41 protein-coding genes (2 of these 41 running past the window's edge) are annotated in these 57,671 nt (G+C 57.3%); 29 read left to right on the top strand and 12 right to left on the bottom strand.

All coding sequences use genetic code 11. From position 1 onward, the window contains the following. The 7 genes from B9Z48_RS08910 to glnE all read right to left on the bottom strand — a co-directional run. On the bottom strand, positions 1-1,180 hold the 5' portion of the coding sequence (locus B9Z48_RS08910) for a phosphoethanolamine transferase (protein ID WP_108377875.1). Its footprint begins 419 nt before the window's first position; 1,180 of the gene's 1,599 nt are visible here — the first part of the coding sequence; its start codon is at positions 1,178-1,180; its stop codon lies off the left edge, out of view. Positions 1,181-1,209: 29 nt separating this feature from the next. After that, a complete protein-coding gene (locus B9Z48_RS08905) occupies positions 1,210-4,308 on the bottom strand; it encodes an efflux RND transporter permease subunit (protein WP_108377874.1) in 3,099 nt (1,032 codons plus the stop codon). A gap of 9 nt (positions 4,309-4,317) precedes the next feature. Then, positions 4,318-5,430 carry an efflux RND transporter periplasmic adaptor subunit gene (locus B9Z48_RS08900; protein ID WP_108377873.1) on the bottom strand — a complete coding sequence of 371 codons (1,113 nt, stop codon included), beginning with the start codon at positions 5,428-5,430 and terminating at the stop codon, positions 4,318-4,320. Positions 5,431-5,584: 154 nt separating this feature from the next. Beyond that, positions 5,585-8,356 (bottom strand): TonB-dependent receptor, encoded by a 2,772-nt coding sequence (locus B9Z48_RS08895; RefSeq protein WP_108377872.1) that lies wholly within the window; start codon positions 8,354-8,356, stop codon positions 5,585-5,587. 168 nt (positions 8,357-8,524) lie between these two features. Then, positions 8,525-11,323 carry a TonB-dependent receptor gene (locus B9Z48_RS08890; protein ID WP_146186252.1) on the bottom strand — a complete coding sequence of 933 codons (2,799 nt, stop codon included), beginning with the start codon at positions 11,321-11,323 and terminating at the stop codon, positions 8,525-8,527. A gap of 117 nt (positions 11,324-11,440) precedes the next feature. Further along, positions 11,441-14,218, bottom strand: a complete 2,778-nt coding sequence (locus B9Z48_RS08885; RefSeq protein ID WP_108377870.1) for a TonB-dependent receptor — start codon at positions 14,216-14,218, stop codon at positions 11,441-11,443. A gap of 148 nt (positions 14,219-14,366) precedes the next feature. Next, positions 14,367-17,105, bottom strand: coding sequence for a bifunctional [glutamate--ammonia ligase]-adenylyl-L-tyrosine phosphorylase/[glutamate--ammonia-ligase] adenylyltransferase (gene glnE, locus B9Z48_RS08880; protein WP_108377869.1), 2,739 nt, complete (start codon positions 17,103-17,105; stop codon positions 14,367-14,369). A gap of 31 nt (positions 17,106-17,136) precedes the next feature. On the opposite strand from glnE, the gene B9Z48_RS08875 reads away from it, so the two are divergent. From B9Z48_RS08875 to B9Z48_RS08835, 8 genes are all read left to right on the top strand, one after another. Continuing rightward, positions 17,137-21,273, top strand: a complete 4,137-nt coding sequence (locus B9Z48_RS08875) for a YhdP family protein (RefSeq protein WP_233261065.1) — start codon at positions 17,137-17,139, stop codon at positions 21,271-21,273. 62 nt (positions 21,274-21,335) lie between these two features. Beyond that, on the top strand, positions 21,336-23,375 hold the full coding sequence (locus B9Z48_RS08870; RefSeq protein WP_233261071.1) for a sensor histidine kinase: 2,040 nt from the start codon (positions 21,336-21,338) through the stop codon (positions 23,373-23,375). Then, positions 23,372-24,034, top strand: a complete 663-nt coding sequence (locus B9Z48_RS08865; RefSeq protein ID WP_108377867.1) for a response regulator transcription factor — start codon at positions 23,372-23,374, stop codon at positions 24,032-24,034. Before B9Z48_RS08870 ends, B9Z48_RS08865 begins: the two co-directional genes overlap by 4 nt. 95 nt (positions 24,035-24,129) lie before the next feature. Then, entirely contained in the window at positions 24,130-24,567 is a 438-nt protein-coding gene (locus B9Z48_RS08860; protein WP_228769269.1) for a C40 family peptidase, read from the top strand. Positions 24,568-24,659: 92 nt separating this feature from the next. Further along, entirely contained in the window at positions 24,660-25,880 is a 1,221-nt protein-coding gene (locus B9Z48_RS08855; RefSeq protein ID WP_108377865.1) for a murein transglycosylase A, read from the top strand. Between the two features lie 25 nt (positions 25,881-25,905). Continuing rightward, complete coding sequence (locus tag B9Z48_RS08850; RefSeq protein WP_089959237.1) at positions 25,906-26,169, top strand: YkgJ family cysteine cluster protein; 264 nt, start codon at positions 25,906-25,908, stop codon at positions 26,167-26,169. 162 nt (positions 26,170-26,331) lie between these two features. Next, positions 26,332-27,117 carry a class II aldolase/adducin family protein gene (locus B9Z48_RS08845; protein WP_108377864.1) on the top strand — a complete coding sequence of 262 codons (786 nt, stop codon included), beginning with the start codon at positions 26,332-26,334 and terminating at the stop codon, positions 27,115-27,117. Between the two features lie 607 nt (positions 27,118-27,724). Next, positions 27,725-28,636, top strand: coding sequence for a DUF535 family protein (locus tag B9Z48_RS08835; protein ID WP_108377862.1), 912 nt, complete (start codon positions 27,725-27,727; stop codon positions 28,634-28,636). Here the strand turns inward: B9Z48_RS08835 and B9Z48_RS08830 are convergent. Next, the gene (locus B9Z48_RS08830) at positions 28,608-30,827 is read right to left on the bottom strand and encodes a cation-translocating P-type ATPase (protein ID WP_108377861.1); all 2,220 of its coding nucleotides are present in this window, start codon (positions 30,825-30,827) and stop codon (positions 28,608-28,610) included. The two genes, B9Z48_RS08835 and B9Z48_RS08830, sit on opposite strands and share 29 nt — an antisense overlap. A 63-nt stretch (positions 30,828-30,890) precedes the next feature. On the opposite strand from B9Z48_RS08830, the gene B9Z48_RS08825 reads away from it, so the two are divergent. From B9Z48_RS08825 to minE, 8 genes are all read left to right on the top strand, one after another. Continuing rightward, positions 30,891-31,088 carry a heavy-metal-associated domain-containing protein gene (locus tag B9Z48_RS08825; protein WP_108377860.1) on the top strand — a complete coding sequence of 66 codons (198 nt, stop codon included), beginning with the start codon at positions 30,891-30,893 and terminating at the stop codon, positions 31,086-31,088. 27 nt (positions 31,089-31,115) lie between these two features. Further along, positions 31,116-31,310, top strand: coding sequence for a DUF2892 domain-containing protein (locus B9Z48_RS08820; protein ID WP_108377859.1), 195 nt, complete (start codon positions 31,116-31,118; stop codon positions 31,308-31,310). A 54-nt stretch (positions 31,311-31,364) separates the two neighbouring features. After that, the gene (locus B9Z48_RS08815) at positions 31,365-31,898 is read left to right on the top strand and encodes a Spy/CpxP family protein refolding chaperone (protein WP_108377858.1); all 534 of its coding nucleotides are present in this window, start codon (positions 31,365-31,367) and stop codon (positions 31,896-31,898) included. A 188-nt stretch (positions 31,899-32,086) separates the two neighbouring features. After that, on the top strand, positions 32,087-32,866 hold the full coding sequence (locus tag B9Z48_RS08810; RefSeq protein WP_368665918.1) for a DUF2189 domain-containing protein: 780 nt from the start codon (positions 32,087-32,089) through the stop codon (positions 32,864-32,866). Beyond that, positions 32,866-33,075 (top strand): DUF2788 domain-containing protein, encoded by a 210-nt coding sequence (locus tag B9Z48_RS08805; protein WP_194944781.1) that lies wholly within the window; start codon positions 32,866-32,868, stop codon positions 33,073-33,075. Before B9Z48_RS08810 ends, B9Z48_RS08805 begins: the two co-directional genes overlap by 1 nt. Positions 33,076-33,349: 274 nt before the next feature. After that, on the top strand, positions 33,350-34,114 hold the full coding sequence (minC, locus tag B9Z48_RS08800; RefSeq protein ID WP_108377856.1) for a septum site-determining protein MinC: 765 nt from the start codon (positions 33,350-33,352) through the stop codon (positions 34,112-34,114). 29 nt (positions 34,115-34,143) lie between these two features. Further along, positions 34,144-34,959 carry a septum site-determining protein MinD gene (gene minD, locus B9Z48_RS08795; protein ID WP_089959197.1) on the top strand — a complete coding sequence of 272 codons (816 nt, stop codon included), beginning with the start codon at positions 34,144-34,146 and terminating at the stop codon, positions 34,957-34,959. A 3-nt stretch (positions 34,960-34,962) separates the two neighbouring features. Further along, positions 34,963-35,223 (top strand): cell division topological specificity factor MinE, encoded by a 261-nt coding sequence (gene minE / locus B9Z48_RS08790; RefSeq protein ID WP_089959192.1) that lies wholly within the window; start codon positions 34,963-34,965, stop codon positions 35,221-35,223. Positions 35,224-35,258: 35 nt separating this feature from the next. Here the strand turns inward: minE and B9Z48_RS08785 are convergent, their stop codons facing one another. Beyond that, positions 35,259-38,795, bottom strand: a complete 3,537-nt coding sequence (locus tag B9Z48_RS08785) for an indolepyruvate ferredoxin oxidoreductase family protein (protein WP_108377855.1) — start codon at positions 38,793-38,795, stop codon at positions 35,259-35,261. Between the two features lie 119 nt (positions 38,796-38,914). Between B9Z48_RS08785 and B9Z48_RS08780 the strand changes: the two genes are divergently transcribed. Further along, on the top strand, positions 38,915-39,382 hold the full coding sequence (locus B9Z48_RS08780; protein ID WP_108377854.1) for an Lrp/AsnC family transcriptional regulator: 468 nt from the start codon (positions 38,915-38,917) through the stop codon (positions 39,380-39,382). 59 nt (positions 39,383-39,441) lie between these two features. Here the strand turns inward: B9Z48_RS08780 and B9Z48_RS08775 are convergent, their stop codons facing one another. Continuing rightward, a complete protein-coding gene (locus tag B9Z48_RS08775; protein ID WP_108377853.1) occupies positions 39,442-40,752 on the bottom strand; it encodes a Glu/Leu/Phe/Val dehydrogenase in 1,311 nt (436 codons plus the stop codon). A 291-nt stretch (positions 40,753-41,043) separates the two neighbouring features. Here B9Z48_RS08775 and mnmG point away from each other — a divergent pair, with 291 nt between their 5' ends. From mnmG to iaaH (B9Z48_RS08720), 11 genes are all read left to right on the top strand, one after another. Then, positions 41,044-43,014, top strand: a complete 1,971-nt coding sequence (gene mnmG, locus B9Z48_RS08770) for a tRNA uridine-5-carboxymethylaminomethyl(34) synthesis enzyme MnmG (RefSeq protein ID WP_108377852.1) — start codon at positions 41,044-41,046, stop codon at positions 43,012-43,014. Further along, on the top strand, positions 43,011-43,664 hold the full coding sequence (gene rsmG / locus B9Z48_RS08765; RefSeq protein WP_089959180.1) for a 16S rRNA (guanine(527)-N(7))-methyltransferase RsmG: 654 nt from the start codon (positions 43,011-43,013) through the stop codon (positions 43,662-43,664). Before mnmG ends, rsmG begins: the two co-directional genes overlap by 4 nt. A 1,174-nt stretch (positions 43,665-44,838) precedes the next feature. After that, entirely contained in the window at positions 44,839-45,453 is a 615-nt protein-coding gene (locus B9Z48_RS08760) for a LysE family transporter (RefSeq protein WP_108377851.1), read from the top strand. A 32-nt stretch (positions 45,454-45,485) separates the two neighbouring features. Continuing rightward, on the top strand, positions 45,486-46,103 hold the full coding sequence (locus B9Z48_RS08755) for a LysE family transporter (RefSeq protein WP_089962074.1): 618 nt from the start codon (positions 45,486-45,488) through the stop codon (positions 46,101-46,103). A 15-nt stretch (positions 46,104-46,118) separates the two neighbouring features. Continuing rightward, positions 46,119-46,889 (top strand): ParA family protein, encoded by a 771-nt coding sequence (locus B9Z48_RS08750; protein WP_089962071.1) that lies wholly within the window; start codon positions 46,119-46,121, stop codon positions 46,887-46,889. Between the two features lie 21 nt (positions 46,890-46,910). Then, the gene (locus B9Z48_RS08745; RefSeq protein WP_228769335.1) at positions 46,911-47,495 is read left to right on the top strand and encodes an alpha/beta hydrolase; all 585 of its coding nucleotides are present in this window, start codon (positions 46,911-46,913) and stop codon (positions 47,493-47,495) included. A 2-nt stretch (positions 47,496-47,497) separates the two neighbouring features. Next, complete coding sequence (locus tag B9Z48_RS08740) at positions 47,498-48,415, top strand: ParB/RepB/Spo0J family partition protein (RefSeq protein WP_089962107.1); 918 nt, start codon at positions 47,498-47,500, stop codon at positions 48,413-48,415. Between the two features lie 6 nt (positions 48,416-48,421). Next, positions 48,422-50,161, top strand: a complete 1,740-nt coding sequence (locus B9Z48_RS08735) for an ATP-binding protein (RefSeq protein ID WP_108377850.1) — start codon at positions 48,422-48,424, stop codon at positions 50,159-50,161. 3 nt (positions 50,162-50,164) lie between these two features. Further along, positions 50,165-51,928, top strand: a complete 1,764-nt coding sequence (locus B9Z48_RS08730; protein ID WP_089962064.1) for an ATP-binding protein — start codon at positions 50,165-50,167, stop codon at positions 51,926-51,928. A 97-nt stretch (positions 51,929-52,025) separates the two neighbouring features. Continuing rightward, positions 52,026-52,760: a response regulator transcription factor gene (locus tag B9Z48_RS08725; RefSeq protein ID WP_228769334.1), complete on the top strand. Its 735-nt coding sequence runs from the start codon at positions 52,026-52,028 to the stop codon at positions 52,758-52,760. Between the two features lie 168 nt (positions 52,761-52,928). Further along, the gene (gene iaaH / locus B9Z48_RS08720; RefSeq protein WP_233261070.1) at positions 52,929-54,494 is read left to right on the top strand and encodes an indoleacetamide hydrolase; all 1,566 of its coding nucleotides are present in this window, start codon (positions 52,929-52,931) and stop codon (positions 54,492-54,494) included. Positions 54,495-54,556: 62 nt separating this feature from the next. On the opposite strand, the gene B9Z48_RS08715 is transcribed toward iaaH (B9Z48_RS08720), so the two are convergent. Beyond that, the gene (locus B9Z48_RS08715) at positions 54,557-55,513 is read right to left on the bottom strand and encodes a Bug family tripartite tricarboxylate transporter substrate binding protein (RefSeq protein WP_089962051.1); all 957 of its coding nucleotides are present in this window, start codon (positions 55,511-55,513) and stop codon (positions 54,557-54,559) included. A gap of 178 nt (positions 55,514-55,691) precedes the next feature. On the opposite strand from B9Z48_RS08715, the gene B9Z48_RS08710 reads away from it, so the two are divergent. Further along, positions 55,692-56,471, top strand: a complete 780-nt coding sequence (locus tag B9Z48_RS08710; RefSeq protein WP_089962048.1) for a LuxR C-terminal-related transcriptional regulator — start codon at positions 55,692-55,694, stop codon at positions 56,469-56,471. On the opposite strand, the gene iaaH (B9Z48_RS08705) is transcribed toward B9Z48_RS08710, so the two are convergent. Next, on the bottom strand, positions 56,462-57,671 hold the 3' portion of the coding sequence (gene iaaH, locus B9Z48_RS08705; protein ID WP_089962045.1) for an indoleacetamide hydrolase. It continues 200 nt past the right edge of the window; only the last 1,210 of its 1,410 coding nucleotides appear in the window; its start codon lies off the right edge, out of view — the gene reads right to left on this strand; the stop codon is at positions 56,462-56,464. The genes B9Z48_RS08710 and iaaH (B9Z48_RS08705) overlap by 10 nt on opposite strands.

Genomic DNA, 57,671 nt, shown 5'->3' with positions numbered 1-57,671 from the left:
TCATGCCTTGGTAAATGCCATCCTTGGCGTTGTGAAAAGGGACCCGCTCTTGGGGGTGCCTTAACTGGTAATGCGGATGCGAGCCCAGCAAATGCAAAACAATCAATTTGCGTGGTGCTGAGTCTTGCAAGGCTGCGTCCAGCACGGGCAAAGTACTTTCATCGAGTGACAAGCCAGAGCGTCCAGGCGTTTTATTCAGCATGTGAACCGAATCCGCCAACTGCGCATGTTCTTGGTCAATGGCAAGATCGTCATGGTTGCTGATCCACCAAGTCTGATAGCCTGCTGTTGCAGCCAGCGCCAGCAAGTGCTGTTGTGCACGCTCGGGTTGACCCAAGTAAAAGAAATTGCGCAGGGCCGCAATCGTGCTGGCATCGGTAGACCACGCATGCCTGAAAACACCCAAGCGATTGGCTTGCGTTTGTTGACGCAGCATGAGCTGGGGTGTGGTTTGACGCGGATAGCCATACAAAGACAAGTGCCCCCGGTTAATGCTTTCGCTGATAACCAACACCACGGTATCGGGGGCATCTGCCGTGGTGAGCGGTTTTTGCTTCTGCGCATTTGCTATCAAACGTTGGCGCTGCTCGCCCAGGTTGGCCCATTGCTCACGCAAAGAAGACACGTCAGCCACCCAGTCCGTCCAAAAAAGCATCGGATGGTGTTGCCGCCAAGGTTTGATGGCCAAAGACAGGACCACCCAAGTCAGCAGCAACAAGAGGCCCCCCAAGCGCCAGCCTGCGAGCTTCCAAGTTGGTGAAGGCATGCGCCACCACCCCACAAGCGTGGCCATGAAGATGGCCAGCGACATGAGCACAAAAAATGCCCAAAGCCACACACGGCCGGCGTGCATCGCCATGAACTCCGTGGCTTCTTGGGCGGTGGTGTTGGCCACCGCCGCGATGACCATGGCACTGGCCGGGCTGGCCCCATAAACGTCGAGCAAAAAGCCGCGCACAGCGGCATCCAGGATGAAGGCAAACCCCAAAATGCCGGCTAAAACCATCTGCAGCACTCGCCACCCCCTGCGCCGGCTGGGCCAACACAGGCACAGCACAGCAGGCAAAGCCAGCACCATCATCTGAACAATCCGTTTGCCCTCGTAAGCCAGCACCAGCGCCAAGATCAAGGTGCTCAGGGCCAAGCCGGCCAACAACAGGCGAAGCAGTTGGGGTGCCATGGTGTTCGTCAAAGCGGCTCAGGCGGCGCTCATGCCCCCCGCGTCACCTTCTTGAACATCCGTCCTGACCACTGCCCCAAGTCATCCAGATACGTGAACACCACGGGCACCACCAGCAAGCTGAGCACCGTGCTGGTGAGCAAGCCGCCGATCACGGCAATCGCCATGGGTGAGCGGAAGCTCGCGTCCGCCGCGCCCCAGCCCACCGCAATCGGCAGCATGCCCGCGCCCATGGCAATCGTCGTCATGACGATGGGGCGTGCCCGCTTGTGGCAGGCGTCCAAAATCGCGTCCCAGCGGCTCATGGGCGGCACGGCGGGGTGATCGCCCTCGGCGGGTTTGCCGCGCCGCGCTTCAATGGCGTATTCCACCAACAAGATGGAGTTCTTGGTCGCGATGCCCATGAGCATGATCAGGCCAATGAGCGAGGGCATGGAGAAGCTCTTTTGTGCGATCAGCAAGCCCACAAACGCGCCGCCCAGCGACAACGGCAGCGCCGCCAAAATGGTGATGGGGTGCAAGAAGCCTTTGAACAGCAGCACCAGCACGATGTAGATGCACAGCACACCGATCAGCATGGCCAGGCCAAAGCTGGCAAAGAGTTCGCCCATGACTTCGGCGTCGCCCACCTCCACGATCTTCACGCCGGGTGGCAGGCTTTGCAGGGCAGGCAGCTTTTGAACCGCCGCTGTCACGTCGCCCAAGGGCATGCCCGACAGCTCGATCTCGAAGTTGATGTTGCGCTGGCGGTCGTAGCGGTCAATCACCGCCGGGCCGCCCGCGACCTCGATGCTGGCGACCTGGCCCAACATGACGGGGCCACGGCTGCCGGGCACCATCAGGCGCTCGAGTGTGCTCAGGTCGTGCCGGGACTCGTCGCCCAGCTTGACGACGATGGGCACTTGGCGTTCCGATAAATTGAGCTTGGGCAATGCCTGGTCGTAGTCGCCCAGCGTGGCCACGCGCAAGGTGTCGCTGATGGCCGCGCTGGTCACGCCCAAATCGGCTGCTTTGGCAAAGTCGGGGCGCACTGCGATCTCGGGGCGCACCAAGCTGGCGGTGGACGCGATGGAGCCCAGGCCTGAAATGGTGCGCAGGTCGCGCTCCACCGCCATGGCGGCGGTTTGCAGGGCCTGCGGGTCTTCGCCTGTGAGCACCAGCACGTATTTCTCGCCCGAGCCGCCCAAGCCCACCTTGCTGCGCACGCCGGGCAGTTGCTGCAGCGCGGTACGGATGTCGTTTTCAATCACCTGCTTGCGCGGGCGTGTGCCGCGTTCGCTCAGCTGAATGGTGAGCGTGGCCTTGCGCACCTCGGCCGCGCCACCGCCTGCAAACGGGTCAGAGCCCGCGCTGCCGCCACCGATGGTGGTGTATACGCTTTTCACGTCGTTCACCGTCATCAGCAGCGTGCGGGCGTGCTCGGCACTGGCCTGGGTTTGCGCCAAGGTCGAGCCGGGGGGCAGCTCCACATAGACCTGGGTTTGTGAGTTGTCATCTGGCGGAATGAAGCCCTTGGGAAGCAAAGGCACCAGCATGATGGAGCCGATGAAAAACAGCGTAGCCAGCACCATGGTGACCAAGCGGTGCTTCATGCACCAAGTGGCCCAGACCATGTAGCGCTTGAGCCAGCCCGGCTCGTGCGCGGCTGTGACGATGGGCTTCAGGATGTAGGCCGCCATCATGGGCGTGAGCACCCGCGCCACCACCAGCGAGGCGAACACCGCGAGTGACGCCGTCCAGCCAAACTGCTTGAAGAACTTGCCCGGAATGCCACTCATGAACGCGGTGGGCAAAAACACCGCGATCAGGGTGAAGGTGGTGGCGATCACCGCCAGACCGATTTCGTCGGCCGCTTCCATGGCCGCCTGGTACGGCGACTTGCCCATGCGCAAATGGCGCACGATGTTTTCCACCTCGACGATCGCGTCGTCCACCAACACGCCGATCACCAAAGACAGCGCCAGCAAAGTCACGACGTTGATGGAAAACCCCAAATACGCCATGCCAATGAAGGCCGGGATGACCGACAGCGGCAAGGCCACGGCCGACACAAAGGTGGCCCGCCAGTCTCTCAAAAACAGCCACACCACCAGCACCGCCAAAATCGCACCCTCGTACAACAGCACGAGTGAGCCGTTGTATTCCTCTTCCACCGGGGTCACGAAGTCGAAGGATTCGGTGATCTCGATGTCCGGGTTTTGCAATCGGTATTCGGCCAGCGCCTGGCGCACCAAGCGGCCCACGGCCACCTCGCTCTCGCCTTTGCTGCGCACCACCTCAAAGCCCACCACAGGCACACCGTTGAGGCTGGCTGCTGAGCGGGCATCGGCCAGGGTGTCGCTCACCGTGGCCACTTGGTCCAACCGAACGCTGCCACCACGCGATGTGGCCAGCTCGATCTGGCCCACCTCTTGCGCCGTTTTGACGGTGGCCAAGGTGCGCACAGGCTGCTCGCCCGCGCCCAAATCCATGCGCCCGCCCGAGCCTTCTTGCTGCACCTGCTTGAGTTGGCGCGACACCTCGGCCGCCGTGATGACCAGCGATTGCAAGCGGTTCACATCGAGCGCCACACGCACCTCACGCGTCACGCCGCCCACGCGGTTGACGGCACCCACACCGCGCAGCGACAAAAGCTTGCGGGTGATGTCTTTGTCCACCAGCCACGACAGGGCCTCGTCGTCCATGCGCGACGAGCGCACGGTGTAGGCCAGCACGGGCGAGCCGGCCAGGTTGAGCTTTTGCACCACCGGGTCGCGCAGGTCGCCGGGCAAATCGGCCCGCACACCCTGAATGGCCGAGCGCACGTCGTCCACCGCCTCCTGGCTGGGCTTTTCCATGCGGAACTCGGCGGTGATCGATACCACACCGTCTTGCACCTTGGTGGTGATGTGTTTGAGGCCCTGCAGCGGGGCCAGCGCGTTTTCGAGCTTGCGGGCCACATCGGTTTCGAGCTGCGAAGGCGCGACACCGGGCAGGCTGGCGGTGACCGAGATTGTGGGCACGTCCAGGTCCGGAAAGTTTTGCACTTTCATGGACCCAAAAGCGATGAAACCGGCCAGCGTCAGCAGCACAAACAGCATGACGGCCGGGATCGGGTTGCGGATCGACCAGGAAGAGACGTTGAGCATGACGTCCCTTTATTTGTTGGCTGGGGCTGCTGGCGCGGTTGGCGCATCCACCACACGCACCGTGTCGCCATGGTTCAGGAATGCCCCGCCACTGGCCACCACACGGGCATCGGCTTTCAGGCCACTCGTCACTTCGACACGGCCTGCGCTTTGGCGTCCGGTTTGCACCTTGAGCTGGCTGACCTTTTGGTCGGCCCCCACGGTGTAGACATAACTGAAGCCATCGCGCACCACCACCGCCGCTTGCGGCACGGTGAGCGCCTGGCTTTGGCCTAGCGCGATCTCGCCTTGGGCGTACATGCCGGCGCGGGCGCTGCCGGTGGCTGCGGGCAAGTCGACATAGACCAAGGCGTTGCGGGTTTGCGCATCGACCGAGGGCGCGACCATGCGCACTTTGCCCTGCAACAGCTGGCCACTGGCGGCTTTGACTTCCACGGGCGCACCCACTTGGATGCGGCCAATCTCGGCAGCCGTCACTTCAGCCCGCCACTCGATGCGGCCCTGGCGAATCAAGCGGAACAACTCGGTGCCTGCGCCCACCACACTGCCCACCGTGGCCTGCCGGGCCGAGATGACCCCCGCATCGGGCGCACGCACCTGGGTTTGCGACAGGCGCACGTTTTGCAGCTGCACCATGGCGCGGGCGGACTGCACACGGGCCACAGAAGAGGCCTCAGCAGCCACCGCCTGGCTCAGCTGCGCTGCACTGAAAAAGCCTTGCTGCTGCAGGCTGCGGGCGCGTTCGGCTTGGGATTTGGCCTCTTGGGCACTGGCAGCGGCTTCGGCCAAAGCGCCTTCGGCCTGCGCCAGCTCGGCCCGCAAGCTGTCGGCCTGCAACACCGCCAACACATCACCGCGCTGCACCCGGTCGCCCACGTTCACACGCACCTCGGTGATCTTCAGGCCATTGGCCTCGGCCCCAACAATGGCTTCTTGCCACGCGGCCAGGTTGCCGTTGGCGTTGATTTTTTGGGTCAAACTGGCGGTTTGGGGGGTGGTCACGGTGACCGTGAGGGAGGGTTTGGCGGCGCTGGGGGCAGCTGGTGCCTGGCCCTGCGCCTGGATGCTCGTCAAAAAAGTCAGCCCGCAAAGCAGGCCGATGGTCCGATATGGCTTGGTCATTGTTACTCACCCAAAAAGTCGTTCGGTGAGTTTACGACCAGTGCCTGTTGTCGCCTGGGTTCTGTCGTTTTAGTCTTATGGGAAAGCGGCCATTGGCCAACCCCAGAGCTGCCTATCCTTGCCTCGCCCCACCAGGGGCGGGCCATGCCTGATTTCAGAATTTGGCGGTCAGAGCTAGGCTGAGTGTCCTGCCCCACAAAGAGTGCTCGCGCGTGTTGAATCCAAAGACCTGCGCAGCAGTGCTGGTGAATGCTTGTGGGGCTTGGCGATTCAAGACATTGCCGATCGTGGCTCTCAAACTCATGGCCGTGCTGATCTGGTAGCTTGCACTGACGTCCACTGTTGTGAATGAGGGAACATCAAAGCCCGTGAGCGGCGTACTTTGCAGCGTGGCCACATTGACTCCGTTTCGATCCTGATCGGCATAGCCGGACGTGTAGTTCAGCACCCCATGCAAGCTCCAGGTCGCCGTCGTCAGCCCCGCAATCCATCGCATGCGCAGACGCGGGGTAATCGTATCGGTCGTACTGTTGTACCGTGCCAGATCCGACACAAAATTTTGACCAGGCTCAGACTGGTCTTTTGACTTGAGGTTGTAGGTGCCTTGGACCGAGAAATTCCACTGCCCGAAGTCTGTTGGAGCACGCCAACGAACATCAAAATCAATCCCTGATTTTTCGCGTTTGCCAATGTTGTAATTTGACCGCTTGATCGCCAATGTCCCATCCGGTTTGGTTGTGAAAAACGCGGCATATTGAAGTGGATTGCTATAAATCACCTTGTCTGACAAGGTCGAAATCACTTCGTTCATGTTGATGGCCCACCAGTCTGCCGTGATGGTGAAGTTGCGTGTAGGGCGGTATGCCAACCCCAAAGACTTTTGCACTGACAGTTCGGGTTTCAGTTTGGGGTTGCCACTGCCATAAATGTTGATGTAGGTTCTTTCATCACATATGGCTGGACTCCCGTTGGAGCCGACCACCGTCGCTGCAACAGCCTTCAGGTCGGCACTGCATTCGTTGAGGTAGCTTGATAGAGCCTGCAAATACAAGTTTTCCAAATTGTATGTTTGCGCTAATAAAGGTGCTCTGAAACCTGTTCCCCACGAGCCCCTTGCGGACCAGCCATTCTCAAAATCAAAACGTGACGCAAGTTTGCTGTTTTGAGTGCTTCCGAAATCGCTGTAACGATCTCTTCGGGTCGATGCGGTCACGTCCCACTGCCGGGTCACGGGCACTTGGAGTTCCAGGAACCCAGCCTGAATGTCCCGGCTGGCCTGGAAACTCGGTTGCAACTTCGAATTTGAAACATATTGGTAATCGGTCGACTCTCGTCGCCATTCCAGGCCTACCCCCAACATCGCATCTTTGCCATCTATTTCCATCAACGGTCGCGATGCCCTGACATTGCCCGCGGTCGTTTGGTTGATGCCGACGTCCCAAAGGTCCCAATCATTGCGCAAGCCACTGAGGGTGGCCGTCAAGGGGTTGTCTGCCGTGAGTTGTTTGAGCATGTTGGGATCTGTCAGCACCTTGCCAGTGACCCAACCCAAGCTCGCAAAATCCGCCATTTCCAGATAGCGTTTGACCTTTGCCTGGGCTTTGTAAACCTGGGCGTCGTAATCCCAACTGCCCCATTCGCCTTTGACGCCTGAAGTTACGCGCCAATTGTTCTGTTCGTTCGCGCTCCTTAGACCCTCCAAACTCGGAGACCAATTGAACCGTGTTTTTGCGGGGTCCAGCCCGGCATTGACCGCCTCTTGATATCCCACCGACGTTGGACTTTTGCCCAGAGAATAGATCAACTGAGGCCAGCGTAGGTTCGAAAAATCACTGTCTTTCAAGTTTGAATGCAAGATTTCGGCATAGGCGGTTGCGCCATTCGGAAGCCATTTTTCGCCCGCCAGCAAGATTTTTCTGCTGTCTTGCTGTGGGTAAATGGTCAAGCCTGAATACTCGTTATACAGACAAGAAGGTTGTCCCATCAAGGGAACGTAGCGATCTGGACAAGCCCCGTTTTGGTTGAGCACACTGTAAACTTTTCTGACCTGTCCGGTGGCTGCATTGGCCGCAATGGAAAAGACGCCGGGGGAATTGAAAGAAGTCAGGCGAGCGCCATCTATGGCGTACTTTTCACGCTCTCTTTCCACGATGTAGCGGCCTTGGGCATATTGCGGGCGATCCGCCGCATCCAAGGCTGCGCGGTGTTGCAGCTCTGCCGTCAGGCGCAAGCTGAAACCATCCCTCCTCAAATTTCCTGTCCCGGCGTTCAAAGTCACTTGCTCACCAGACCCGCCCCCTTGAGCGCTTGCACTCTTTTCAGCCATGATCTCCATGCCTTTGAGCTCACTGCGCGTGATGATGTTGATGACCCCAGCAATCGCGTCCGATCCATACAAGGAAGAGGCCCCATCTGACAAAATTTCGATTTTCTCGATGGCTGACAAAGGGATGGTGTTGATGTCGACACTGGGTCGTTCCACATCGACCATGGTCTGCCGTCCATAAGTGGACAACCGTTTGCCATTGAGCAGCAACAAGGTTCCTGCAGGCAAACTGCGCAACGATGCCGTGGTGTAACCACCGATGGAGCTGCCCATGGCCGCACTGTTCACCACCATCGACATGCCGGGCACGCTGTGCAAGACGTCTGCAATATGGTTGCTGCCAGATCGCCGAATGTCGTCGCGCGTGATCACCTGCACGGGAAGGGCCAGGGTTTGCTCTTTGCGAATGATGGACGAGCCGGTGATCTCCACCTTCTCGAACTGGCGGTATTCAAGCGGCGAGTCCACGACCTGCACAGGAGGGTATACCCTGCCCGGCTGTTCGCTGTTCTGGGCCGATGCATGTGCCCAAGTGAAAAAACCACACAGGACGATGAGCCATCGTGCAGGACAAGGTTCTTGTTGGGGATGTGGACTCATGACGATCTCCCTTCGACAGTTCAGCAAGGATCAAACTGTCGAAAATTATCATTTGATAACTATTTTTAGTAAAATAATTATCACAAAAGTGTTTATTTTTAGAGGCACCTCTCTGGGCAGATGTGCCCATATCGACTGTTGGGTGGAGCTTCGATCGCGCCACTCACATCAGAACTTGTGCGTCAAACCCAATTGCAAGGTCCTGCCCATCAGACTCCCCTGGTCGCTGTTGACCCCCCAAGACAGCTCATTGGCAGAATAAAACGACAAAGGCGGCGTGCGATTGGTCACGTTGGTCACACCGGTCCGAATTTGTGTGTGTGTGCCCAGCTTGAACAAAGCCATCAAATCGGCCGTCACAAAACCAGGCACCTTACGGCCGGTGACGACTTCACTTTTGCCGGTATCAAGCCTAAAGGCTGTGATGTCTTTGTCTTGGTAGCCGCTGGTGTAGTTGATCATCATTTGCCAGTACGCATTGGGCTGCTCCAAGCCAAGAATCCATTGGCTTCTGAACCGAGGTGTGACCACTTTGCTGGAAGTGGAATAGGTTGCCAGATCCGTCTTCCACTCCACAGTGTCGCTCATGCGATCTTTGGATTTGAGCATGTACGTGGCTTGCACACCCAACAACCATCGCCCCCAATCACCAGGCTGGCGAAAACGCACATCCAGATCCACCCCCTCTTTGACCGATGCGCCCAAATTGCGCATCTTCAAAAGCAAGGCCACATCGTTGTACAGGGTGTTGTTGGATGAATTTCGAACCAAGTTGGGCGATGTCATGAATTGATCTGCATATTGAAGCGGATTGGCCAACGCTTGATCCGAACTTTCAAACTGCAAGGTGTTTTTCATCTTGACTTGCCAGTAATCTGCACTGATGCTGAAATTGCGCGACGGTGTCAACGCAAACCCCAATGTCATCTGCTCAGAGGTCTCTGGTTTCAAGTCCGGATTGCCGTTGGTAAAAACCCCTAAAAAATTGCCTTCGCGGCAATAAACACCTGAACTGCGAGCCGTCGGCGTGAGTGTCTTACTGACCGCGTTGAGATCCGGGGTGCATTTCAATCCACTCAAATAACCCTGATAGTAAGGCGTTGCCAACATCTTCGTTTGCGACACAGTTGGCGCTCTGAATCCCGAACCCCAGGAGCCTCGCACAGCCCACAGTGGGTTGACCACCAGACGACTGGCCAGTTTCCCGTTCGTGGTTCCCCCCACATCGCTGTAAGCATCGTGGCGCAGGGAGGCGATCACGTCCCAGCTGCTTGTCACGGGAACCTGAAGTTCACCATGGACAGCCATGACATGTCGCTGTCCGGTAAAGTCTTTAACGGCTGCCGTCGACTCCTCATAGCGGGTCTCGGCTTTTTCTTGTCGCCCTTCAAAACCCAGCCCCAACAACACATCTTTGCCATGGCGTTCTCCCACGGTTGTGGATGCACGAACATCCAATGCGGTCAGCTGTGTTTGACCTTGACGATCTTTCTGCCACTGCCGGAGGTCCAGTAATTGCTGGGTCAATGGGTTTTGCTCATCCAAGGGCAACAAGGCCAAAGCCGTGGGCAACGGCGTCGATGGTTTAAAACCCAAACTTGCGATGTTGGCATATTCAGCCCCTGCCACCGCCTGCGCCTGTGAACGGTAAAGACTGGCTTGGTAATTCCACTGGTCTATTTCACCTTTGACACCCAATGTGGCCCGCCACTGTGTTTTGTCATAGGTCCTTTGCAAGGCAGGCAGGTTGGGTTGAAAGTAATAAAGAGTGTTTGCCGGATTCAGCCCTTGCGCCAATGCTTCTGAATACCCGACCGCCCCCGCTTGGTTGACAAGCCGCCCACTGATGGGCTCCCAACTCTTCGTTGCCATGGCGGTTTTTTGCTGTGTGTAGAGCCCCTCGGCAAACAAGGTGGCCCCTTCGTGGAGTCGGTACTCGCCACTGGCATGGAGCTTGGCGTTTTGACTTTCAGGATACAGGTCAAAGGTTGGCAGCAAGTTGACTTTGCAGCCCCCCAAAAACCCCCCATAACTCAGACTGCCACGGGTACATTGGCCATCCTGGTAAAGCGATGACCACATTTTGTTATTTTTAGCGGATGCCGAATACAGCAAGGCAGGGGACGTGAAGGCGGAGACGTTGGGGCCATCGACCTGGTATGAATTTCCAGCGTGTGCAAAAACCACACGGCCTTGGCTACCCGCAGGGCGATCGGCCATGCCAATGGCTTTTTCCTCATCGATTTCTGCCGTCACGCGCACGCTGAAACCGTCGCGTTGCAACTGCCCTTGCCCCCAACTCAAGCTGCTGCGCCAAGCTTGGCCCACACCACCATCGGGGCGGTTGTGATCCACGGTGATTTCTACCCCTTGCCTGTCCGTGCGGGTGATGACATTGATCACCCCTGCAATGGCATCTGTGCCATACAAGGACGATGCCCCATCGCTCAAGACTTCAATGCGGTCAACAGCCGCCAAAGGCAGACTGTCCAAGTCGACATTGGCCACTTCAGTGCCGGAGATGTTCTGGATGCCAAACGGGGCCAACCTCCGGCCATTGAGCAAGACCAAGGTTCCGGTCGGCATGCCATGCAAAGCCCCATTGGTGAATCCGCCGTGCAACTTGCCGCCCTGCGTTCTGTCCAGACCATTGAACACCTGGGTCAGGCTCTGCACCACCTGGGTCACCGACAGGAGGCCTTTTCTTTGAATTTCCTGGCGCGTGATCACCTGCACGGGCAGGGCCAGGGTTTGCTCTTTGCGAATGATGGACGAGCCGGTGATCTCCACCTTTTCAAACTGTCGGTACTCCAATGGCTTGTCTTGCACCGTCACCGTGGGATACTCTTTGCCGATGGCAGGCTCTGGCGTGGTTTGCGCTTGTGTTGTGCCCAAAAAAGCCAAACAACCCACCACCCCAAGGGCGAGGGGGGACGAAAGCCAAAGCCCTTTGGGTGATTTGCGCATGGTGATCAAGCCTCTCAGGTGAGTTCAATAGTTTTAATTTTCTCACTTGTTTAAGATGAAAATGTTTTTCTTTCGATAAACACTCTCCTTGCTTGGTTTTTGCGCAACACCCCCAGCTCAAAACCGCATCGTGGCACCCACCCTCAGGGTGCGGCCCTGCAAGTTGCCGTTTTGGCTGTTGACACCCCAAACCGCATTGCTCAGCGAATAAAACGACAGGGGAGGCTTGCTGTTGGCGAGATTGGTCATGCCAAAGCGAATTTGGGTTCTGCGCGAGGCCTGATAAACAGCGAGCAAGTCGGCCGTCAGGAAACCCCGCACCTTGTGGCCACTGACGGTTTCACTCAGGCCCGTGACCGTGTTGAGTGCGACCACCTCTTTGTCCACGTAGGCGCTGGTGTGGTTGATGTTGAATTGCCACTGCATCTGGGCTTGCTCATAACCCACCATCCATTGGCTGCGCCAACGCGGGGTCACCACCTCGCTGAGCGCTGAATAGGCCCCCAGGTCAGACACCCAAGCGGTTTCGGCACTCGTGCGGTCTTTGGACTTGAGCATGAATGTGGCCTGCATGCCCATGACCCACCGACCATCGCGCATGGGCTCTCTGTAGCGGGCCTGAATGTCGATGCCTTCTTTGACCGCTTGGCCTTTGTTTTTCATTTTGAGCAGCAGCGCCAAGTTGTGGACTTTGCCGCCCCCATCCAGACTGACCAGGTCGGGGTTCGCCATGAGGGCAGAGGTGTTGCGCAGCGGATCGGCCAACACGGCTTGCACACTGTCCAATTGCAAAGTGTCTTGCATTTGCACACGCCAGTAGTCGGCCGACACATGGACATTGCGGCTTGGCGTGAAGGCCATGCCCCATGTGACTTGCTTTGTTTTTTGCAGCTGCAAGTTTGGGTTGCCATTGGTGAATACATTCAAAGCGCTGTTGCTTGTGCAGGCCACCGCTTGACCGTCGGCCGCCTTGAGGGCACTTGCAGCGGCTTTGAGCGCCTCGGTGCAATCCCCGAGCTGGACCGTGGCTTGCAAGAAAGGGTTGCTCAGCTGATGCACCTGCGCCAGAGTGGGGGCCTGAAAACCCGTTCCTGCCGAACCCCGCATAGCCCAACGCCGGTTGATGGCCCATCGCGCAGCCAGTTTGCTGCTGATGGCAGCGCCCACGTCGCTGTATTGGTCGGCCCGCAGCGAGGCCAGAAGGTCCAGATTTTTGCGCACAGGCACCTGCAATTCACTGAACGCCGACATGATGTGGCGCTGCCCCTTGAAGCTGGGCTGCGCCATGGCCTGGCTGTACTGGGTGTCGGCTTTTTCTTGCTGAGCTTCGAGGCCCCAAGCCCATAAAGTTGATTGGCCTTGGTGCTCAAACAAGGCTCGCGAGGCGCGCAACTGGGCACTGGTCAAGGCCGTGCTGGCCAAGGCTGCTTGCCCCCATTCACGGGAGTTCAGCAGTTGGGCGGTCAAGGGGTTTTGCGCATCCAGGGGTTTGAGCATGAGTGCATTGGGCAAACTCGACAAACCATCAACAAGCCCCAAGCTGGCCAGATTGTCCTTTTCGACGGACTGTGTGGCCTTGGATTGGGATTGCAGCAAACTGGCCTGGTAATGCCAGCCTTTGAACTCGCCTTTGAGTCCCAGTGACGCTCGCAGCAGAGTTTTCTTGTATTTTTGACGCAAGGCGGGCAAATCGGGTTGCCAAAACGTGTAGGTTTCTTCGGCATTGAGCCCATTGAGGACGGCTTCCAGGTAGCCTGGTGCGCCAATGGTGTCGGCGATTTTGCCGCTCACGCCCGACCAATCGTTGGCCGCGATTTGCAAGTTTTGCTGGCTCGCCAACACCTCGGCATAGAGCGTGGCTGCGTGGGGCAACAGCACTTCACCCAGAACATGCAGCTTTTGACTGTCTGTTTGTGGATAAATGTCATAAGTGAGCAATCGGTTGTTCTTGCACCCGCCTTCAAAGCCCTCGTATTTGAATGAACCTGCCGTGCATGTGCCATTCACATACAGTGGCGAATACATTTTTTGTTGGCCTGTGGGCGAATACATCAAAAGAGGCGAGCCGAAGGCCGACAAGCGGGGGCTGTCTGCTTGGTATGCCACGCCTTCATGGCTGAACATTTGCCGCCCTTGGCTGGCCGTTGTGCGCTCGCGCACGCCCATGGCCTCGTAGGTGTCGGCTTCGGCTGTCAGCCGAAGGCTGTAGCCGTCTTGGCGCAGTTGGCCTCGGGCCCAGTTCAAACTGCTGGTCCAGCCTTGACCGGCACCGCCTTGGGGGCGAATCTGGTCCACCGACAATTCAAGGCCTTTGCCTTGCGCCCGGGTGATGATGTTGATGACACCCGCACTGGCCTGCGCCCCATAGACCGACGAAGCACCTTCGCCCAACACCTCGATGCGCTCTACTGCCGACAGAGGCAAAAGGCTCAGGTCTACACCACTGGGGGTCGTGCCAGTCAGGGTGTTCAAGCCATGGGAGGCCAAACGCTGACCATTGAGCAGCACCAAGGTGCCTGCAGGCATGCCGTGCACAGCGGCACTGGTCACGCCCCCCCGGTTCATGCCCGATTGCGTGAGGTCCAGGCCATTAAAGACGCTGGACAAACTTTGCACCGCCTCGGTCACACGGGTGTGACCGCGCATTTTCAATTCCTGCCGCGTGATGATTTGCAGGGGAGCGATGGCCGACTCTTGCTGACGCGCCAAAAAAGAACCGGTGGTTTCACGCTTTTCGATCTGCCGGGCTTTCAGCGGCAAGCCATCTGTGCTGCCAAACAAGGCCACCCGCTCATCGTCTGTGGTCTTTTGCGCCTGGGCCCCAAAAGCCAAGACCAGTGAGACGCCCACGGCCCACAGGGCGGTCTGGAGTTGATCTCTGCTTTGTTTTTTCACAGCACCTGTCCTCAGTCAAAATTGAACGCTATACGTCCGATTTTTACATTAGATGGTGTCAAAAAGATCAAAAACTGGTCAATCCGTCCTGAATATGTGGTTTTGATCCGCTTTTGTGAGGCCTGTGCACCCGGCGATGGGCACAGGGTCAGTCCATGACCGCTTGCCACACCGCCAAGATGGCACCGCACTCTGAATGGAGGGTGGCGGGCTCGACCTGGGTGGGCTCTTCGTTCAGGCGGGCGCGGTGTTGCAGGCGGCGCATTTCTCGGTAGGCGTTGGCAGCGGCCTGGCCCATGCCCTGGGGCAGCAAACCCACGGCTTCGGCGCGGATCAGCAGGGCGATGTTGCCCACGTTGTCGGCCAACTCGGGGTGGGCGGCGGTGTGCAGCAGCACCAGGTATTGCACGGCAAACTCGGCGTCGACCATGCCGCCGGGGCTGTGTTTGACGTCGAAAAAGTCGGCTTTGACCGGGTGGCCCTGGCGCACGCGTTCGCGCATGGCGACGATTTCGGACTTCAGACTGGCGGCGTCGCGCGGGGCGCTGATGACGGCGTGGCGCACGGCGTCAAAGCGGGGCGCCAGGCTGGGCAGACCCATGACAAAGCGGGCGCGGGTCATGGCCTGGTGTTCCCAGGTCCAGGCGGTGTTGCTGCCGCGCTGCTGCTGGTAGTCGGCGTAGGCTTCAAAGCGGGTGACCAGCAAGCCTGAATTGCCGTTGGGGCGCAAGGCGGTGTCGATTTCGTAGATATCGCCTTCGGCGGTTTTCACCGTCATCCAGTTGATCATTTTGCGCACGTAAGCGGCATAGATTTCCTGGGCGCGTTCATCCTCGTCGTCGTACACAAACACGATGTCCAGGTCGCTGCCGTAGCCCAGCTCTTTGCCACCCAGCTTGCCGTAGCCGATGATGGCAATGGCCGGTTGTTCGCGGTGGCGGTTTTTCAGGCGGCTCCAGCACCAGCGGGCCGTCACGCGCAGCACGGCGTCGGCCAGGGCGCTCAGGTCGTCGGCCACTTGTTCGACCGTGAGCACGCCTTCGACGTCACGCGCGAGCGTTCGGAACTGCTCGGCGTGGTGGGCGCGGCGCAGCAAATTGAGCAGGCTTTCTTCGTCGTCTTCGCCGGTGCGTTGCAGGGCCGTCAGGCGCGCTTGCAATTCGCCTTCAAATTCGGCGGCGTCAAAACGGCTGTCAAACAGGTTGCCCCCGGCCAGCTCGTCGATCACACCGGGGTGTTGCAGCAGGTAGCGGGCCGGCCACTTGGCCGCGCCCAGCAGGCGCAGCAGGCGTTCGTGCACCGAGGGGCGCTCGAGCATCAGGGCCAGGTAGCTTTCGCGGCGCAGCAGGGGTTCGATCCAGTCGACCATGCGCAGCACGGCTTCTTCACTCACGCGGCCGTCTTGCAGCCACTGGGCGGTGCGTTGCAGCAGGCGCATCAGGCGGCCACGGGCGTCGTCGCGCAAAGCTTGCACACGGGGGTTGCCCGGCCACTGGGCCAGGCGCTCACCAATGCGGCCCTTGAAAACCCCGGCAATGCCGTCCAGCTCGGCGGGTTCGCGTTGGCCGTTTTTGCCGTTACAGCCTTTGCACTCCCGGTCGCCGCCCAGCAGGATGTCAAATTCTTGCGCCACCACTTCGCGGTGGGCGTCCAGGGCACTCAAAAACTCGCAGGTGTTGGCATGGCCCAAGGTCTGGGCGATCCAGGCCAGGTCGGCATCGGCGGTGGGCAAGATGTGGGTTTGCTGGTCGTCCAAGTACTGGATGCGGTGCTCGACCTGGCGCAAAAACACATAAGCCGCACTCAAGGCGTCGGCCGTGGCCTGGGGCATGAGGCCGGCTTTGGCCACGCGTTGCAGCGCGTCCAGCGTGGGGCGGGTGCGCAGTTCTGGAAACTGCCCGCCGCGCACGACTTGCAGCAGCTGCACGGTGAATTCGATTTCGCGGATGCCGCCGCGCGACAGCTTCACGTCGTTGGCGCGTTCGGGGTGGCCCGCGCTGCGCTTGGACGCGTGGTCGCGGATTTGCTGGTGCAAGGTGCGCAGCGATTCAAAGACGTTGTAGTCGAGGTAGCGGCGAAACACAAAGGGCAGCACCACGGCCCGCAGGGCTTGGGCTGAGCCGTTGACCACCGCGCTGCGCGGGGCAATGACGCGGCTTTTCATCCAGGCAAAGCGTTCCCATTCGCGGCCCTGGATGAGCAGGTAGTTTTCCAGCGCATCGAGCGAAACCACGCTGGGGCCGGAGTTGCCGTTGGGGCGCAGGGCCAGGTCGACGCGGAACACAAAGCCGTGCTCGGTGGTCTCGCCAATCAAGGCATACATGCGTTTGACGGCACGGCTGAAGTATTCCTGGCACGAGACCTTGTGGCGGCCTTCGCTGTTGCCTGTGGTTTCGCCGTCTTCGTCATAGACGTAGATCAGGTCGATGTCGCTGGACACATTCAGTTCTCGAGCGCCCAACTTGCCCATGCCGATGATCCACATCTCGGCACGCTGGCCATTGGCTTTGGTGGGCACGCCGTGCAGGGCGTCCAGGTCGGTCATGACGTGTTGCCAGGCGATGTCGAGGGTGACTTCGGCCAGCCACGTCATGCTGTGGGTGACCCCTGCCAGGCCTGTTTGCTGGCTGCAGTCGAGCTGGGCCAGTCGCTCCAGGCAAAGTTGGCGCAACACACGCAAAGCGGCGCTGGTATCCAAGCCCTTGGCCTGCAGTGCCGCAAAGGCGGTGTTCAAGTTGTCGCGGGTGGGGACACCGGGCGGCAGCAGCGTCAACACATCGGCATAACGGCGGTGCAGGCGCTGAACAAAACGAGAATACAGGGCACCGTCCAAAGTGTTGTCCGGGCCTGTGGCGGTGGCCACCTCGGGTGGCTGACTGCGGGTCATAATTCCTGCTGGCTTTCTGATTCAAACGTTTGTGCCGTCTTCCAACCCTTTGTCACCATTGATCTGCCGCTGCCATCGCTGGCTGGCCGCTGGCGTTCGGTTCGTGGTTTGGGGTTTGTTGGTGGCCGGTTTGTTGCTGGGAATGGCGTGGGCCACATTGCATTTTTGGATTGTGCCGCGAATCTCCGAATTTCGCCCTGCACTCGAAAGCATGGCCCGCCAAGCCCTTGGCGTTCCGGTGCGCATCGGCGAGATTTCGGCCCATTCGACCGGTTGGGTGCCTTCTTTTGAGCTGCGCGACCTGGCTTTGCTGGACCCACAGGGCCATGCCACGCTTCGGCTGCCCAAAGTCTGGGTGGCCGTGAGCCTGCGCTCAGCCTTGCGCTTGCGCTTGGACCAGTTGGTATTGGATGCCCCGGAAGTTGACATTCACCTGAATGCACAAGGGCAATGGCGGGTGGCGGGTCTGCTTTGGGGCCATGGCCCCGCAGATTCGGCCGTGGCCGATTGGTTGTTTGCACAACGAGAGGTGGTGGTGCGTGGGGCCATCTTGCACTGGCACCATGAACCCGCTGGCAATGAAAACACGGGGACCCGAGCACCCCATGCCCCGCCCAGCGCACGGGAAAGGACGGAACCCACAACCCTGCCCACCACAGACTTGAGTTTTCGCAACGTGGATGTGGTGCTGCGCAACACCGCAAGGCACCACCACTGGCGCGTGGATGCCAGCCCACCTGAGGCTTGGGGTGAGCGTTTTGTGCTCATGGGCCGATTCAGCCGTGGTTGGTTGTCGACCCACCCTGCGCGGTGGGCCGATTGGTCTGGGCAGGTCTACGCCGACTTTGCCCAAATCCGTGTGGCCCCATGGTGGTCCCATCTGCCCAAGCGCATCACCCAAACTTGGCAAATGAACGCAGGGCGGGGCGCCTTGCGCTTGTGGGGTGATGTAGACAAAGGCCAATGGACGGGTGGCTTGGTCGATGTGGCGCTGAGCGGCTTGAACGTGGTGCGTGACGCGCAAGACGCCCCTTTGAAGCTGGCCCAAGTGTCAGGGCGCTTGGGAGGCAAGGTTCATGACAAGGGTTTTGAGGTCTTGACACGCGATGTGGCCTTGGTGGACGACACGGGTCTGAACTGGACAGGTGGGCAGTGGGCACTGGACTACACCTACGCTCAAGGCGCTCAACCCGCATCTGGCCATCTGCGGGCCGAAAAGCTGGACCTGCTGGCCTTGCGTGAATTGGCCCTGCACATGGCCAAAGGCGCACCTGTTTTGGCACGCTTGCAAGAGCTCACCGTGACCGGACAGTTGAATGCCTTGCGCTGGGATTGGCAAGGCGATTGGCGCTCGCCAAGTGGGTACAACACACAATTGAGCCTGAGCCAAGTGCGGATGCGCCACGACCAGGCCAAACCAGGAACACGGCTTTGGCCGGGGGTGCAAAACGCCGAGGTGAACATCAAGATGAGCCAAGAGGGTGGCCGCGTGGACCTGCGCATGCCACACGGTGGTTCGGTGGATTTTCCCGGCATTTTGGAGCGTTCTGAGGTGCCTGTTCGGCAACTGCAGGCCTTGGCCGTTTGGGAAAAAAAATCAGGTGCCAACGGTCAGGTGTGGCAAGTGCCGCAATGGCAATTGAGCTTGGCCAACGCCGATGTGCAGGGTCAATGGCGTGGGCAGTGGCAACAAGACCCCAGAGGCGATGGGCCCGGGTGGCTGGACTTGCAAGGCACGATCGCACAAGCCGACGCCGCTGCCGCGCACCGGTATTTGCCTTTGCAACTGCCTGAATCGGTGCGCCACTATGTTCAAGATGCCTTGGTCAAAGGGCGTTATGTGGGGGTGAAAACCAAGCTCAAAGGCGACTTGGCCAAATGGCCTTTTGAAAGCCCAAGCGATGGCGAATTCCGGGTCTCTGGGCGCTTGACGGGTGTGCAGTTTGACATGGTGCCCGCCCATTTGCTGCCTGCAACAGGACCACGCTGGCCGCACTTGCACTCATTACAAGGGCAACTGAGCTTTGACCGGACCGGGGTCCAACTCAGCGATGCGAGTGCACGTTTTGGGGAGTCCAAAAACGCTGTCTTGCTCAAAGCTGCTGCGGTTGAAATCGCCGACATGCGCCATGACCCTCAGCTGCAATTGACAGCCGATGGCACTGGCGAGGCAGCACAATTTCTGGCTGCGGTGCAACAATCCCCGCTCGATCAGATGCTGTCGCAGGCGCTGCACAACACCACGGCCACTGGGCCAGTTCAACTGCGTTTGAAACTGGGCTTGCCTTTGCGCCATCTCAAGGACAGTCAAGTCCAAGGCACGGTCGTGTTGGCGGGCAACGATGTGCGCGTGACGCCGGCCACACCATGGCTTGAAAAAGTGCATGGCGCTGTGGAGTTCAACCAGACAGGCTTCAAAGTGTCCAAGGCCAAAGCCCAGCTCTTGGGTGGCGCGGTGATCATGGACGCAGGCCTGCAGCCGTCGTCCACACCGGGAGCGCCACCCACGCTGGCTTTTGAAGTTGAAGGCCAGATCAGTGCAGAAGGCTTGCGCGGGTCCAAAGACCTTTATCCCCTGAATGTCCTGGCACAGCACCTCACAGGTTCCAGCACCTACAAAGCACGCTTGGCTTGGCACCAAGGCCAACCAGAACTGTCGGTCCACAGCGCACTTCAAGGTTTGGCCATCCAATGGCCCACCCCTTTGGGCAAAACTGCCGACACCCTCAAACCCTTGTCCCTGAACATCCGCAGCCAGGGCCAAGGCCCCCAATGGCAAGACCACATTCAACTGCGGCTTGGGGATGATGTTTCTGCCCACTACGTGCGCGACCTTTCGGGCCCGCAGCCAAAGGTTTTGCGCGGCGCTTTGGCCTTGGGTGTGCCCTTAGATCAAGCACCGGCCTTGCCTGACCACGGGGTCACAGCACTTGTGGCCGTTGACCACTTGCTGATCGATGAATGGCGCTCTCTCGTTTCAACAAACCCACAAGAGCGTGGTGAACCTTTGGTTGAGCCTGCCGCTTTGCTTGCCTACATGCCCACCCGCATTGGACTGAAAGCCCAAACCTTGACGGCCGAAGGCCGAACCTTGCACCAAGTGACGGCGGGCGGCACCCGAGATGCCCAGCAATGGCAATTGAATGTGGATGCGCAAGAACTCAGCGGACATGTGCGCTACCGACCCTCATCAGGCGAGCAACAAGGCTTGCTGTTCGCCCGGTTCAGCCGTTTGACCCTGCCGCCTTCTTCTGCCAAAGATGTGGAATCCTTGTTGGAAACACCACCCATTCAGTTGCCAGCACTGGACATCGTGGTGGATGCCCTTGAATTGCGTGGCAAAAAACTGGGCAAAGTCGACATTGAGGCGGTCAACAACACGGCTGCACGCACCTCCAGCGTGCCCGGCGTTCCCGGCGTGGAATGGCAATTGAAAAAATTCAACATCACCTTGCCCGAGGGCAGCTTGCGCAGCACCGGCCGCTGGTTGGCAGCCCATGCGGGCAAAACACAGCGCCAGACAGAAATGAACTTTGTGTTGGATGTTCAAAATGCAGGCGATCTTTTGGCCCGCTTGGGCACACCCGATGCCCTGCGCGGGGGCGCTGGGCAACTCGAAGGACTTGTGCGCTGGCAGGGCTCGCCTTTGGCTTTGCACTACCCCAGCCTGGATGGGCAATTTGAAGTTCGCATGGGTCGTGGTCAATTTCTCAAAGCCGATGCCGGTGCCGCCAAATTGCTGGGCGTGCTGAGCCTGCAGGCCTTGCCACGGCGTTTGATGCTGGATTTTCGGGATGTCTTTTCCGAAGGCTTTGCGTTTGACTCGGTTCAAGGACGGGTCAACATTGCCAAGGGCATGGCCCAAACCCAAAATTTACAAATTCGGGGCGTCAACGCCGTCGTTCAGCTGGATGGCACAGCCGACATTGCACGCGAAACACAACAACTGAGGGTGGTCATCTTGCCCGAGGTCGATGCAGGAACAGCCTCTTTGCTGGCGGGTATTGCGGTCAACCCCGTGGTGGGCCTGACCACCTTTTTGGCCCAATTGTTTTTGCAAAACCCTTTGTCACGCGCCTCCACCCAAGAATTCCTGATCGATGGCAGCTGGACAGATCCTCGTGTAACCCGGGTCGATCTGCGCACAACCCCAGCCAAAAGCCCATGAACAAGCTGCGCCCCATGTTTTGGCCGCATTGGCGATGGCGCATCAAGCGCTGGCGCACGCGCATGACGGATTGGCTTCCCGGGGGGGCTGGCAGACGCTCTTTGTGGGTCGCTTTGATGACCTTGGTGCTGGCCGTGTTGATAACCTTGGTCTGGCTGGCCGGGCGTTATGAAGCCAGCCAGGTCCAGGCCGAATTGGAGCGAGACACCGCCGATGCCGTCAATGAATTGCGCACACAGCTGTCGCGGCATGTTCAGGCGATTCAAGGGGTTCAAGCGGCCCAGCCCAATGCCGCCCAATGGCAACAAGAGATGCTGTCCTTGCTCAGGGAGCACCGTGACTGGCTGCGTGTGGAGTGGCGTGACAAAGCACAAAATTTGCGCAACCAGGCCGATTCCCCCCTGCGCAGCCCTGTCTTTGAACGCAACCCGCGCAGTGACATGCTCAACGAAACGCTGCAGTCCTGTCTGCGGGCCCGACGTTTGAGTGGTCCAGCCTATTCGAGTACCTATTTTTTACCCCAGGTTGATGGCTTGGGCTTTGAAGTCATGGAGTTGTGCCTGCCTTATGTCCATGCAGGAGAACTGATGGGCTTCACCGTGGTCACTTATGGTTTGCAAGAATTGTTGCAAGAGCGTTTGGGCAAAAGCTTTGGCCGACGCAACGAATTGTCATTCACCGAGCCCGATGGCACACGTCTGGCCATTTCAGGCACACAACGACGCGGCTTGAGGGTGTTCACCGCCCAGCAACTGGTGGATTTGCCAGGCAACACCTTGGTGCTGCGCATGGATGGGCGAAGGGGAAAGCCCGACCTGTTTCCCAATGTGTTGACCGCCTTGGTCACCGGCATGTCCATTGCTTTGGTCACGGTCATGATTTTGCTTGCCAAAGATTCCCGTCGCCGTTTGAAAGCCGAACGCGAATTGGCCGAAGCGCTCGCTTTTCGCAAAGCCATGGAAGACTCCTTGGTCACAGGCCTGCGGGCCCGCGATCTGGAAGGCCGCATCACCTATGTGAACCCTGCTTTTTGCCAAATGGTGGGGCTCGATGCTGAGGTGCTCACCGGACGCAATGCCCCCATGCCTTATTGGCCGCCGGAAATGGTGGACGAATACAAGCAGCGTCAGGCCATTCGCCTGGCTGGCAATGTGCCGCCGCGCGAAGGCTTTGAGTCGGTGTTCATGCGCCAGGACGGCACGCGTTTTCCGGTTCTGATCATCGAGGCCCCCCTGATCAGTGTTCAGGGCCAACAAACGGGCTGGATGGGGGCGGTCATTGACATCAGCGAGCAACGCCGAATTGAAGAGCTGTCTCGGGCCAGCCAAGAGCGCTTGCAAGCCACTGCCCGTTTGGCCACCGTGGGCGAAATGGCCTCTTTGCTCAGCCACGAGCTCAACCAACCTTTGGCGGCCATTGCCAGTTATGCCAATGGTTCGCTGAATTTGCTCAAAGACCCTCAAGCGGTGCCCCAGACGTTGGACGACGTCCACATGGCGCTGCGCCGCATTGCCGAGCAAGCCCAACGGGCTGGCCGGGTCATCAGCAGTGTGCACGACTTTGTTCGCCGACGCGACCAGGCGCGAGAGTCCGTGCTGCCTCAGGCTTTGATCGATGCCATTGCGCCTTTGGTGAATTTGCAGGCACGCAAACTGAACGTCAAGGTCCACTTCCGTGTTGAGGCCAAATTGCCTTGGGTGGTGTGTGACCGCACCATGGTGGAACAAGTGCTTTTGAACCTGTGTCGAAACGGCATGCAGGCCATGGATGTGCCCGAATGTCGTGAACGTGTGCTGGTTTTACAGGTCAAACGTTTTGCAGCGCATTCAGAGACCGGCTGGTTGGAATTTTCGGTCACGGATGTGGGCGTCGGCATTGCCGAGGAAGTGGCTCAAAAACTGTTTACACCTTTTTTCACCACCAAACCCGAAGGCATGGGTTTGGGTCTGAGCTTGTGCCGCACGGTGGTCGAACAACACGGTGGACACCTGGATTTTGAACCCCTGCAGCCCAGGGGCACCGTTTTTCGCTTCACATTGCCTGGGGATACACAGGGGACCAAGGGTGTTGATGCTTTGCTTTTGGATAAGATCAAAGCATGAATCTGACCGACACGCCCACCGTTTTCATCGTCGATGACGACGCCAGCGTTCGCGATGGCATGGCTTGGTTACTGCGAACCCGGCGTTTGTTGAGTGTCCCGTTTAAAAGTGCCGAGAGCTTTTTGGACATGCTCAATGCGCACATCCCCCCTGCCCAAGACCCCACCACCCCTTCGCCACTGCCATCGGTTGCAGCCTGCATCTTGCTGGACGTGCGCATGCCGGGCATGAGTGGCCTGGCCTTGTTTGAACATTTGTTGCTCACGGGTGTGGCACACGCTTGGCCTGTGATTTTTTTGACCGGTCACGCAGATGTGCCTACCGCTGTCGACACTGTCAAACGTGGCGCTTTTGATTTTTGTGAAAAACCTTTTTCAGACAACACCTTGGTCGATCGCGTTGAGCAGGCCCTGGGCTTGTCTCAAGAGCGTTTGACGACCCGTCGCCAACAGCAATGTTTGCGCACCCGTTTGTCGGAGTTGACCGAACGCGAACGCGATGTGATGCATCTGGTGCTTGAAGGCTTGCCCAACAAATTGATTGCAGATCAACTGGATATCAGCGTGCGCACTGTTGAAGTCCATCGGGCCAGGGTGTTCGAAAAAATGGACGTGAAATCGGCCGTCGAGTTGGCCAATTTGATGCGTTTGCTGTCATGAACGGGCCCGCATTCATACTTTGTTTGAAAACGCGAGGTGAAACACTGGCATTGCGCCTTTTTTGCTTTTTTGCGGCACTCCTGTGCGTCGGTCTGTTGAGTGGTTGTGCCGCCACCATCCAAGCACCTGTGGCATCGGCCAGCCCCTACAACCCGCTGCGAAACGATGTGGCCTTGACAGCCATGTCCTTGCTCGACACCCGCTACGCCTATGGTGGACGCGGCCCTGCCACGGGTTTTGATTGCTCTGGTTTGGTTGCCCATGTCTTCAAGGAGGGCGCAGGCCTGTCGCTTCGTGGCAGTGCAGCCGATTTGGCTCGTTTGTCACGCCCCATCGACCGCGAAAAATTGCAGGCGGGTGATTTGCTGTTTTTCAACACCTTGGGTGCACGCCACTCCCATGTTGGTGTTTATGTGGGCGAGGGTCGCTTTGTGCACGCCACCAACCCACGCACGGGTGTGCGCATGGACAGTCTGCGTCAACCGTATTACGCGCAACGTTTTGAAGGTGCACATTCGTTGCTGAATCCCTGAACTGACTTTTTCAGTCCGGTTTTTTCTCTGTTTTTTCATCCTCTTTTTCGGGTGAAGCCCTTGGCAATTCGCCATTTTTTCTTCCAGAAAACATGGTCCACCAGACAATCAAGACAAAAACAAGCCCTGCAAGCAAAGCCTCCAGCAAAATCAAGCCCATGAGTTCATTTCCTTTACTTCGTTTTAGCCCCTTTTGGGCTGCTTTGGCATGCGTCGCGATTGTAGGCAGCCTGACAGCTTGCTCGTTCACCCCCAGTGTTCCAAGCCCTTTGCCCCAAAGCCATGAAGCCACAGCCAAAAACGACGCATTGTCTCGGCCTGTGATCACGCAGGCCAAAAGCATCTGGGTGCCTGTTCCTTGGTCTGAACTGCCAGGCTTCAACCATGATGCGATTCATGAAGCCTGGCCCGCTTGGTTACAAAGTTGCCAACGCCCGGGTCCAAAGTGGCTTGCGCTTTGCCCCGAAGTGCGTCAGTTGGCGAATGCTTCGGTGACCCAACAACGGCAATGGATTCGTCAAAACCTGCAAGCCTATCGGGTTGAATCACCGCAAAAGCAGGCCGAGGGCTTGTTGACGGCTTATTACGAACCTGTGCTGTCAGCTTCGCGCTTGCCGCGTCCGGGATTTTCGGTTCCCGTTTATGCACCACCGGCACAACTGAATCAGCGCTCTCCGTGGTATTCACGTCAAGAAATTGAAACGACTCCTGCAGCCCGCAACGCTTTGCGTGGCAAAGAACTGGTTTACCTGGCTGATCCTGTGGATGCGATGGTGCTGCACATCCAAGGTTCTGGTTTGGTCAACGTGAATGAACCCGATGGACGCCAACGATTGCTTCGCTTGGCTTTTGCAGGCACCAATGAACAAGCTTATAAAAGCATTGGCCGTTGGCTGTTGGACCAAGGCCTGGTTCGGGACGCCAGCTGGCCAGGCATCAAAGATTGGATTGAACGCAACCCCACACGATTGAACGAGTTGCTGTGGCAAAACCCGCGCTTTGTTTTTTTCAAAGAAGAAGCACTGCCCATGGGTGTCACGCCTCCAGGCCCCAAAGGTGCACAAGGTGTTCCTTTGACGGCGGGTCGCTCCATTGCGGTGGACCGGGCCAGTATTCCTTATGGCACCCCGGTTTGGTTGCAATCGACGGGTCCCCAAATTTCTTTGGATCGCTTGGTCCTGGCCCAAGACACTGGCTCAGCCATTGTGGGTGCAGTCCGGGCCGACTATTACGTGGGTTCGGGTCCTGCCGCTGGCGAGTTGGCAGGACGCCTCAAACAACCTCTCAAACTTTGGGTGTTGTGGCCCCGATGAACTTTTATAAAGCGTGCCCTTTCATATGAACTGCCGACCGGGGTGTGCTGCATGCTGCACAGCACCTTCTATTTCGTCACCGATACCGGGCATGCCCAATGGCAAACCTGCAGGGGTGGCCTGTGTGCAGCTGGATGAGCGCTTGAGATGCAAAATTTTCAACCATCCGGATCGGCCTGCTGTTTGTGGTCAGCTGCAAGCATCCCCTGAGATGTGTGGCCCGCACGATGATGGTGGGCTTTACGCCCGTGATTTTTTGATGCGGCTGGAAATTTTGACCAGGCCTTGATCTTTTAAATTTGTCTTTTCGCATCGTGAAAAAAATCGTCAAGACATCCCTTGACCCTGGTTTTGAGGATGTTCACACTCAGCTTTCTCAGTCACTCACAGGTCATGAGAGCCTGAGCCTTTTGGTTAAGCTGTTTTCCTACTTTCAAACATGGAGAACGATATGGCTTTACAGATGGCTTGCCTTCAAGGCAGTGTGCATCCTGATGAATGGCAGTTGCGTGTGGACCTTGCTGCTTGCTACCGACTGGTGGCTTTGTATGGCTGGAGCGATTTGGTGTTCACGCACATCACAGCCAAATTGCCTTCATCGGTGACCGGGGGTGAAGAACAATTTTTGATCAACCCTTATGGCTTGATGTTCGATGAGATCACCGCATCGAGCCTTGTCAAAGTGGACATGCATTGCAACAAACTTCATGACAGTCCATTTCCGGTGAATCCGGCGGGTTTTGTCATCCACAGCGCTGTTCATGAAGTACGTCCCGATGCAGGGTGTGTACTTCACACGCACACCCGGGCAGGTGTGGCGGTGAGTGCCCAGCAGCATGGGGTGTTGCCCATCAGCCAACAAAGCACGTTTGTGTTGGCCTCTCTGGCTTATCACGGGTATGAAGGGGTTGCCATTCGTGATGACGAAAAAGCTCGTCTTCAAGCCGATTTGGGTCAAGCCAATTACCTCATGCTGCGTAACCATGGCTTGTTGACCGTTGGCAAAACCATTGCCGATGCGTTTTTGTCCATGTACACCTTTGAAAATACATGCCGCATTCAGGTCGATGCTTTGGCAGGGTCAACAAAACCTCAAGACTTGACTTCGGTTGATCCACAGATCTTGAACGGTGTGGCCACAGCCATGCGTGTTCAAACGGGTGGTTTGGGTGGTGCCTTCGTTTGGCCATCTTTGCTGCGCAAACTGGGACGTGAAAACCCTGGTTTTGATCTCTAAAAAAAGCCCTTCGGGGCTTTTTTTTGGCCTGCCCGGTCAAGCAGGTGATTTTTGAAAAATTTGACCCTGTCTGAGCTCAAGGACTTTGGAGTGTTCACACGCCTCTTGGGACGCTTAACAAGCTCTTGAATTCGTTTTTAAAGGCTCCCCTACCTGCTCGGCTCCGATGACCCTTGCTGAGGCTTTGTCATGTCATGACCGTTTTCAGAGGCACAAGACAGTTATTCCTTCTTATCTGTATTTCTATATCTTTAATTAGTCGTAGTAGGTAAGGCAGGCTCTTTTCTGTGGATAACCATCATTTATCTATAAAAAACAATGACTTATCTTGTTTTTTTGGATGTGTGTGACTTTGCTTTTTTGCTGTCACGGTTTCATGAACAACTTTGTGGTGGACCTCAGGTCTGTGGATAAGTGGGATCTTGTCCTTTTTTTATCCACAGACTTTGTCATCGGCTTTGATTTTTTTGGACCCTATCGCCAGGTTTTATCTGTCAAAAATTTTTTTGACCCTCTAGAAAAGCAATTTATTACATTTAAAGTAACAAATTATTGATTTTATTAAAAATTTAAGTTTTAATTAAAATTTATTCATTGAAGTTCGGACATGTCTTTGTGGAAAGAAAGCGTTGCTGTTTTGAAGCCGCACCCCCGTGAGCGCTTGAAGTTCTTGCTGGGAACTTTGCTATACCCCCGCGCAACGTGGATGTGGTTGCGTTTTGTGCGTTCAAAAAAAATTCTCTGGGACAGACTTCCAGCCACTCCAAAATTGTTGACCCGCATCTATCGCCCTTATGCTTTTGAACCGCTCAAGTGCCAAGATCGCGTTGAACTTTTGTTGAACCACTATCGAACGCTTGAAGTGGCCGGTTGGTCAAAGCTCTTCAATGAATCCGTCACGCAAGCGATTGTTCTGGCAGAGGTACCCAGCAAATCAGGTGACTTGATGGTTTTGTCGCTTTTATCTTTGGGTGAAGGACATCGTGAAGGTGAAATGAGTCTTTTGCTGCAATGGCAGGGCAGGGTCATCTTCACGGTTTCTTTTTTGTTGGCCAGCTCCGACCATGGCTTCAACATGATCATCACGCGTCTTCATGGCAACCGTGATCACGATGGCAAAGAAATCATTCGTCAAGCCACCAAAGCGTTGCATGGTTTGCGGCCCGCTGTTTTGATCACCCAACTGTCCCGTCATTTGGCCATGTTGTTGGGTTGTGAGGATGTCCTCTTGGTGGGTAATCACCAGCGGGTTGCGCTCAATCCCAAGCGACGAAAAAAAATCAAAACAGATCTCGATGGTTTGTGGATAGAACTGGGTGCTGTCAAAAAGCAGTCCGGTTTTTTTCATCTTCATCCCCGGGTCCATTTGCCCAGTGATTTCAGTGATGTTGCATCTCACAAAAGAGCTGAGGCCAAACGCAAAGCGACCATTTTGTCTTGTCTTTTGTTGAGCATGGACAGCACTGTGGGTGCGTACCGTGATGAGGCGACTACTTTTTCTTTGGACTCCAGCGCTTGAGCAACAAGGCGTTGGCCATCACAGTGACCGAACTCAAGGCCATGGCTGCGCCTGCCACTATGGGATTGAGATAACCGGCTGCTGCCAAGGGAATGCCAGCCACGTTGTAGGCAAATGCCCAGAACAAGTTTTGTCTGATTTTTTGCACGGTGCTCGCTGAAATGTCCAAAGCGGCTTCCACCAAAGTCACATCGCCTCGCATGAGTGTCATGCCTGCGGCATGCCTGGCCACATCGGTGCCATTTCCCATGGCGATGCCCAGATCCGCAGCCGCCAATGCAGGGGCGTCGTTGACACCATCGCCCACCATGGCAACAACTCGACTGCCATGGTCTTTTTTCAGCTTTTCAATTTCGGCGGCTTTTTGTTGTGGCAACACATTGGCCTGAACCTCACCTTGTTCTGGCTTCAAACCGAGCTTGCGACCCATGGCCTGTGCTGCCATGGTGTTGTCTCCGGAAATCATGACCAACTTGATGCCTCTTTGGCGCAAAGAGGCCAAGGCTTTTTGTGCTTCGGGCTTGGGTTCGTCACCAAAAGCCATGAGCAACAATGGTTTGAGTCCTTCAGGCGTTCGTTCTGCCAATGCAGAAAGCGTGGCACCTTGCGCTTGAAAATGCCCCATTTCCGTTTGCCAACACAGGGTGTTCAAACCCTCTTCTTCCAACCAACGCAAGCTGCCTAACAAAAGGTGTCGCTCATTGAGTTGGGCTTGAACACCTTTTCCGGGCAGGGCCACCATGGCTTGTGGCGTTTGCAGTTTGATGCCCTGCGCTTTTGCGGCATTGACCACCGCCTGAGCCAATGGGTGTTCACTGGCACTTTGAACGCTTGCTGCCCACATCAGTGCCGTATTGTTTTTTTCATCCGGTCCGGGCACTTGTCCGATCAGCTGTGGCCGTCCTTGTGTCAAGGTGCCTGTTTTGTCAAAAACGATGGTTTGAACCCGATGGGCTGTTTCCAATGCGGTGACATCCTGGATGAGGATGCCATGTTTGGCGGCCACACCTGTGCCCGCCATGATGGCCACGGGTGTGGCCAGACCCAGCGCACAGGGGCAGGCAATGACCAGCACTGCCACTGCATGGATCAACGCGGTTTCAAATGATGCCCCTTGCCAAAGCCAAATGGCCCAAGTGACCATGGCCACAAAGACGACCACCGGCACAAATATTTCAGCAACTTTGTCTACCAAGCGTTGGATCGGCGCTTTGTGGGCCTGAGCTTGTTCGACCCATCGAATGATGTTGGAAAGAACAGTGTCCTGGCCTACGGCCTTCACCTGCACAAGTACGGTGCCATCGCCATTGATGGCACCACCTGTTAATGGGTCACCTTGTTTTTTATCCACAGGCAAAGCTTCACCAGTGAGCATGGATTCGTCAGCCTGTGTTTGGCCCTCCAAGATCTCACCATCGACGGGATAACGCTCTCCAGGTTTCACCACAATGTGATCTCCAACCCGTATTTCATCCACAGGCACATCGATTTGGCCTTCCTCACCCACCCAATGCACCACGTCAGGCCTTAAAGCGTGCAACGCACTGATGGCTTCGGTGGTTTGTTTTTTGGCTCGGCCTTCGAGCCACTTGCCTAACATCACCAAAGTGATGACCACGGCTGACCCCTCGAAATACAAATGCGGCGCATGACCTTCTTGCGCATGGATCCATAACCAGACCGATAAAGCCCAACCAGCCGTGGTGCCCAATGCCACCAAAAGCTCCATATTGCCGGTCAAAGCCTTGAGTGCATGCCAAGCCGATTTGTAGAAATGTGCCCCCAAGACAAATTGCACAGGTGTGGCCAAGGCAAATTGAACCCAAGCAGGCAGCATCCAGTGCTGACCCAACGATTCACCCAGCATGGGCATCATCAATGGCGCCGACAAAAGCAAACCCATGGCCACCGGTGCAAAACCGGACCATGTTGTTTCCTTTTTCTGTTCGGAATGACCTTGCTGAATGCGTGGTTCATAGCCTGCATCGCGAATGGCTCGGCGCAAAAGTGCTTCTGTCGTCCCGTCTGATGTCACTTCAATACAGGCCATTTCAGTGGCCAAATTGACACTCACCGATTCAACGCTTGGAACCTTCAGCAACGCTTTTTCAACCCTGCTGACACATGATGCGCAGGTCATGCCACCAATGCCGATGGTGTAAGTGCTGCGCTCTGAATTGATCTGTGTCATGAAAACCTTTGCGTTTGGGAATATGCTTTGATCTCAACCCATGAACCTTTGTGTCTTTGCATCATGAAGCATATTTTTAACGTTGAAGGCATGACTTGTGCCCACTGTGAGAAAGCTGTCTCAAAGGCCTTGTTGGCCATAGACGCGCATGCCAAAATTGTGATCGACCGCACTGTTGACTTTGTTGAAGTGTTGTCTGACTTGCCGGCTGAAAAATTCATTCAGGCCATTGAGGACGAAGGCTATCGTGTCGTCCATTGATTCATTTATTTTTAAAAAGGAAAACTCATGACATCGAACGTAGGCGGTATTGATCGTATTTTGCGCATTGTGCTGGGTGTGGTTTTGGTGGCTTTGGCTGCCACGGGCACAGTCGGTGCTTGGGGCTGGGTCGGTTTGGTGCCTTTGGCGACGGGTTTGATTGGCTGGTGTCCACCGTACGGCTTGCTGGGCATCAACACTTGCAAAAACAAAAATATTTGATTTAGCCTTCGAGGGCTTTATTTTTCTTTACAAGGCACAGCGCATCGCAGACACATGGGTCCATCAGACTTCAGTCACTCCATCACTGAAAGGGTGTTTTCCATGAAATCGATTCGTTTGTCTTTGATCTCTGCCAGTTTGCTGCTTGCGGTATCTGGCATGAGTTTTTCCCAAACTCCAGCTTCAACAGGCGCTGTTTCGGCTGCACATTCACAGACCCAGCGCCAGCATGGCGCTGATCGTCATGCCAAGCATTTGGAAACATTACATGCCCAATTGAATCTGTCTGCTTCGCAAGATGCAGCTTGGCAAAGTTTTGTTCAAACCATGCAAAAACCCGGGCATCCGGTGCGCCCTGATCGTGCTGTTTTTGAAAAAATGACAACGCCCGAACGCCTTGACCAGATGCAGACAATGAGGCAACAACGTGATGCACACATGCAAAAGCATGCCGAAGCCACACGGGTGTTTTATGGGCAGTTGACTGCGGAGCAAAAAGTCATTTTTGATGCACAAAGCATGCGCCACATGTCTCGAATGCAGGGCAGCATGCATGCATCCAAACACGAGCATGGTCATCGGCATTGATCTGGCCCTTTTGATCATTGCAAAACTGCCCTGAGGGGCAGTTTTTTATTGTTCGTTTTTTCAGCCTTGACTTGTATCAAATGCGCAAGATGAAGTTTGGGTAAGCTGTTTTGATGCAGTTATCCAAAACCCCTCCATCCTCCAATGGCTCAAACGGTCATGGTTTACCCCCCATCTTGCCCATTGCCATGGACCAGCCTTTGCATTGGCTGGCCTTGGGGTTCAAAGATTTTGCCAAAGCGCCATTGCTGAGTACTTTGCATGGCTTGGTGTTGGCCTTGGCAGGCTCACTCATTGCCTGGGTTGCCCATGACCGTTTTTGGTTGCTCGCTGGCGGCTTGTCAGGCTTTATGGTGATAGCCCCTGTGCTGGCGACCAGCCTTTATGCAATGAGTCGTGCCATCGAACGTGGTGAAGAGGTGAATCTGCAACTGCTGATCCGCACTTGGACCCAATGGCAAATGCGTTTTCGAAAACAACCCGACAGTTATTGGTGTTTGATTCGTTTTGGTTTGCTGTTGGCATTGGCGGCAACAGGTTGGGTCATCACTTCATCGGCGTTGATCACTTTGTTTGCACCGGTGCCCATTCACACGCCCATGGATTTCATCAGGCATGTGGTACTGGCTGAAAACAATTTTTTGTTCGAAATTTGGCTGGGCTTAGGCGGTGTGATGGCCGCCCCTGTTTTTGCATCCAGTGTCATTTCCATGCCCCTGTTGCTGGACCGAAAAGTGAGTGTATTGCAGGCTGTTCTCACAAGTTGGAAAGCTGTACTCACGCATCCATTGCCCATGGCGCTGTGGGCATTTTTGATCATGGGTTTTACTTTGCTTGGATTCATGTCCTTGTTTTTGGGATTGATCCTGATCGTTCCCATGCTGGGGCATGGCAGCTGGCACGCTTATCGGCAGATGGTCAACGTCAGTGATCTTGAAGAACGCATGTCAGGGCAAGGTGATTGGTGATGTGGTCATTTTCAGAAGAACAATTTGCCTGGTTTGGTTTGACGATTGGTGTGGGCGCTTTCATGCTCTACATGCTGTTCATCATCGGACAGTTGGCTTGGGAATCCAAAGCAGGAAAATTCGGAACTTTCGTGATCTTTTTGGGTTTGGCCTTTGGTATGTTGGGTTTTGTGGCCAAAGGTGTCATTCAATGGCTGATTGATCAGTGAAAAAACCTGTGGATAAAAAATGAACAAACCATGACTTATCCACAGCTTGGTCTCTGTCTGAAAAGTTGTTCATGAATCCACGACAGTCAAAAATCGCACTCACCCACAAGCGGCAAACCTTGATAAGTGACTGTCATCATTGGATAAAGCATCTTTATCCACAGATGAAGGCGATCCTTATCTACTATGACTAATTAAAGATATAAATCCATAGAAAGATAACAAAAAACGCAGGCACTGTTAAAATTTGTGTCTTTTGCACCTTGATGTGACCATGGCGCTCGTTTCAGAAGATCCCCTCCTGCACTGTTACGACATCAAAAGCGCTGATTTGCCTTTGGTGGCTTTGCTGCTCAAAACCACTGACATCCACAAGGTTTCTCAGGCTTTGGCGCGTCAATTGGCGGAAAGCCCCGGGTTTTTTGACAACGAACCCGTGATCATTGACCTGAGTGGCCTGTCTGCTTCGCAAGACAACACCCTGCAATCTTTGGACCTTTCGGCCCTGATGGGTGTTTTGCGTCAACACAGTTTGATGCCACTGGGCATCAAAGGCGCAGATACTGCCCTTTTGGACTTGGCCAAGGGTCTGGGCTTGGTCAATGCTTCCGATGCCCGTGTGAAGCGCTCCATGCCCCTTGCTGAGCCTGAACCCCTTGCACCGCCTGTTTTGCAAGCACCTGTCTTGCCATTGGGCGCATTGGTGATTGATAAACCCTTGCGTTCTGGCCAGCAGGTCTATGCCAAGGGACGTGACTTGGTGATGTTGGCGATGGTTAACCCGGGTGCCGAGGTCATTGCCGATGGCCATGTGCATGTGTATGCCACTTTGAGAGGCAAAGCCATTGCTGGCGCTCGGGGTGATACGCAGGCCCGCATTTTTGCCCAGATCATGGAACCCGAATTGTTGTCCATTGCCGGCGTTTACCGCACCAGTGAAAATGCACTGCCCAACGATGTGCTTGGCAAAGCCGCCCATGTTTGTCTTCAAACGGGGCCGGAAGGTGACAAATTGTTGATTTCAGCTCTCAAATCCTGATTCTTTATTTGGTCTTAGAAAGTTAAACCATGACAAAAATTGTTGTTGTGACATCTGGCAAAGGCGGCGTGGGCAAAACCACGACCAGTGCAAGTTTTTCAACCGGTTTGGCGATGAAAGGCTTTAAAACAGCCGTCATCGATTTCGATGTCGGTTTGCGCAATCTGGACCTCATCATGGGGTGTGAGCGTCGGGTGGTGTATGACCTGATCAATGTGATTCAAGGTGAAGCCAACCTTAATCAAGCCTTGATCAAAGACAAGCAATGTGAAAACCTTTTTGTGCTTGCCGCCTCACAAACTCGTGACAAAGATGCCTTGTCTCAAGAAGGTGTTGAGAAGGTTTTGAAAGACCTCAGTGCCATGGGTTTTGACTTCATTGTTTGCGATTCGCCTGCGGGCATCGAAACGGGTGCTTTGATGGCCATGCATTTTGCCGATGAGGCTTTGGTGGTGACCAACCCTGAGGTGTCTTCGGTGCGCGATTCGGACCGCATTTTGGGCATGTTGGGCAGCAAGACGCAACGCGCCATTGAAGGTGCTGAGCCCGTCAAGGAACATTTGCTCATCACCCGCTACAACCCGCATCGCGTGGAAGAAGGTCAGATGTTGTCTTTGCAGGACATCCAGGACATTTTGCGCATTCCTTTGATTGGCGTGATTCCAGAAAGCGAAAACGTGCTTCAGGCTTCCAACCAGGGCACGCCCGTGATCCATTTGGCCAGTACCGATGTGGCCGAAGCTTACAAGGATGTGATCGAACGCTTTCTCGGTGAAGACAAACCCATGCGCTTCGTTGATGCAGAAAAAGCAGGCTTCTTCAAGCGTTTGTTTGGAGGCAAATAAACCATGTCTTTGCTTTCCTTCCTCTTGGGCGAAAAGAAGCAAACCGCCAATGTGGCCAGAGAGCGTTTGCAAATCATTCTGGCCCACGAACGCAGCGGCCGCAATGCCTCTGAACCCGATTACCTGCCGGACTTACAGCGCGAGTTGGTGGCGGTGATCAGCAAATACATCAAAATCAACATCGAAGACATCAAGGTCAATCTTGAGCGGCAAGACAACCTTGAAGTCCTTGAAGTCAAGATTGAATTGCCAGAATCGCGCTGAAGATCCCCCATTGCCCAAGGCAATGGGGTGTTCAATCAATCTTTGACAAGCGACGCCCACAGGCTGCGTGCTGCTCGGATGTTGCGCTCTTTGACGTGACCAAACCCTTTGATGTTTTCCGGCACCCGTGCCACGCTGACCGCATGCGCATGTGATTCGGCGCTCAAATTGTTCAGCACAGCTTCAATGTGCTGCATGTACTCACGGATCAAGGCGCGTTCAGTCTGACGCTCTTCGGTTTTGCCAAAGTAATCCAGCTTGGTGCCGCGCAGACCTTTGAGTTTGGCCAGCACCTTGAAGCCCGTCAGCATGATGGGGCCGAACTTGCGTTTGACCAGTTCGCCTTGGCTGTTGCGCTTGGACCAAAGCGGTGGGGCCAGGTGGTAGTGGACTTTGAAGTCGCCTTCAAAACTGTTTTGGATGCGTTCCACAAAGCCGGTTTGGGTGTGCAGGCGGGCCACTTCGTACTCGTCCTTGTAGGCCATCAAGCGGTACAGCTGCCGGGCCACGGTGTCGCTCAAAAGTGTTTTGCCCAGCGGGGCTTCGGCCGCTTGCACACGCCCCACGATGCCTTGGTAGAGCAGGGCATACGCTTTGTCCTGGTAATCGGTCAGGCGCGTCATGCGGTCGGCGATCAAATCTTCCAAGGACTCGCGTTTTTTGAACTGGATGACTTGTGAGGGCTGGATGGTTTTCATCAACGCATCGGGCTGGTGCGCGGCGTGGCGACCCCACTCAAAAGCGGCCAAGTTGTTTTTAACCTGCACGTCGTTGAGCTCGATGGCCCGCACCAAAGACTCGCGGCGCAAAGGCACCCAACCCTTTTGCCATGCGTAACCCAGGATCATGGGGTTCACGTAAATCGTGTCGCCCATGAGTTGTTTGGCCAGGGCATCGGCGTCAAAAGCGCCTACGCCATCCACGCCGACTTGCGCCGTGATTTCGGCCACGCATTGTTCGGCCGGGTTTTGCCAGTTGCCGTTTTTCACAAACGCGGCAGTGGGTGTGCTGTTGCTGTTCAGGGCCACATGGGTGCGGCCAGCGCGCATGCGCAAAGTGGTTTCTTTGGAAGCACTCACGATCGGGTCACAACCGATGATGAGGTCGGCTGCGGCCATGCTCACGCGGGTGGTGCGGATCTCGTCTTGGCTGTTGGCCACCAAAATGTGGCTCCATGTGGCACCGCCTTTTTGCGCCAAGCCTGCCGAGTCTTGCGTGACGATGCCTTTGCCCTCCATGTGCGCGGCCATGCCCAGCAACTGACCAATGGTGATGACACCCGTGCCGCCCACACCCGCCACCACCATGCCCCAAGGCTCGTGGATGGTGGGCAAGGTGGGTTCGGGCAGTGCGCCCAGGCTGGCTGGCTGGATGGCCGGGGCAGTCGATGTGGCTTTCTTTTTGAACGTGCCGCCCTCCACCGTGACAAAGCTGGGGCAAAAGCCTTTGAGGCAGCTGGTGTCCTTGTTGCAGGTGCTTTGGTTGATGGTGCGCTTGCGGCCCAGGGGCGTCTCAAGCGGTTCCACCGACAGGCAGTTGGACTGTACGCCGCAGTCGCCACAGCCTTCGCACACTTCTTCGTTGATCATCATGCGCACGGCAGGGTCGACCATGGTGCCGCGCTTGCGGCGGCGGCGTTTTTCGGTGGCGCAGGTCTGGTCGTAAATGATGACGGTGGTGCCTTTGACTTCACGCATTTCGCGCTGGATGCGGTCGAGTTCATCGCGGTGGAACACACGCACGCCATCGACCAAAGCCACGCCTTCGTATTTTTCGGGCTCGTCGGTCACCACCACGATGCGTTGAGCACCTTCGGCCTTCATGCTCATGGCGATCTGCACCACGCTGTGGCCTTCGGGGCGTTCACCCACTTGCTGGCCGCCCGTCATGGCGACGGCATCGTTGTACAAAATTTTGTAGGTGATGTTCACACCCGAGGCCACGCTCTGGCGCACGGCCAAAATGCCGCTGTGGAAATAGGTACCGTCACCGATGTTGGCAAAAATGTGCTGGTCGGTGCAAAAGGGTTGTTGGCCACTCCATGGCACGCCTTCGCCGCCCATCTGGGTGAATCCCGTCGTGCTGCGGTCCATCCAGAGGCTCATGAAGTGGCAGCCGATGCCTGCCATGGCGCGTGAGCCTTCGGGCACCTTGGTGGAGGTGTTGTGGGGGCAGCCGGAGCAAAACCAGGGCGTGCGTTCGGTGGCAGCACCCAAGGTCAGGGTTTGCAAGGACTTTTCTTTGGCGTCCAGCACAGCCAGGTGAGCGTCGATGCGTGCGGTGGTGTCGGCATCCACGCCCAGCTTTTTCAGCCGCTTGGCAATGGCCCGTGCAATCAAGGCGGGTGTCAAATCGGCGTTGGCCCGCAGCAAGGTGCGCTCTGTCGGATTGGCCGTTGACCATTCGCCGCCGGAGGTGTCGCCCTCGGCTTCGTCGAATTTGCCCACGATGGTGGGGCGCATGTCATCGCGCCAGTTGTAGAGCTCTTCTTTGAGTTGGTATTCGATGACCTGGCGTTTTTCTTCGACCACCAAAATCTCGCGCAGCCCGGTGGCAAATTCGCGGGTGGTGTGCGATTCGAGGGGCCAGACCACACCCACTTTGTGCACCCGGATGCCCAGGCGTTGGCAGGTGGCGTCGTCCAGACCCAGGTCGAGCAGGGCCTGGCGGGTGTCGTTGTAGGCTTTGCCGCTGGCGATCAGGCCGAAGCGGTCATTCGGTCCTTGGATGACGTTGTGGTTGAGCTTGTTGGCGCGGATGTAGGCGAGGGCTGCATACCACTTGTAATCAAACAAACGCGCTTCTTGCTCCAGCGCTGTGTCGGGCCAGCGGATGTGCACGCCGCCGGGCGGCATCACAAATTCGGGCAGCACGATTTGCACGCGCTCGGGGTCGATGTGCGCGGTGGCACTGGACTCGACGATTTCCTGAATCGTCTTCATGCCCGACCAAATGCCTGCAAAGCGGCTCAGGGCCAAGGCGTGCAAGCCCTGGTCCAGGATGTCTTGCACGCTGGCTGGGAAGAAAACAGGCAGGCCGCAGGCTTTGAAGATGTGGTCGCTCTGGTGCGCAGCGGTGGAGCTTTTGGCCACATGGTCATCGCCCGCCACGGCCAACACGCCGCCCCAAGGGGTGGTGCCCGCCATGTTGGCGTGTTTGAACACGTCCGAGCAGCGGTCTACGCCGGGGCCTTTGCCGTACCAGATGCCGAACACGCCATCGAATTTGTTGGTGCCCGGGGGCGCAAAACCCAGTTGCTGGGTGCCCCACAAGGCGGTGGCGGCCAGCTCTTCGTTCACACCGGGCTGGAACACGATGTGCTGGGCCTTGAGGTGGTCCTTGGCTTTCCACAGCGATTGGTCGTAACTGCCCAGGGGCGAACCCCGGTAACCGCTGATGAAGCCGGCCGTGTTTTTGCCCTGCAAGGCGTCGCGTTGGCGCTGCAGCATGGGCAGCTTGACCAAGGCTTGCACGCCGCTCATGAAGGCACGGCCCACATCGAGGCAGTATTTGTCGTCCAGCGTCACCGTCTCTAAAGCCTGACGAATCGATTCGGGCAAGGGGGCGTTCATGGTTTGTCCTGCGTCTGAAATGGAGTGCACAGTGTAGGACGCCCCTGCAGACATGTGCTTGCTTTCGGTGACAGGATTTGCCCTATGATTTGAAAGAATCTTGCTCAAAGAGGCGTATTTTGGAAACACTGGACAAATTCGACTGGGCGATATTGAACGAACTGCAAACCAATGGCCGCCTGACCAATGCGGAGTTGGCGCAGCGGGTGGGTTTGTCGGCCGCGCCGTGCTGGCGCCGGGTGCGGGCGCTCGAAGAGTCGGGCGTCATCCAAGGCTACCGTGCCGAAATTGACCGCCAGAAAGTGGGCTTGGATGTGTTGGCCTTTGTGCGGCTGGACGCCGAGCGCAACCGGGGCGACATCACGCGCCAACTGGAGGAAGCCATCCTCAAAATCCCTGAAGTGGTGTCGTGCCACTACATCAGTGGCACCGGCACCTTTGAGCTGCAGGTGGTCAGCAAGGACCTGAACAGTTTCAGCCAGTTCGCCCGCGATGTGCTGATCAACCTGCCCAATGTGAAAGACCTGCACACCAGCTTTTCATTGGGCGAGGTCAAGGCCGCTGGGGCCTTGCCTTTGAAGACCTGAGGTCTCGGGGTGGTCAGCAGCTCCCAAGCGAGCCCGGGCCTGTGATCAGCCGCCGCTTCTCAGGGGTACAAACCCCGCAGCTCACGCGCTTGCAAGATGCGCGTGCACGCCACAATGAACGTGGCAGTGCGCAGACTCACCCGGTGCTCGTCGGCCACTTGCCAGATGGCGGCAAAGGCTTCGCGCATGATGCGCACCAGGCGGGCGTTGATCTCGTCTTCGCTCCAGAAGAAGCTGGAAAAATCCTGCACCCATTCAAAGTAACTGACGGTGACGCCCCCGGCGTTGGCGATCACGTCGGGCACGACCAGGATGCCCCGCTCGTGCAGGATGTCGTCGGCCTCGGGTGTGGTGGGGCCGTTGGCGCCTTCGATCACCATGCGGGCCTGGATGAGGTGGGCATTGGCGGCGGTGATTTGTTGCTCCAGCGCGGCGGGAATCAGGATGTCACAATCCACGCCCCAGAACTGCGCATCGGGCAGGGTGTCGCCGTCTTCAAAACCTTGGACGCTGCCGTGCGCGCTGACGTGGTGCAGCAGGGCAGGCACGTCCAGACCTGCAGCCTTGTAAACCGTGCCGCCGTGGTCCTGTACCGCGACCACCGTGGCCCCGGCCTGGGCAAACAGCTTGGCGGCAATGCCGCCCACATTGCCAAAGCCTTGCACCGCGATGCGGGCTTGGCCGATGTCCAGCCCGATGTGCTGTGCAGCCTCTTGGCCCACGGTGTACACGCCGCGCCCGGTGGCTTCGCGTCGGCCCAAAGAACCGCCCAAGGCAACGGGTTTGCCGGTCACCACGCCCGAGGCGGTGGCACCTTCGTTCATGGAATAGGTGTCCATCATCCAGGCCATGATCTGCTCGTTGGTGTTCACATCAGGCGCGGGGATGTCTTTGGTCGGACCGATGATGATGCCGATCTCGCTGGTGTAGCGGCGTGTCAGGCGCTCCAGCTCGCCGCGTGACAGGGTTTTGGGGTCGACCCGGATGCCGCCCTTGGCCCCGCCAAACGGCAGGTTGACGGCCGCGTTTTTGATCGACATCCAGGCCGACAAGGCCATGACTTCGGACAAGGTCACGTCTTGGTGAAAGCGCACACCGCCTTTGCCCGGGCCGCGGCTGGTGTTGTGTTGCACGCGGTAGCCCTCAAAGTGGGCCATGGTGCCGTTGTCCAGCTCAATCGGCACGTCCACGATCAGTGCGCGCTTGGGGCGCTTGAGGGTTTCGACCCAGCGCGACAAGCTGCCCAAGTAGGGCGTGACGCGGTCGACTTGCTGCAGGTAAATGCCCCAAGCGCCGAGGTGCTCAGGGTTTAAATAAGAGGGCAGTGCATGGGAGCTTGTGGCTGTGTTGCTTGCGGGTGTGTTGGCCATGTTTTGATGCCTTTCGTGAAACTGACGGGTTGTCGGTGTTGCGCATTGTGGAGCACCCCATGTTGCGCCGTCCAAGGCTGTTTGGCTGTCGGTTCATGCACAGAAGGCATCAACTTGGAGGCGTCAGTCTCCTGCTTGAGGTCGTGCTTGAACCCCGTTTATGGCTGTGCGAACAAAGACCCCGCCAAAGACACCTGCCTGTAAAATAAGCAGCTTCAGCCGACCCCGTGGCAGGGCGGCCCACGGCGCAGGCGGCGCCCTTTTTTGGCCTTCATTCAAGGCGGATTTTTCATGCTTTACCCTCAAGAATTCGATGTGATCGTGGTCGGCGGTGGCCATGCTGGAACCGAAGCCGCGCTTGCGGCCGCCCGCATGGGCAGCAAAACACTCTTGCTCAGCCACAACATCGAGACGCTGGGGCAGATGAGCTGCAACCCGTCCATTGGTGGCATTGGCAAGGGCCACCTGGTCAAAGAGGTGGACGCCTTGGGCGGGGCCATGGCGCTGGCCACCGACGAGGGCGGTATCCAGTTCCGCATCCTCAACAGCTCCAAAGGCCCGGCCGTGCGCGCCACCCGCGCCCAGGCTGACCGCATTTTGTACAAAGCCGCCATTCGCCGCATGTTGGAAAACCAGCCCAATTTGTGGCTCTTCCAGCAAGCCGTGGACGACCTGATGGTGGAGGGCGACCGGGTGGTGGGCGCCGTGACGCAGGTCGGCATCCGCTTCCGTTCGCGCACCGTGGTGCTGACGGCGGGCACGTTTTTGGACGGCAAGATCCATGTGGGTTTGCAAAACTACGCAGCGGGCAGGGCCGGTGATCCGCCTGCCGTCAGTCTGTCGGCACGGCTCAAAGAACTCAAGCTGCCGCAAGGACGTCTGAAGACGGGCACACCACCCCGCTTGGACGGCCGCACCATCGACTTCAGCCAATGCACCGAGCAGCCCGGTGACGGCGTGCCTGGCGGCATGAACCCCGAGGGTGGGGTGCCGGTATTCAGTTTCATGGGCAATGCAGGCATGCACCCTCAGCAAGTGCCTTGCTGGATCACCCACACCAACGAGCGCACACACGACATCATCCGCTCGGGCTTTGACCGCAGCCCCATGTTCACCGGCAAGATCGAGGGCGTGGGCCCGCGTTACTGCCCCAGCGTGGAAGACAAGATCAACCGCTTTGCCGACAAAGACAGCCACCAGATTTTTCTGGAACCCGAGGGCCTGACCACCCACGAGTATTACCCCAATGGCATCTCGACCAGTCTGCCGTTTGACATCCAGTACGACCTGGTGCGCTCGATGAAGGGCTTGGAAAACTGCCACATCCTGCGCCCTGGCTACGCCATCGAATACGACTACTTTGACCCACGCGCCCTGAAGAACAGCTTTGAGACGCGCCAGATCAACGGCCTGTTCTTTGCGGGGCAGATCAACGGCACCACCGGTTACGAAGAAGCTGCGGCCCAGGGTTTGTTTGCGGGCATCAATGCCGCGCTGCAATGCCGTGGCGAAGCCGCCTGGACGCCTGCACGAGACCAAGCCTATTTGGGTGTGCTGGTGGACGACCTGGTGACCCAGGGCGTGACAGAGCCTTACCGCATGTTCACCAGCCGGGCGGAGTTCCGCCTGCAGTTGCGCGAAGACAATGCCGATGCTCGCCTGACCGAAGTGGGCCGTCAAATGGGTCTGGTGGATGACGCCCGTTGGGACGCCTTCAGCCGCAAACGCGATGCTGTTTCACGTGAAACAGAGCGACTGAAATCCACCTGGGTGAACCCGCGCAACTTGCCAGCGGCCGAGTCTGAGCGGGTGATGGGCAAAGCCATTGAGCACGAGCACAACCTGTTCGACTTGCTGCGCAGACCGAATGTGAGCTATCCGGCGTTGATGTCTTTGGACGGTGGGCGCATGGCCAGCGCCGATGTTTCACGTGAAACGCTGGGTGACCTGAGCCCCTCGGTGATCGAGCAGGTCGAGATCGCCGCCAAGTATTCTGGCTACATTGACCGCCAAAAAGGGGAGGTGGAGCGGGCTGCGTTTTACGAACACCTGCGCCTGCCCGAGAGTCTGGACTACATGAAAGTCTCGGCACTGTCGATCGAAGCTCGTCAGAAGTTGGCCAAACATCGGCCCGAAACACTGGGCCAGGCTTCGCGCATATCGGGCATCACGCCGGCCAGTGTGTCGCTGTTGCTGATTCACCTGAAGAAGGGTGGATTCAAAGGCTTCATGAAAACCGATCCAGAGAGTGTCATCGCATGAGTGTGAATTTGGAACAAGGCTTGCGCTCGGGTGTCGAAGCCTTGGGTTTGGAGTTGTTGGATGGGCAAATTCGGTCTTTGTTGGACTATGTGGCGCTGATCCAAAAGTGGAACAAAGTCTATAACTTGACAGCACTGCGTGACCCGGCCGACATGCTCACTCACCATCTGTTGGACAGTCTGACAGCTGTGGGGCCTTTGACGCGGCACACCCAAGGCAAGGCCCTGCGTGTGCTCGATGTGGGTTCAGGGGGTGGTTTGCCCGGGGTGGTGCTGGCTGTGTGCATGCCCGAGTTGAATGTGAGCTGTGTGGACACGGTAGCCAAAAAAGCCGCGTTTGTGCAGCAAGTGGCCGTGAACCTGAAGCTGCCCAATTTGCGCGGATTGCATGCACGGGTGGAATCGTTGACGGACCCCTATCAGGTCATCTGTTCGCGTGCTTTTGCGTCATTGCCTGACTTCGTCACCTGGTCTCGCTCTGCTTTGGACGAGCGTGGTGTGTGGATGGCCATGAAGGGAAAGCATCCCCAAGATGAGATCGATGCTTTGCCCAGTGATGTGGGCGTGTTTCACGTGGAACCCTTGAAGGTGCCAGGTTTGGACGTTGAGCGCTGCATGATCTGGATGAAGCCTGAAGCATCTGCCCATTGAGGCTTGGCGGTGTCTTTCAACATGATGTGCGTTGAGCCCTGAATTTTGGGATGGCTGGGACAGGGCCCTGCGTCAATCACGGTTGAAAAGTCTGTAGGTGTGGTCATCGGTCATGGTGCCGCGATCACTTCAGAAGGTGTTCAGCGATTGACCCGGCCCTGTGGAGTTTGATTTGCGCGGCTATTTTTGGCGCAGCGCTCCCTGTGGGAGCCCCGCCCTCGGGGCGATGGGTGATGGTCTGTGAGGCTTTCATCGCGACGAGGGCGTCGCTCCTACAAAATGAGGGAGCCCCGCCCCCGGGGCGATAGGTGGTGGTCTGCGAGGCTCTATCGCGACGAGGGCGTCGCTCCTACAAAATGTAGGAGCTCCACCCTCGGGGCGATGTGTGATGGTCTGTGAGGCTTTCATCGCGACGAGGGCACCCCTCCTACAAAATGTGGGAGCCCCGCCCTCGGGGCGGTGGGTGGTGGTCTGCGAGGCTCCATCGCGGCGAGGGTGCCGCTCCTACAAAATGTGGGAGTCCCGCCCCCGGGGCGATGGGGGGTGGTCTGCGAGGCTCCATCGCGGCGAGGGTGCCGCTCCAACAATCCTTGTGGGAGCCCCGCCCTCGGGGCGATGGGTGGTGTTCTGCGAGGCTTTCATCGCGACGAGGGCGTTGCTCCTACAAAATGTGGGAGCTCCGCCCTCGGGGCGATGGGTGGTGGTCAGCGAGGATCCATCGCGGCGAGGGTGCCGCTCCTACAAAATGTGGGAGCCCCGCCCTCGGCGATGGGTGGTGGTCTGTGAGGCTTTCATCGCGACGAGGGCGTCGCGCCTACAAAATGTAGGAGCCCCGCCCTCGGGGCGATGGGGGGTGGTCTGCGAGGCTTTCATCGCGACGAGGGCGTTGCTCCTACAAAATGTGGGAGCCCCGCCCTCGGGGCGATGGGGGGTGGTCAGCGAGGCTTCATCGCGACAAGGGCATCACTTTTACAAAATACCGTTCATACAGACGTCATCGGGCCGGATTCATCCATAAGAGATGAATCATTCGAACTTGATAGGCCACCGCACATCGGTTTGAAAATGTGCAAACGCCAGTCAAACGCAGACTTGTTTCACGTGAAACAACAAAAGACGAGTCAAAGCGCACATGTGGCATTTACACTCAAGGTCTTGTTATCAAAGAGCTCACATGTTTGGTATTTCGGATTACGGCGCTTTTTCAGCAGCGTTTCTATTGCTGTTGTTCTTGCCTGGTCCTGGCAATCTGGCCTTGATCACCTCAACCACTTTGGGTGGTTTGTCGGGTGGTTTGGCATCGGTTCTGGGACTTTTGCTGGGTGACCAAATTTTGTTGTGGCTCACAGTGGCAGGTGTTGCGGCCGTGCTCAAGGCCTATCCGAGCGTTTTCATGGTCTTGCAATACATGGGGGCGGCCTATTTGACTTGGTTGGGAGTCAAAATGATCGTGGCCAAGCCGGGTACAGGGCCAAGCGTGAAAATCACCCCTGGGCATTATTTTCGTGAGACCCTGTTCATCACTTTGCTGAATCCCAAGGCCATTTTGTTTTATCTGGCTTTTTTCCCGCAGTTCATCGACCCCGTTCAACATCAAGGCGTGCTGACTTTTGTGGTGATGGCATTGACCATTGCCGTCTTGGGACTGACCTATTGTGTGGGTGTGGTGGCGGTCACGCACACCATGGCCGAACGCATTCGGGCAAGGCCCAAAGTGGCGGGGTTTTTGCAAAAATGTGCCGGTTTGGGTCTGATCGGTTTTGGACTCAAGATGGTGCTGGTCAAGTAAGTCAAAACCTGAACTTCTGACGAAAGTGTTGTATGTTTTTTGGTATTTCTGATTACGGTGCATTTGTCGCCGCCATTGTGTTGTTTCTGGCCATTCCTGGGCCGGGTAACTTGGCCTTGATCACCTCCACAGGCAAAGGGGGCATGGCTGGTGGCTTGGGTGCCACCTTGGGCGTGATCGTGGGTGATCAGGTGCTAATGTGGTTGGCGGTGGCCGGTGTGGCGACGGTTTTGGCCACATACCCTGCCGCATTTGTGGCAGTGCAATGGATGGGTGCCTTGTATCTGACCTGGTTGGGCTGGAAGATGTTGTCTGCCAAACCCGGTGACGCGCCCGTGCTCAACATACGCCCGCGCGACTTTTTTCAGCAAGCGGTGGTCATCACCTTGCTGAACCCCAAGGCCATTGTGTTTTACATGGCGTTCTTTCCTTTGTTTGTTGACCCAAAAACCCACTTGGGGTGGATCAGTTTTGGCGTCATGGCCGCCACCATCGCGGCCTTGACGTTTTTGTACGGTTTGGGCATGACCTTGTTGACTTACCACTTGGCCGAGCGCATGCGTTCAAATCCGCGCATCGGCCGCATTTTGGAAAAACTGGCGGGTGTTTTTCTGGTGGGTTTCGGTCTCAAGCTGGCCATTTCCAAATAATTCGGACACCTTCATATGGCCCACATTTTCTGCATTGCCAACCAAAAAGGTGGCGTTGGCAAAACCACCACCACCGTCAATCTGGCCGCTGGCTTGGCCAAATTGGGTCAGCGCGTTTTGCTGGTCGATTTGGACCCGCAGGGCAATGCCACCATGGGGTCGGGCATTGACAAACGGCAGGTCGAGCTCAGCGTCTACGATGTGTTGCTCGAATCGGCGTCAGTGGCCGAATCGGTCGTCAAGGCCGAAAAATGCGGTTACGACGTGCTCAGTGCCAACCGTGAATTGGCAGGGGCCGAAGTCGAACTGGTTCAATTGGAGCACCGTGACCAGCGACTGAAAGTAGCCCTGCAATCCGTGGATGCCGACTACGATTTTGTGTTGATCGATTGCCCGCCTTCCCTGTCCATGCTGACCCTCAATGGCCTGTGTTGCGCCCACGGGGTCATTGTGCCGATGCAGTGTGAATATTTTGCGCTGGAAGGGCTGACCGATTTGGTCAACACCATCAAGCAGGTGCACGCCAACTTGAACAAGGGCCTGAAGATCATTGGTTTGTTGCGGGTGATGTTTGACCCGCGCATCACCTTGCAGGTGCAAGTCAGTGACCAACTCAAGGCCCACTTTGGAGACAAGGTGTTTGACACCGTGATCCCTCGCAATGTGCGGCTGGCCGAAGCGCCCAGCTATGGCGTTCCAGGGGTGGTGTTTGACCCATCGGCCAAAGGCAGTCTGGCCTATGTGGAGTTTGCGCGGGAAATGATTCAACGAGCCCCTGTGCTGTGAGGGGTGTCCGCAGTGATGTCCATGAACACATTGAGCGGCGACGCACGTTCCGGGCTGCGGCCCGAGGCTGAGCCAGCCAGCGTCTTGATCTTGCCAAGTTGGCAGGGCAGCGGCCCTGAACATGGGCAAACGCTTTGGGCGCAGCGTGATGGTTATACCGTGGTGGAACAAAACGATTGGCAAAGGCCTCGCCGTGGTGACTGGCTTGCACGACTGGATGAAGTCATTGTCGATGCACCCGGTTCCGTGGTGCTGCTGGGGCACGGTTTGGGATGCATTTTGGTGGCCGCATGGGCCTCTTTTTCTCGCCATACGGCGCGTGTTCGGGGGGCTTTGCTGGTCGCGCCCGCCGATGTGGAGGCATCCGAGCTGCATGAGCATTTGCCAGGCTGGGCACCCATTGTGCGGCAGACTTTGCCTTTCCCCAGCGTTTTGGTGGGTTGCCAGAATGACCCGCATTGCCGCACCGACCGAGCCCATGAGATGGCTCAAAATTGGGGTGCGCGATGGGTTCTGGGCGAACCGTTTGAACACCTCAAGGTTGACACCTTTTGGGGTGCATGGCCACAAGGTCATGCGCTTTTGCAAACCCTCTTGAAAGAATGACCATGGTCACCAAAAAACCCAAAGGCCTTGGCCGTGGACTGGAAGCTTTGCTGGGCCCCAAAGTGGCCGATGCGCCACTTGAGGCCGAAACCGGCACGCCCCATCAGCTCAGGCTTGACCAAATGGTGGCGGGCATTTACCAGCCGCGAACGCGCATGGACGAAGGGGCGCTGTACGAGTTGGCCGAGTCCATCAAGGCGCAGGGCATCATGCAGCCCATTTTGGTGAGGCAGCTCACCGAGGGCGACAACGCTGGCAAATACGAGATCATTGCTGGCGAACGGCGCTTTCGCGCCTCGCGTCTGGCCGGTCTGGAGTCGGTTCCGGTGCTGGTGCGGGATGTGCCCAACGAGGCTGCCGCAGCCATGGCGCTCATTGAAAACATCCAGCGCGAGGACCTCAATCCTTTGGAGGAGGCTCAAGGCCTGCAACGCTTGGTGAAAGAGTTTGGGCTCACTCACGAAGCGGCGGCCCAAGCCGTTGGGCGTTCACGCAGCGCAGCCAGCAACTTGCTTCGTTTGCTCAATTTGGCCGATCCTGTGCAAAGCATGCTCATGGCGGGTGATCTCGACATGGGCCATGCCAGGGCCTTGTTGGCCTTGGACAAGGCCCAGCAAATCACAGCGGCCAACCAGATTGCAGCCAAAAAGCTCTCGGTCAGGGAGACCGAGGTGCTGGTCAAAAAACTGGGCAACGATGCGAATCCAGCACCCCGGAAATCGAGCACCGAAAAGTCAGGGGACATCCGCCGGGTCGAGGAAGAGTTGTCAGATGCCCTGATGGCTCAGGTCGAGGTGCGCATCAAAAAGCGGGTCAAACGTTTGGGCAAGATGCAAGACATGGGCGAGGTGAGCATCCAGTTTGGCTCACTCGAAGAGCTCAATGGCTTGATTGACCGATTGCGCGGACAAGCCAGCTGAAGCCCCATGCTTCGAAAGGGTGCTTCATCATTGCCGGCGGGCTCGGAGGCTGACGGCAAAACCTTGTTTTCCAGAGAAAACCTGCTGGTCATCTTTTTGCTGGCCATTGGGCTGAGCTCGCTGCTTTTTTTCTTCATGCCGTCGGGGTATTACGATCGGCGCATCAATTTGGCCTGCACGGTGCTCATGGTGGCTTTGGTTCCCTTGGCCTACCGGCCGCGGTATTTTGCGGCCGTTGTGCATGGTGCCGCATTGATCAGCGCCACCATGGTCGCCCACAACGCCATGGCGTCTGGGGGCGTCAATTCCATGGGCATGGTGTGGCTCAATGTGCTGTCGGTGCCAGTGCTGCTGCTGTTGGGGCCGATGGCCACCTTGATCTGGGTTGTCATTTCCTTGTCGCTCACAGCGGGTTTGTTGGTGGCCACCCTGAGCGGCTGGTCGGGTGACCATGTCCAGATCACGCAACAAGCCGTGCCATGGTCATTGATGAACAATGCTTTGGTCGCTGGCAATTTGATGTTGGCGGTTTTTTTGTACGATCACCTGCACGACCGGCAGCGTCAGCAACTGGATCGACGAAACGAAGAACTCAAGGCCACGCACCAGGCCTTGTTGCAGGCACAGGCCCACAAGGATGAATTTGTGGCGGCGGTGGGACATGAGCTGCGCACGCCCATGAACGCCATTTTGGGTTTTAACAGTGTGTTGCGTCAGGAGTTGGCGGACCATCCTGACCAAGTGGAGGTGGTGGACCACATTCGCCGCTCCACCACGCACCTGTTGCAAGTGGTCAACGACATTCTGGATTTTTCGCAACTTCAGGCCGGTAAATTGTGGGTCCACGCGGTGGATTTTGATGTGGAACCCCTCATGCAAGAGGCCTTGCAAACACACCAGACCCGGGCGCAGGAAAAAGGCCTGACTTGGACAGGCCAGATGGAGGATGGTGTGCCCAAGCGGGTGCATGCAGACCGTCAGCGACTGCTTCAAATATTGCGCAATTTGCTCGACAACGCGTTCAAATTCACCGACCAAGGAGCGGTCCATTTGCGCATTGCCGTTCAGTCGGGGCAGTTGCGCTTTGAAGTCACCGACACGGGTCGCGGCATCGCGCCCGCAGAGCATCGCCAGATCTTCAAACGGTTTGAGCATGCCAATATCCAAACCACCCGCGCTTATGGTGGGACAGGACTGGGCTTGTCCATTTGCGAGAAACTGGTGAATTTGCAGGGGGGGCAGATCGGGCTTCAAAGTGAGCCTGGCCATGGCGCCACGTTCTGGTTCCAAATACCCCTTGAAGCCGCGAGCACACCCTCAGAAGCGCACCCCAAATCTTCGGACAGTTTGCAAGACGAGGCCTTGCGCATTCTGGTGGTCGATGACAACACCATGAACCTGATGGTGGCACGCTTGCAGCTCAAGAAGTGCTGGCCCAAAGCGCAGATCGTCACCGCAGACGGGGCTGCACAAGCGCTGAGCTTGTTGGACACTCAAAGCTTTGACATTGCCTTGGTCGACATGATCATGCCCGAGATGGATGGCATGCAATTGACGGCACAAATTCGCCAACAATTTCCGGCCATCACGGCCCGCATGCCGATTTTGGCGCTCACAGCCAACACCAACCCGGTTGACCGACAACGCTGTCTCGATGCAGGCATGGATGAGGTGCTGGACAAACCCATGGACCCCGAAATCTTGGTGCGTTGCGTGAGTCGGCACATTCGAAAAGCGAGGGCCTGAACCGTGCACCAAGACAAGGCCGCCCCTTCACGGTTTGAACAAATCGTCGCCCGACTGCCTGCCAGTTACCGCCAGGGCAAGATGCCCTATGTGTTCCTGTTTGGCCTTTTGATCATTGGCGTACTCTTGCTGCATGTGGTGACGAACCTGCAACAAACGGCCACACCCATGTTTTTGTTGATGGCCGGGGTCTTGTTGCTGCTGCTGGTCTTGATTGACCGTGGAATGCCCCTGAACTGGGCGGTGCACATCGGCACCACCACCAGCTTGTGTGTGCTGGCATACGCCGCTTGGACGACAGGGGGCGTTTCGTCGCCACGCTTGGCCTGGATGTTGGTGCTGCCCTTGACGCCGTTCTACATCATGGGTCGTCGGGCAGGGGCTGTCTGGTTGGTGTTGGTGTGGTTGGCTCAGTTGGGCATGGGCTGGGCCAATTGGGTGGGGTGGACACCCCCGTATGTCTTGGGTGTCGAGCATGCGGTGTCGTCTTGGATGACCTTCAGTTTGGTGACCGGGGTGCTGGTCATTGTGCCGCTGATCTATGACCGCCTTTACCAAGCCACCTTGAGCCAAAGCCTGCTTTACCAAACCGAGCTGGAAACCAAGCGTCAGGAATTGGAGATGGCGTTGAAGATGCGTGAGCATTTCATTGCCAACGTCAGCCATGAGTTGCGAACACCCATGAATGCCATTTTGGGCTTCAATGCGCTGCTGCTGTCCCGTGTCCGGGACAAACCCGAAGCGGTCAAGGTGCTCAACCACACCCACCAATCGGCCGATCACTTGATGACGGTGATCAACGACATCCTGGACTATTCCCAGCTGCAGGCCGGTCAACTGGTCACCCACCCCGAAACCTTTGAGCTGCGAAAAACGGTGGAGCATGCCTTTGAGCTGTTCAAGCCCCGCGTGAAAAGCATGGACATCGACTACCGCCTGGTGCTCGATGATGCCCTGCCCACCTGGGTGCACACCGACCGCCATCGCCTGATGCAGGTGTTGGTCAATTTGTTGGGCAATGCCCTCAAGTTCACCCACCAGGGTGCGGTGCAACTGCAGGTGCGTTGGCAAGCACCGGGTGTGGAGTTTTCGGTCAAGGACACAGGCATTGGCATTGCCAAGGAAAGACAAGCCCAAATTTTCAAGCGCTTTAGCCAAGCCGAAAGTGATACGCAAACCCTGTACGGCGGCAACGGCCTGGGCTTGGCCATCTCGCAAAAACTGGCGCACTTGCTGGGAGGTGACATTGGCTTTGAAAGCGAACCGGGCCAGGGCTCAAGGTTTTGGTTGCGCCTGCCCTTGACGGCCGAGGAGGCACCGGGTCAAAAATTGTCTTCGGTGCATCTGCGTGTGCTCAGTTCAGACAAGGCCTGGACTTTTTTGGTGGCCGATGACCATCCGGTCAACCGTTTGCTGCTCAAGCAAGTGTTGCAAAACGCCTGGCCATTCAGCGTGGTGCTGGAGGCGCTGGACGGGCAAAGTACTTTGGACACCTTGCATCAAAAACATGTGGATCTGGTGCTCATGGACATGGTCATGCCCGTCATGGATGGCATTGATGCAACACGCGTCATTCGGCAAGACCCTTTGCCCCGAGTGCGTGACGTGCCGGTGTTGGGGCTGACCGCCAATGTGAACCCCCTGGACTTGGCCGCCTTCAAGTCGGCAGGTCTGAGTGACGTCATGCTCAAACCCTTTGAACCGGCGGTGCTGTGCAGCAAGATCGAGCAATGCCTGGTGGGTGGCTCATCAACAAGAGGGTTGTGAACGCCTCCTTGATTTTCAGGAGGATGTAAACCCGCTGTGCACCGGTGCCAGATCACCTTGTAATACGAAAAGACCCACAAGCCAAGGAGAAGGGCCCGTGTACCTGACCGGAAAACAAACCACACTGCTTGGCCAGATCATGCAAACCCTGGCCGAGCCGCACGAAGAAACCGAGATCCGCGAGATCATGGGTGATTTGGTCATGCAGCTGCTCGGGGCGCAGTTCTACGCCAGCTTTGTCTGGCAGCCCGGCAGCCAGAGTTTTGCCCAGCCCATCCAGATCAACATGGACCCGATGAACCTGCGGGCCTATGAAAGCTATTACCAGTTCCATGACCCCATCACACCCCTCATGCAGCGTTACCAGGTGGCGGTGCGTGCCACCGATGTGTTGCCCATCGAAGAACTGAAGAAAACCGAATTCTTCAACGACTTCCTGAACAAAGACGGCTTGTACTGGGGCGTGAACCTTTATGCCTGGCACCAGGGCCAAAACCTGGGTGACATGCGCATCTGGCGCGACAAGCGCCGGGATAACTTCACACCCGACGAAATGCGTTTGCTTGACATGCTGCAACCGGCTTTTGTGACGGCACTCGCCCGTGCGCAAAGGTCCAGTCAGCCCGAGGCCTTGACCTTGAACATCTTGTCGCAACGCTTGACCACGCGCGAACAAGACACCGCTCGTCTGGTGATGTTGGGCATGACCGACAAGGAAATTGCCCGGGCGCTGCACATTTCCACCACCACCGTGCGCACCCACTTGGAAAACGCGTTTCGCAAAGTGGGCGTGAGCAACCGGGCCGCGCTGGTGCACAAACTCAGGCCATGAAGGGCATGCAGGCCTCCTGAAAACCAAGGATGGTCGCTCTCCAGTCGCGTCTCTAGCATGGAGTCAACGCCCATTCAGGCGTTTCAACCTTAAAAGGAGACCTCCATGCCTACAAACACATCACGTCGGAATTTCTTTAAAAACACGGGAGCCGTGTCTGCTGCGGCCATGCTGGGCGGTGTTGGCGCAAGCCTGACGGCTTGTGGTGGCAATTCCAGCACCACACTGACTTCAGCCGAACAACTGAACTTGACGGCCTCTGAAGCGGTTGCCGCCTTGAAGGCGGGCAAGATGACGGCAACTGACTATGTTGCCAACCTGATCAACCGCGCCAAGTCATTGTCTGATCTCAACGCCATGATCAGTCTTGACGAGGCGGGTGCATTGGCCGCAGCCAAGCAAGTCGATGCAGACCGCGCTGCAGGCAAAACATTGGGCGCGTTGGCGGGTTTGCCGATTGTGGTCAAAGACAACATCAACACCAAAGGCATGAAAACCACGGGCGGCACATCGTCGCTGCGCAATTTCCAGCCCAAAACCAATGCGCCTTCTGTTCAAAAGCTGCTGGATGCAGGGGCCATCATTTTGGGCAAGTCCAACCTGCACGAGTGGGCCTTTGGCATCACCACCACCAACTTCACACTGGGCATTGACCCCATCACCAAAGCAGCCAACCGCCCTGGCAAAAACCCCTACGACTTCAGCCGCATTCCTGGTGGTTCATCGGGCGGAACAGCCATTGCCGTGGCCGCACGCTTTGCCCCTGCAGGTTTGGGCACCGACACCGGTGGATCAACCCGCGTGCCGGCGTCGTTCTGCGGCATTGCGGGCTTTCGCCCCTCGGTGGGCGATGGCGCAGGCCAAGGTCGCCGTTATCCTGACACGGCAACTGACGCCTTGCCCATAAGCACCACACGCGACACCGTGGGCCCCATGGGCCGCACCGTGGCCGACCTGGCCTTGCTCGATGCCGTCATCACGGGCGGTGCGGTACCCACGGCCAAGGCACTCAAAGGCTTGAAGATCGGTCTTCCTGCCGCCTTCTGGACGGATCTCGATGACAGCGTCAGAACAGTGGCTGATGCAGCCAAGAAAAAGCTGGCCGATGCGGGCGTGGTGTTTGTGGACGCCGACTTGGTGGGCATCATGGACCTCAATGACACCATGTCATTCCCGATTGCCTTGCACGAACCGGTGGCAGCCATTCCTGCCTACTTGAGCGCCAACAGCGCGCCCGTCACCACCGTTGCACAAGTGCAGGCCGGCTTGGCCAGCCCTGATGTGGTGGGTGCATTTGGTGCGATTGCAGGGGATGTGTTTGCCGCCGCTTATGCCGCCGCCATGGTTCCCACCACAGGTGGCCGTGCACAACTGCAAAAACTCTACAAAGACTACTTTGCTGCGCAAGGCGTGGAGTGCGTGTTGTTTCCAACGACCCTCTTGCCCGCACCCAAGATCGATGTGGTGGAGGGCTCCAGTGCTGGAAAACTTCCCTACACGGTTGGCGGTGTTGCCAAGCAAACCGCGCGTGACACCTTTGGCACCTGCATTTTCAACACCGACCCTTGCACCAATGCCGGCATTCCCAGCTTGTCGATCCCCGCAGGTTTGACGGCAGGCGGTTTGCCCGTTGGCATGCAAATCGACGGCCCCTTGGGCTCGGATACCAATTTGCTGGCCATTGGCATGGGCATTGAAGCGGTTTGGGGTTCGGTGAAAGCACCCGCGATCTGATGCAAAAAAGGCCAAGCGAATCCATACCGCTTGGCCTTTTAAATGCGCGCTTGAGCGGCAGCTCAGTCTGCCGTGAAACCCGAGGCCTTGACCACAGGTGCCCAGCGGGCAGTTTCTGAGCTGATCAGCGCTTGAAGGTCTTGCGGGCTGCCGCCACCGATTTCCAGGCCCATTTTGGTGAAGCGGTCCTTGAGGGCCGGGTTTTTCAAAGCGCGGTTCACGGCGGCGTTCAGAGAGGCGATCTGTGCGGAATCGGTGCCGCCCGGTGCAAACAAGGCAAACCAGCCCACGCCGACCAAATCCTTGAAGCCCGACTCACGAAGCGTGGGCACATCCGGAAACAAGGCATTGCGCTGAGGGCCTGAGGTGGCCAGGATGCGGCTTTTGCCCGCGCGGTGCATTTCGCCTTGGTCCACCAAGGTGTCAATGCCCAGCGTGACTTGATCGCCGATGAGGGCCGTCATCAATTGCGCGCCGCCGTTATAGGGCACATGGGTCAAATCGAGCCCGGTCTTTTGGCCGATCATGACGCCAAAGAAATGCGGCAAACTGCCTGGGGCGGGTGAACCAAATGAGCCGGTTTTGGGATTCTTTTTGACCACGGGCACCAAGTCCGCAATGCTGCGAATCGGGCTGTCTGCCTTGACGGACACCCCAAACTGGAAGTCGGCAATGTGCGCCACAGGTGCGAGGTCTTTTTGCGCGTCGTAGTTGAGTTTCTTGAACACCAGCGGTGCCAGCACGGGAACCACAATGGGTGCCAGCATGACGGTGGAGCCGTTGGGCGGGGCATTTTTCAAGGCTTCAGCGGCGATGCGGCCACCCGCACCCACGCGGTTTTCAACCACCACAGGACGGCCCAATTCGTCCTTGAGGCGTTCGGCCAGCAGACGTGCGGCCAAATCGGCCGAGCCGCCTGCGCCAAACCCCACCAACACTTTGAGGGGCACCGGGTCGTTGGCTTGCGCCAGCCCAGACAACAGCAGCAACACGCTGCCCAACCAGAGTTTCGTTTTCATCGCGCATCCTTGAGGTTCAAAAGTTAAAAAACACACGAGATGACTTTAGGGTTTTCTGCCGCCAGCGAACACCCTCAAAATTGACGGTTGGTCAAGTTCAAGGCGCCCAGACAGCGGGTAATCTCTCTTGACCTTGCCTTTGCATTTGTTAACTTGAAGTGCTTGTGAGAAGCCCCCCATGTACCTGAACACACAACGATCCAAAATGCTGGCAGACCTGTGCGCGGTGATGGCCTCGGACGTCTCGAAAGCACAACTGCTCCAGACCTTGGCGCAACCCCTGGCCCAGTTCATGCAGGCCGATCATCTGGTGTCTCGCCAATGGAATGCCACCACCCATCGCTACGCCATCTGCGCTTCGTACAACGTCAAGCCGTCCAGAATCCGGGCTTATGAAGAGCACTTTCAGTTTTGCGACCCCATCACACCGCGCTTGCAGGCCATGCGCACACCGGTACGGGTCAGCGATGTGTGTTCAGTGCAAGAGCTGGAGCGCTCCGAGTTTTACAACGACCACCTGCGTCAGGACGGTATTCACTGGGGCGTGAACCTGTACGCCTACCGTGGTGATGACTGTTTGGGCGATTTGGTCATTTACCGGGCGAGGGGACGAGACGACTTCAGCCGTCAAGACATGGCCTGCCTCAACATCCTCGCGCCCGTGTTCACGGCCGCAATGAGCCGACTGGACACCGATGAATCCACCAAGACCACATGGTTGGGCCATGACGAAGCCGAGCTGCGCCGCTTGTTGAGCGGTCCTTGTCAGCTCAGCCAGCGCGAGGCCGATGTGGTGCTGCTTTGCCTGAACGGTTGCTCAGACAAGGACATTGCGCGGCAGCTCCACATTGGCTTTACCACCGTGCGTTATCACTTGGGCCACGCGTTTGAAAAACTCGGCGTTCAGGGGCGCAACAAACTGGCTGCCCACATTGGGCAGCTTTTGCATCAGGCCTGAACCATCGGTGGCCGCGGCAGCGCTGGCAAAACCCGCTCAATGGCCGCCGCCACAGCCAAAAGGTGGCGATCCGAGCCCAAAGCGCCGTCCAACTCCAGACCGACAGGTAAGCCCTCGGCCGTCAAACCCGCCGGAAGGCTGATGCCAGGCAGTCCGGCATTGCTGCCAGGGTCTGTGTTGCGGATCAAGGTTTTGAATGTGGGCAAGGCTTGCCCATGCAAATCCACCAGCTCGTCGTGACCTATGGGTGGGGCCGTCATGAGGCAGGTTGGGAAAGCCAAGGCATCCAGGCGGTGGACAGCAAAATGCTTGGCGTAGGCGGTTTGCAGTTTCTGGCGACGGGCCTGTGCCGCAGCATAAGCGGTCGCCGTGACGCGTCCCCGGCCCAATTGGCGCGACAAAAGCAGGGCCACGTCCGGGCTGCCCACACCTGCCAGCAGGGCGTCCATCGACAAGCCCTGTGCCTTGGCATAAGCGGGCAGGCTTTGCATCATTTCGAACATCACCAAGGTCGATCCCGTGGCATCGTTGTGCTGTTTCAGGTCTGGCACATCCAGCGTTACGCAGACAACGCCTTCAGCGACCAGCGTATCCAGCACTTGCTCAATGACCGCCAGAACTTGCGGGTCAGCGCCTTCAAAAAAGTCCCCGCGCGGAATGCCCAGACGCAGGCCTTTGAGTGACACGTTTGGCATGTGCAGGCGGTCTTTTGCCAAAAGACCGTCCAGCCAGGCCACGTCGGCAACGCTGCGGGCCATGGGCCCTGCGGTGTCTTTGGTGGGTGACAGGTGCAAGAGGCCTTGTGATGCATAGCGGCCTGTGCTGGGTCTGAACCCGACCACACCACACAAGGCGGCAGGCAGGCGAACCGAGGCACCTGTGTCAGTGCCCAAGGCGGCGGGCACCATGCGCGCAGCCACGGCCACGGCCGATCCACCTGAGCTGCCACCCGGGACGCGCAGGGCGTTCCAGGGGTTGCGACAAGCACCCGTGACCGCGTTGTTCGTGGTGCCGCCCAAGGCCAGTTCGTGCAGATTGGTTTTGCCAGCGATCAAGCCGCCCGACTGAAGCAGGCGCTCGACCACAGCCGCATTGCGCTGGGGCCTGGATGCGAGCAAGGCCCGAGTGCCACCACTGGTGGGCAGATTGGCGGTGTCGATGTTGTCCTTGATGGCCACAGGTATGCCCGCCAAAGGGAGA

It is taken from the genome of Limnohabitans sp. WS1 (assembly GCF_003063265.1).
Taxonomy (GTDB): domain Bacteria; phylum Pseudomonadota; class Gammaproteobacteria; order Burkholderiales; family Burkholderiaceae_C; genus Limnohabitans_A.
Note: the sequence above shows the minus strand (reverse complement) of the source record. Positions and strands in the feature narration are given on the sequence as shown.

Bases quoted from the DNA above. Each gene is read 5' to 3' on its own strand.
- rsmG (WP_089959180.1), top strand. From the start codon at position 43,011: ATGAGTGTGAATTTGGAACAAGGCTTGCGCTCGGGTGTCGAAGCCTTG.
- B9Z48_RS08750 (WP_089962071.1), top strand. From the start codon at position 46,119: ATGGCCCACATTTTCTGCATTGCCAACCAAAAAGGTGGCGTTGGCAAA.
- B9Z48_RS08890 (WP_146186252.1), bottom strand. From the start codon at position 11,323: ATGCGCAAATCACCCAAAGGGCTTTGGCTTTCGTCCCCCCTCGCCCTT.
- B9Z48_RS08710 (WP_089962048.1), top strand. From the start codon at position 55,692: ATGTACCTGAACACACAACGATCCAAAATGCTGGCAGACCTGTGCGCG.
- B9Z48_RS08785 (WP_108377855.1), bottom strand. From the start codon at position 38,795: ATGAACGCCCCCTTGCCCGAATCGATTCGTCAGGCTTTAGAGACGGTG.
- glnE (WP_108377869.1), bottom strand. From the start codon at position 17,105: ATGACCCGCAGTCAGCCACCCGAGGTGGCCACCGCCACAGGCCCGGAC.
- minC (WP_108377856.1), top strand. From the start codon at position 33,350: ATGGCGCTCGTTTCAGAAGATCCCCTCCTGCACTGTTACGACATCAAA.
- B9Z48_RS08735 (WP_108377850.1), top strand. From the start codon at position 48,422: ATGCTTCGAAAGGGTGCTTCATCATTGCCGGCGGGCTCGGAGGCTGAC.
- B9Z48_RS08850 (WP_089959237.1), top strand. From the start codon at position 25,906: ATGAACTGCCGACCGGGGTGTGCTGCATGCTGCACAGCACCTTCTATT.
- B9Z48_RS08825 (WP_108377860.1), top strand. From the start codon at position 30,891: ATGAAGCATATTTTTAACGTTGAAGGCATGACTTGTGCCCACTGTGAG.
- B9Z48_RS08745 (WP_228769335.1), top strand. From the start codon at position 46,911: ATGAACACATTGAGCGGCGACGCACGTTCCGGGCTGCGGCCCGAGGCT.
- B9Z48_RS08810 (WP_368665918.1), top strand. From the start codon at position 32,087: ATGGACCAGCCTTTGCATTGGCTGGCCTTGGGGTTCAAAGATTTTGCC.
- B9Z48_RS08835 (WP_108377862.1), top strand. From the start codon at position 27,725: ATGTCTTTGTGGAAAGAAAGCGTTGCTGTTTTGAAGCCGCACCCCCGT.
- B9Z48_RS08755 (WP_089962074.1), top strand. From the start codon at position 45,486: ATGTTTTTTGGTATTTCTGATTACGGTGCATTTGTCGCCGCCATTGTG.
- B9Z48_RS08760 (WP_108377851.1), top strand. From the start codon at position 44,839: ATGTTTGGTATTTCGGATTACGGCGCTTTTTCAGCAGCGTTTCTATTG.
- B9Z48_RS08820 (WP_108377859.1), top strand. From the start codon at position 31,116: ATGACATCGAACGTAGGCGGTATTGATCGTATTTTGCGCATTGTGCTG.
- B9Z48_RS08740 (WP_089962107.1), top strand. From the start codon at position 47,498: ATGGTCACCAAAAAACCCAAAGGCCTTGGCCGTGGACTGGAAGCTTTG.
- B9Z48_RS08865 (WP_108377867.1), top strand. From the start codon at position 23,372: ATGAATCTGACCGACACGCCCACCGTTTTCATCGTCGATGACGACGCC.
- minE (WP_089959192.1), top strand. From the start codon at position 34,963: ATGTCTTTGCTTTCCTTCCTCTTGGGCGAAAAGAAGCAAACCGCCAAT.
- B9Z48_RS08845 (WP_108377864.1), top strand. From the start codon at position 26,332: ATGGCTTTACAGATGGCTTGCCTTCAAGGCAGTGTGCATCCTGATGAA.
- iaaH (WP_233261070.1), top strand. From the start codon at position 52,929: ATGCTGGGCGGTGTTGGCGCAAGCCTGACGGCTTGTGGTGGCAATTCC.
- B9Z48_RS08855 (WP_108377865.1), top strand. From the start codon at position 24,660: ATGGTCCACCAGACAATCAAGACAAAAACAAGCCCTGCAAGCAAAGCC.
- B9Z48_RS08775 (WP_108377853.1), bottom strand. From the start codon at position 40,752: ATGGCCAACACACCCGCAAGCAACACAGCCACAAGCTCCCATGCACTG.
- B9Z48_RS08905 (WP_108377874.1), bottom strand. From the start codon at position 4,308: ATGCTCAACGTCTCTTCCTGGTCGATCCGCAACCCGATCCCGGCCGTC.
- B9Z48_RS08815 (WP_108377858.1), top strand. From the start codon at position 31,365: ATGGGTCCATCAGACTTCAGTCACTCCATCACTGAAAGGGTGTTTTCC.
- B9Z48_RS08895 (WP_108377872.1), bottom strand. From the start codon at position 8,356: ATGAGTCCACATCCCCAACAAGAACCTTGTCCTGCACGATGGCTCATC.
- B9Z48_RS08900 (WP_108377873.1), bottom strand. From the start codon at position 5,430: ATGACCAAGCCATATCGGACCATCGGCCTGCTTTGCGGGCTGACTTTT.
- B9Z48_RS08715 (WP_089962051.1), bottom strand. From the start codon at position 55,513: ATGAAAACGAAACTCTGGTTGGGCAGCGTGTTGCTGCTGTTGTCTGGG.
- B9Z48_RS08870 (WP_233261071.1), top strand. From the start codon at position 21,336: ATGACGGATTGGCTTCCCGGGGGGGCTGGCAGACGCTCTTTGTGGGTC.
- mnmG (WP_108377852.1), top strand. From the start codon at position 41,044: ATGCTTTACCCTCAAGAATTCGATGTGATCGTGGTCGGCGGTGGCCAT.
- B9Z48_RS08805 (WP_194944781.1), top strand. From the start codon at position 32,866: ATGTGGTCATTTTCAGAAGAACAATTTGCCTGGTTTGGTTTGACGATT.
- minD (WP_089959197.1), top strand. From the start codon at position 34,144: ATGACAAAAATTGTTGTTGTGACATCTGGCAAAGGCGGCGTGGGCAAA.
- B9Z48_RS08830 (WP_108377861.1), bottom strand. From the start codon at position 30,827: ATGACACAGATCAATTCAGAGCGCAGCACTTACACCATCGGCATTGGT.